Below are 56,659 nucleotides of genomic sequence, written 5' to 3' on the forward strand. Positions count from 1 at the left end.
CCGTCCGACCGGAAGAACACGGTCGCGACGTCGCCGATCGCGTGGTCCTCACGGAGGCTGCGATAGTCGTCGCGTCCGAGGTAACCCCCGACGTACACGCGGCTCGGCACCTCCGCAGCCGGCGAACCGAGGCTGAACACGGCGACGTCCATCTTCGCCTGCAGGTCCAGCACGCGGCGCGTGCTCCGTTCACGCCACATCGCTTCGCGTGTCGCCGGGTCGTCGAAGAACGCGGGGACGGGGAACTGCTGCACCTGCGCGCCGAACGCCCGGCCGAATCGCTGGAGGATGTCGCTGGAGTATTCCACCCCGGTCGTCTGCGTGTTCCCCGCGCCGTTGAGTTGCACGAAGGTCGTGTTGTGCGTCTCCTTCTGGGCGAGACCCCGGCTGACCGCACTGATCGTCGATCCCCAGGCGACTCCGATCACCATGTTCGAGTCGACGAACTGCGACAGCAGACGGCCAGCCGTGAGCGCGACGCGTTCGAGTCTTTCCACTTCGCTGAGGATCTCCGGCATGGGCACGACGTGTGCCGCGACGCGATGTCGGTCGCGGATGCGCTGCTCCAGCATCCCGAGCCGCTCGAGCGGAGAATTGATGCGGATGTCGACGAGGCCGCTCTCCCTGGCGAAGCTCAGCAGCCGGGAGACGGAGGACCGTGAGGTCCCGAGCTCGTTCGCGATGACCTCCATGGTCTTGTCCTGCATGTAGTAGAGCTGCGCCGCGGTGAGCGCCGCGACCAGCTTGCTGTCGCGAGATTCCGCGCCTGCACCGGCCATGACTTCCTCCTCGACCTCGATCCTTGCACATTTGTGCAGTGGGCTTGCGCGGGATGCCACTCAGGTCGATGCTGGTGGGCAAGCAAGGAAGAGAGGGTCGACGATGATCGATTCGACACACTCGTCAGCGGAGCGCGCAGAGGTTCGCGCCGTCCGCGAATCCGGACGCACGAGCGTCCTCGTCATCGGCGGCGGGATCAACGGCATCTCCACGTTCCGCGATCTGGCACTCCAGGGCGTCGACGTCGTGCTCGTCGAACGAGGTGACTTCGCCTCCGGGGCGTCGTCCGCGTCGAGCCACATGATCCATGGCGGGATCCGCTATCTCGAGAACGGCGAGTTCCGACTCGTCCGCGAATCCGTCGAAGAGCGCAACGGCCTCCTCAAGATCGCCCCGCACTACGTCAAGCCGCTGCAGACGACCATCCCGATCTACTCGACGTTCTCGGGAATCCTGTCCGCTCCCCTGCGATTCCTGACGCACAAGAGCGGCAAGCCGCAGGAGCGCGGAGCGTTCCTCATCAAGGTCGGCCTGACGATCTACGACACCTTCTCCCGTGACGGCGGGACCGTCCCTCGGCACCGATTCCTCGGTCGCAAGAAGTCTCTCGCCGAGCTCCCCTCTCTCGACCCGAAGATCAAGTACACGGCGACGTACTACGACGCTTCGATGCATGATCCGGAGCGGCTCGCGCTCGATGTGCTCCAGGACGGCCGCAGTGCGCACCCCGGAGCGCACGCACTCAACTACGTCGAGGCGATCGCCCGCGAGGGTGACGAGATCGTCCTGCGCGATCGTGAGAGCGGCACCGAGTTCGCGATGCGCGCCGACGTCGTCGTGAACGCCTCCGGACCCTGGACCGACCTGACGAACGATGCCTTGGGCGCCGACACCCGCTTCATGGGCGGCACCAAGGGATCCCACATCGTGCTCGACCACCCTGAGCTGCTCGAGGCGACCCGCGGTCGGGAGATCTTCTTCGAACACTCCGACGGTCGGATCGTCCTGATCTACCCCCTCAAGGGACGCGTCCTCGTCGGCACGACCGACATCGATGCCGATCCGGGCGAGGTCCCGGTGTGCACCGAGGAGGAGGTCGACTACTTCTTCGACCTGATCCACCACGTGTTCCCGACCATCGCCGTCGCGCGCGACCAGATCGTGTACAAGTTCTCGGGGATCCGGCCGTTGCCGCGTCACGAGGACACCGCACCGGGATTCGTGTCGCGCGACTACCGCATCGAGGTCGACGAGAAGGGCGCCGTGCCGCTCGTGAGCCTCGTCGGCGGCAAGTGGACGACGTTCCGTGCGCTGGGAGAGTCCCTGTCTGACATCGTGCTCGGACTGATCGACCGGACGAGGACCGTCTCCACCGTCGGCCGCGCGATCGGAGGAGGCCGCGACTTCCCCCGCACCGAGAAGGCCCGACGCATCTGGATCCAGGAGAACCTCGCCGGCGCCGGAACGCGTGCCGACCAGTTGCTCGCGCGCTACGGCACCCGCGCCGCGCAGGTGTGGGAGTACGTGGAGCAGGGCGCGGACGCCCCCCTCGCCAACGGCGACCTGTCGACCAGGGAGCTCGAGTGGATGGTTCACAACGAGATGGTGACCCGGCTCGAGGACATCGTCCTCCGTCGCACCAGCATCGCCTTCACCGGCGGCGCCGACGCCGATGTCCTCGACGAGATCGCTGACGCGGTCGCCCCTGTGCTCGGCTGGGACAGGTCTCGCCACGACGCGGAGCTCGAGCAGACGCGGCAGCTGTTGAACGAGCGACACGGACTCGATATCCCGTCCCGCACGCGCGGCTGACGGGGTCTCGGACCGCCGCCCTCCTTGCGGCGCACCCCATAACGTGTCGAGGCAGAGGGGCCTCGACACACAAGAAAGGTCAAAGAAGACATGGCTGATGTGAATCTCGGTCTCTACTTCCTCTCCGAACTGGTGGGCACCGCGATGCTCGTCCTGCTCGGATGTGGAGTCGTCGCCAACGTCGCTCTCGCGAAGAACAAGGGCTTCGGCGGCGGCTTCCTGATGGTCAACTGGGGATGGGGCCTGGCGGTCTTCGCCGGTGTGCTCGTCTCCGCCTACTCCGGCGCCATCCTCAACCCCGCGGTCGGCATCGGCCTCCTGGTCGCCGGCAAGATCAGTTTCGTGATGTTCCTGACGGCGACCGCCGCAGAGCTCGTCGGAGCTGTCCTCGGCGCCATCGTGGTGTGGCTCGCCTACAAGCAGCACTTCGACGAGGAGCCGGAGGCGGCGAACAAGCTCGGCGTCTTCTCGACCGGCCCCGCCATCCGCTCCTACGGATGGAACCTCGTCACGGAGGTCATCGGAACGTTCGTCCTCGTGTTCGTCATCTTCGCCTTCGCCGACTACGGCGACATCGAGGTCGGCACGCCCGGGGGCCTCGGACCGCTCACCGCGCTCCCGGTGGCTCTGCTCGTGGTGGCCATCGGTGCATCCCTCGGTGGACCGACCGGGTACGCCATCAACCCCGCCCGTGACCTCGGACCTCGTATCGCCCACGCGATCCTGCCGATCAAGGGCAAGGGTGCGAGCGACTGGTCCTACTCGTGGGTTCCCGTCGTCGGCCCGCTCATCGGTGGAGTGATCGCCGCACTCGCCGCACCCGTACTGCTCGGCCTCGCAGGCTGACGCACACCCCGCCCACACTGGAATCAAAGGAGAGCACAAGTGGCTGACTACATCATCGCGATCGACCAGGGAACGACATCGAGTCGCGCGATCATCTTCGACAAGAAGGGCAGCATCGTCGCGACCGGTCAGAAGGAGCACGAGCAGATCCTTCCGAAGGCCGGCTGGGTCGAGCACGACGCTGCCGAGATCTGGCGGAACGTGCAGGAGGTCATCGGCTTGGCTCTCGGCCGTGCCGACCTGACCCGGCACGACATCGCCGCCGTGGGCATCACGAACCAGCGCGAGACCGCCGTCGTGTGGGACAAGACGACGGGCAAGCCCGTCTACAACGCGATCGTGTGGCAGGACACCCGCACCCAGGAGATCGTCGATCGCCTCGCCGCGGACGGCGGCGTCGAGCGATTCAAGCCGGTGGTCGGCCTCCCGCTGGCGACGTACTTCTCGGGGACCAAGATCACCTGGATCCTGGAGAACGTCGACGGCGCCCGCGAGAAGGCCGAGGCAGGAGATCTCCTCTTCGGCACGACCGACACCTGGGTGCTGTGGAACCTGACCGGCGGAATCGACGGCGGTGTGCATGCGACCGACGTCACGAACGCCTCGCGCACGATGTTCATGGACCTCGAGACGCTGGAGTGGCGCGACGACATCCTCGAGGCGTTCGGCGTTCCGCGCTCGATGATGCCGGAGATCCGGTCCTCGTCCGAGGTCTACGGCGCCGCCGAGAGCTCCTCCCTCCTCCGCGAGACGCCGATCGCCGGCATCCTCGGCGACCAGCAGGCCGCGACGTTCGGGCAGGCGGCTTTCCAGAAGGGCGAGAGCAAGAACACCTACGGCACGGGATGCTTCCTGATCTTCAACACGGGCGAGGAGATCGTCCGCTCGAAGAACGGACTGCTCACCACTGTGGGGTACAAGCTCGGCGACCAGCCGACGCACTACGCTCTGGAGGGCTCGATCGCCGTCACCGGATCCCTCATCCAGTGGCTGCGTGACCAGATGGGCATCATCTCCTCGGCACCCGAGGTCGAGAAGCTGGCAGAGAAGGTCGAGGACAACGGCGGTGTGTACATCGTCCCCGCGTTCTCCGGCCTGTTCGCACCGTACTGGCGTTCCGACGCCCGCGGAGCCATCGTGGGACTCACGCGCTACGCCAACAAGAACCACATCGCGCGTGCCGCCCTTGAGGCCGTCGCCTTCCAGACCCGTGACGTGCTGGATGCGGTGAACGCCGATGCCGGGGTGGACCTCACCGAGCTCAAGGTCGACGGCGGCATGGTCGCCAACGATGCGCTCATGCAGTTCCAGGCGGATGTGCTGGGCGTTCCGGTCGTGCGACCGGTCGTCGCCGAGACCACCGCCCTCGGGGCCGCATATGCCGCCGGTCTCGCCGTCGGGTTCTGGAACGGGCTCGACGACCTCTCGGCCAACTGGCAGGAGGACAAGCGCTGGGAGCCGTCGATGGACGAGGCCGAGCGCGACCGTCAGCTGCGCCTGTGGCGCAAGGCCGTCACCAAGTCGATGGACTGGGTCGACGACGACGTGAAGTGATCTGACGTCACTCGGAAGCGGGTCCGGAGTCCATCTCCGGACCCGCTTCCGCATTCTCGGACCCGACAGCAGCAGCGAACGGCAGGAATGCCCTCGCGACGCTCCTGGGCGCTGCGCCATCCCATGCGAGGTACTCCACGCGCACGGGCCCATGGCGGACGTCAGCGGTCGCCACGTCAGCCCCGGAGCGTGCGACCGTTCCCGGAGCCAGCAGAGTCACCGCCAACCCGACGGCGACCAGACCGAGGATCAGCGTCGCGGAATCCGCCTCGAAAGCCACATCCCTCGTCACACCCGCAGAGGCGAAGGCGGCATCGCTCTGGGCCCGACCGGAGGTTGCGGCGGGAAAGTCCGCGAACGACAGCTCTGCGAGATCCTCGAGGTCGACGACTCCGCGCTCCGCCAGTGGGTGGTGCCGTGGGAACACCGCCACGAGCGGCGTTCGAGCTAATGCGCGCCACGCCACTCCGGCTGGTTCCAGGCCCTCACGGAGACCGAGCAGTGCGACGTCGAGGTCGCCCTGACGCAGCGCCGCGGCCAACGCATCACTGTTCCCGACCTGCAGTTCGACCCGCGCGTGTGGGTGGGCCGCACGGAAGGCTGCGAGAACGGACGGCACGTCGATGGCCGTGACCGTCGGGATGACCCCTATCCGCAGGGCACCCATCACGACGCCCTCTGCTGCTGCCGCGGCCTCCTTCGCCAGCTCCGCCGCGCGAAGCGCCGCGCGCGCATGCTCCACGAAGGCCGCACCCGCCTCACTCAGGCGAACGCTTCGACTCGAGCGCACGAACAGGCGCTGACCCAACTCGCGTTCGAGTGCGGCGATCTGATGGCTCAACGCCGACTGGGTGACGAAGCATCGCGAGGCGGCTCGAGTGAAGCTCCCGGTTTCCGTCACCTCGACGACGTAGCGGAGTTGTTGCAGGTCCATCCTTCCATGATCATGCATCATGAATGAGATGAGAACCATGCGTTGGACTCATTCTCGAGGTGCGCGCATGCTGAGATCATGAACAGGCCACTCCTGGTGCTCACGACCGCCCTCGCTCCCCTCGCCTGGGGCACCACCTACCTCGTCACCACCGAACTCCTCCCCCCGGGTCACCCCCTCTTCGCCGGTCTCCTGCGCTCATTGCCGGCGGGCCTGCTCGCGGTCCTCCTCACCCGCCGACTTCCGCGCGGCACCTGGTGGGCGAAGTCCGTCGTGCTCGGGGCGCTCAACATCGGCGCGTTCTTCCCCCTGCTCTTCCTGGCTGCCGAACGACTTCCCGGCGGGGTGGCCGCCGCGGTCGCAGGAGCGCAGCCGCTCATCGTCCTCGTGCTCGGAGCGCTCGTCCTGGACGAACGGATCCGGCCGCTCGCCGCGGCCGCGGCCGTCGTCGGTGCCGGTGGTGTCGCGCTCGTGGTCCTGGGTCCGTCAGCACACCTCGACCTCTGGGGTGTGCTCGCTGCGCTCGGCGGGGTCACCGCCACGGGAGTAGGCATGATCCTCACCAAACGCTGGGGGCGACCTCGTGACGTCGGCCCCGTCGCCTACGCGGGGTGGCAGCTGAGCGCGGGCGGGCTCCTTCTCCTGCCACTGACCCTGGCGTGGGAAGGCCTGCCGTCGGAGGTCGACATGGGTGCCGCACTCGGCTATCTGTGGCTCGGCACAGTCGGCGGCATCGTCGCGTACACGCTGTGGTTCCGGGGCGTCCAGCAGCTTCCCGTGATCGCGCCCGGCCTGCTCGCACTGCTCTCGCCGCTCGTGGCCACCACACTGGGAGTCCTGGTCGCGGGAGAGCGGTTCACCGCGATCCAGGCGATCGGGATCGTGCTCGCGATCGGTGCGCTGACCGCAGGCCAGCTCCTCACTCGTCCGCGCATGGCAACTCGCGGAGAGGATCACGAGTCGGCGAAGGCGACGGCATCAGCGCTGCCGTGAGGAGCGCTCAGCCCTTGCCGAAGAGCTTCTGGATCTCTGCGAGGTCCGCCTCGCTGGGAGCCTGGGCGCCGCCGCCACCGAGACCGAATCCCGACCCGGTCGGAGTGGAGGTCGCCGCGATCCCGGCGTTCTCGGCTGCGCGCTTGGCCGGGTTGCCCGAACGGGAGCCCCCGGAGGACTTCCCCTTCTTGCCCCGCTTGGACGATGCACCGGGACGCCCCATTCCAGGCACGGGTCCCATACCAGGGATGTTCGGCGTTCCCCCGCGGGCAACAGTCTTCATCATCTTCGCGGCCTGCTCGAAACGCTGCACGAGCTGGTTGACGTCCGTGACGGTCATACCGGAACCGCGGGCGATACGAAGCCGCCGCGATCCGTTGAGCACCTTCGGGTTGCGCCGCTCGCCCGGAGTCATCGACCGGATGATGGCCTCTGTACGGTCGATCTCACGCTCGTCGAAGTCGTCGAGCTGCTGCTTCATCTGCCCCATGCCCGGGAGCATCCCGAGCATCTTCTTCATCGAGCCCATCTTCTTCATCTGCTGAAGCTGGTCGAGGAAGTCTTCGAGCGTGAACGCCTCCGTGGCGAGCTTCTCGGCCATCTTCATGGCCTCTTCCTCATCGAAGGCCTGCTGAGCCTGCTCGATGAGGGTCAGGATGTCACCGAGGTCGAGGATACGACTCGCCATGCGGTCGGGGTGGAACGGCTCGAGATCCTCGAGACGCTCACCCGTCGAGGCGAAGATGATCGGGCGCCCGGTGACGGAGGCGACGGACAGCGCCGCACCACCGCGGGCATCGCCGTCGAGCTTCGAGAGCACCACACCCGTGAAATCGACGCCCTCCTGGAACGCCTTCGCCGTGTTCACGGCATCCTGTCCGATCATCGCGTCGATGACGAACAGCACCTCGTCGGGGTTCACCGCCTTGCGGATGTCTGCGGCCTGCTTCATGAGCTCCGCATCCACACCCAGGCGTCCTGCGGTGTCGATGATCACGACGTCGTGCTGCTGGCGGCGCGCATACTCGACGCCGTCGCGAGAAACCTTGACGGGGTCGCCGACGCCGTTGCCGGGCTCCGGAGCGAACACCGTCGCCCCGGCCTGCTCGGCGACGACCTGCAGCTGATTGACGGCGTTCGGACGCTGCAGGTCGGCGGCGACGAGGAGCGGCGTGTGGCCCTCCCCCTCGAGCTGCCTCGCGAGCTTGCCGGCGAAGGTGGTCTTACCCGAGCCCTGAAGACCGGCGAGCATGATGACGGTCGGAGCGGTCTTCGCGAACTGCAGTCGACGCTGCTCTCCGCCGAGGATCTGCACGAGTTCCTCGTTGACGATCTGCACGACCTGCTGCGCAGGGTTCAGCGCCTTGTTGACCTCGTCGCCGAGAGCACGCTCACGCACCTTGGCGGTGAACTCCTTCACCACGACGAGCGCGACGTCGGCGTCGAGCAGCGCGCGGCGGATCTCGCGCACGGTGCCGTCGACATCGGCCGCGGTGAGCTTTCCCTTCGTGCGCAGGTTGCGGAAGGTGTCGGTCAGCCGATCGGAGAGCGTGCCAAAGGTAGCCATGGTGCTGTCGATTCTACGCGAGCGGAGCCTCTATGCTCAGCGCGGCACGGAGCTCGGCCTTCGCCCGCTGATAGCGACCGCGCGCCGTGGACGGCGGCACGGCCAGAAGCTCCGCCGCGTCTGTCAACGAGAAGCCGTCCCAGTGCACGAGGCGGACGAGCTCGGCGAGGTCGGGGTCGAGGCGTGCGATGGCATCCCTGACATCCGCTCCCGCATCCGCCGGCGCCGAAGCAAGGACGTCGTCGACGTGCGAACGCAGCCGGTCCGCCAACGCCCAACGCCGGCGTTCTCCCCGTGCATGGTTGAGCAGCGTGCCGCGCGCGACGCCGAACAGCCACATTCTGACACGCTCCGGCTCGTCCGGCAGGCGGCGCACGCGTCGCCACGCGACGACCATCGTCTCGCCGAGGAGGTCCGCCGCGTCGTCGGGGCCCACTCGACGCGAGAGATATGTGAGCAGGTCGGACGCGTTCGCCTCGAACGCAGCGATCAGCGCCTCATCCGCAGGGTGCCGCGTCACGGAGTGCCACCCTCGCCGCCCCAGTCCTCCCCTTCGCAGTGGAGCTGACTGTGCGACTCCGTCCCTTCCAGGTCGCCGCGACCGCTGTCGATGCCGTGAGCCTTCAGCTCGTCGCTGAGCACCGTCGCGAGGGCTTGATCATGAGCCAGCCATGCATTCAGATCCGGGCTTCGAGGGTCCGATGCCTCCTCCTGCTGAGCACGCAGGTCGGCCTCGATCTGCGCGAGGTACGTCGCGACATACGGCTCCGCTGCTGCCTCGACATCGACGGTGGCGAACCAGTCGTCGATGATCCGATCGACCTCGGCCTGGATCAGCGGATTGTGCGTGTTCCAGCCGCTGTAGCGGATCTCGCACTGGCCCCACGTGGGTGACGTGTAGGTGTAGCTGCGGTCGGGGTTCTCCAAGCCTGCGCCCCAGAGCCAGTCCGACGATGCGGTCGCCACGCCCGCCCCGCCGAGCAGCAGGAGCGCTACCGCGCCGCTCAGCACCGCCGCCCGGCGCGGTGTCCGTCGCGGATTCACGATCGCTCGCGCGTCGTTCATCATCGAGCGCACCAGTGCGGCGTCGATCGCGGTATGCGTCAGTGCCGATGCGTCCAGCCGGTCGTCCAACGGATCCTGGACCATGAGTTCCTCCTCGGGGTGGGTTCACTCATGACCTGTCCGGCATGACGCGATTCGTCCGCGACGGCTCAGTCAGACCAGGGCAGATCGTGTATCGCCCCGAGTGCGTCCTTCAAGACGGCCTCCGGCGTGCCGAGACCGGCTCCCTGTTCCGCCCATACCCGGAGAGCTGACAAGACGGCCGCAGCGTGGGCTGCCCCCAGGATGTCGGCGCGGATGATCTCGATGCCGGCGGTGCGGGCGGCCGCCGACACCGCCTGGGAAAGTCGCGCAAGGCGCAGTCCCGTGTCGCGGACCAGTTCGTCTTCCAACCCCATCGCTGCGGCGTTGCGCAACGCCAACGCGAGGGGATCAGGGGCGAAGTCGCGCACGACGAGCAGCAGGATGTCGCGGACCGCCGCCCCCGTCGCCGCCCGTCCGAGGAGTTCGAGAGAGCGGGTGGCGAGTCCGATCCGCTCGTCGACGCCCGACCAGAGCACGTCGCTCTTCGAGGAGAAGTAGTTGAAGAAGCTCGACCTGCTCACGCCCGCACGCTGGGTGATGTCGGCTACGGAAGTGGCATCGTATCCGCGCTCGAGGAAGAGTTCGCACGCCGCCTCGGCGAGCGTCTCCCGCGATGACGCCTTCGGGCGTCCGGCCCGACCGGTGGAACTCATGCCCACACGTTACCCGGAGGCGTGGGTCGCGAGCGCCCGCGGTCGATAGGAGGGGTATTGTTGAACGCAGTCCATTTAAACGACGAAGGTGACACTGTGACGCTCGAGATCCTCACCCCCGGATTCGCACCGACGCCCGTCCCCTACCTCGACGGCTGGGATCTGCAGCGCCGCATCCACTCCGAGGTCGTCCAAGGTGCCAGGGCGGACACCCTCATCCTCCTCGAGCACGAAGCCGTGTACACCGCGGGCAAACGGACCGAACCGCAGGAACGCCCCCAGGACGGCACGCCGGTGATCGACGTCGACCGCGGCGGCAAGATCACCTGGCACGGACCGGGTCAGCTCGTGGGATACCCCATCGTCCGGCTGGTCGAACCGATCGACGTCGTCGCGCACGTGCGTCGACTGGAACGGCTCCTGATCGACGTGCTGCGCCCCTTCGGCGTCGAGGGGTACCAGGTCGACGGGCGGAGCGGCGTCTGGGTACGTCGCCCTCTGTCCGAAGACAAGGTGGCCGCGATCGGCGTGCGGGTGCAGCAGGGCGTGACGATGCACGGATTCGCGATCAACTGCGACAACTCGTTGGCCGGATTCCGCGGCATCATCCCCTGCGGCATCACCGACGCCGGTGTGACGACGGTGAGCGAGGCATCCGGGTCCGCCATCGCGCCGCTGGATGTCGTCGACGCCGTGAAAGACGCCTTCCTCGCCGAATACGCCGCCCCCGAACTGTCAGGAGTCCACGCATGACCGCCGCACCCGAAGGACGAAAGCTCCTCCGGCTCGAGATCCGCAACGCCGAGACCCCGATCGAGCGGAAGCCGGAGTGGATCAAGACCAAGGCGAAGATGGGCCCCGAGTACACCGCGCTGCACTCGCTCGTGAAGAGCGAAGACCTCCATACGGTGTGCCAGGAAGCCGGCTGCCCGAACATCTACGAGTGCTGGGAGGACAGGGAGGCCACCTTCCTCATCGGCGGCTCTCAGTGCACGCGACGCTGCGACTTCTGCCAGATCGACACCGGCAAGCCCGACGCGTACGACACCGATGAGCCTCGCCGCGTCGCCGAGAGCGTCGCACGCATGAATCTCCGCTACGCGACCGTGACGAGCGTGGCCAGAGACGACCTCCCCGACACGGGAGCATGGCTCAACGCCGAGACCGTGCGGAAGATCCACGAGCTCAACCCGAACACGGGCGTCGAGCTGCTGGCGAACGAGCACAACGCCGATCCGGCTTTCCTCGGGCAGATCTTCGACGCGCGTCCCGAGGTGTTCGCGCACAACGTCGAGACCGTCCCGCGGATCTTCAAGCGCATTCGTCCCGCGTTCCGGTACGAGCGGTCCTTGGACGTGCTGACTCAGGCACGGAACGCCGGGCTGATCACGAAGTCGAACCTCATCCTCGGCATGGGCGAGGAGCCGGAGGAGGTCGTGCAGGCCCTGAAGGACCTCCACGACGCAGGGTGCGACATCATCACCATCACGCAGTACCTGCGCCCGACCCCGCGCCACCACCCCGTCTCCCGCTGGGTGAAGCCCGCCGAGTTCGTCGAGTTCAAGGAGGAAGCAGAGCGCATCGGCTTCCTCGGAGTCCTCGCCGGTCCCCTGGTGCGTTCCTCCTACCGTGCCGGACGCCTCTGGGCGCAGTCGATGGTCTCGAAGGGACGGGTGATCCCCGACCACCTCGCCCACATCGCCGAGAGCGCAGACCTCGGCTTCGCGCAGGCGGTCTGACCGGCTCGAGTCAGTCGGCGCTCATCACCGACTGGACGGTGCCGTCGGAACCGAGGTTGACCAGGAGCACATCGTCGGTCGAGCTGTCGTCGAGTGCGTACTCGAGAACCGCGAACGGCTCGGAGCCGCCGTGCTCGTCCGCCAGGATCGTCATGCTCATGAGTCGAAGCGATCGGATGATGTCGACGGCCGCATCGCCTGACACGTCCACGAGCACGTCAGGGAGATCGTCGCCGTACGCCTCCTGCTGCTGCAGGATGTACTCGGTGACTTCGCTGGTGCGGTCGTCGACTTCGGCGAGCATGCCTCGACGGGCTGTTCCGTCAACGTTCTCCAACCCAGCGATGAGCCCGGCGGCGATGTCGAGGGCGTCGGCGGACACATCATCCTGGTCCGGGGCGGTCAGATCGACCGTGACGCTCTGGTCGCCGAGCTCGACGGTCTCCGACCAGAAGATCGAGCCGTCGGGGCCCGAGGACAGGAGTCCGAAGTAGTCGTGTTCGATCGCCATAACGCTATGAAACCAGCCCGGTGCTCACTGCGGTAGTCCTGTCCTCAACCGACCAGAGACTGGACGAACACGTGAGGCGTGAATCCGGTGAGGTCGTCGATGCCCTCGCCCTGGCCGAGCAGCTTGACGGGGATGCCCGTGCGTTCCTGCACGGCCAGCACGAACCCGCCTTTCGCCGAGCCGTCGAGCTTCGTGAGGACCAGCCCCGTCACACCCGCGTGCTCCAGGAACGCCTCGGCCTGCATCACACCGTTCTGGCCCGTCGTGGCGTCGAGCACGAGGAGCACCTCGCTGATCGGCGCCTGCTTCTCTATCACGCGCCGCACCTTGGAGAGCTCGTCCATGAGACCGCCCTTGGTGTGCAGGCGCCCCGCGGTGTCGATGATCGCGATCTCGATCCCTTCGCGCTTGGCGTACTCGACCGTCTGGAAGGCGACGGATGCGGGGTCCTGCCCCTCCTGCTGCGGGCGGACGATCGCGGCTCCCCCGCGCTGGGCCCACGTGGCGAGTTGGTCGACCGCGGCCGCACGGAACGTGTCGGCGGCGCCCACGACGACGCTGCGCTGATACCCGCGCAGGAACTTCGTGAACTTGCCGATGGTCGTGGTCTTCCCGACCCCGTTCACGCCGACCACCAGGACCACCGCAGGTCGCTCTGTGAGCTTCAGGGTCGTGTCGAACTTGGCGAAGTGCTCCTCGAGCGTCTCCCGCAGCATGCGCTGCAGATCCTTCGGGTCCGTGGTGCGGTAGCGATCGACCTTCGCGCGGAGCTCGTCGACGACGCGCTCGCTGATGTCAGGGCCGAAGTCCGCCGTGATGAGCGCGGTCTCGAGGTCCTCCCAGGTCGTCTCATCGATCGTGGGCTTGACGAACATGCCGCGCAGTGCGCGACCAAGAGACCAGGACTTCTCCGCCATCCCTCCAGCCTACGGGTAGCACGGACGATCATCCGCGCGCATGCCCGACCGAGTCACACCGTCGACGCGGCCCGGTCACCCACACGCTGACCGACGACCGCGGAAACGCCGTCCTGACGCATGGAGACGCCGTAGAGGGCATCGGCGATCTCCATCGTGCGCTTCTGATGCGTGATGATCAGCAGCTGCGAGCTCTCCCTGAGCTGCTCGAAGACCGTCAGCAGCCGACCGAGGTTCGCGTCGTCGAGTGCCGCCTCCACCTCGTCGAGGATGTAGAACGGGCTCGGGCGCGCTTTGAAGATCGCGACGAGCAGCGCGACCGCCGCAAGCGAACGCTCCCCACCGGAGAGGAGCGAGAGCCGCTCGATCTTCTTTCCGACCGGACGCACCGACACCTCGATGCCGGTCGTGAGCATGTTCTCGGGGTCGGTGAGCGAGATGCTTCCCGTCCCGCCGGGGAACAGCAGCGGGAAGACCTGACCGAAGGCCTCTTTCGTGTCCTCGAACGCGCTCGCGAAGATGGTCTGCATCCGCTCATCGAGGTCGGCGATGATCGTCAGGAGGTCCTGGCGGGTCTGTGTGAGATCCGCGAGCTGTTCGGTGAGGAAGGCGTGGCGCTGCTCGAGCGCGGCGAACTCCTCGAGGGCCAGCGGATTCACCCGCCCCAGTTGAGCGAGCTTGCGTTCCGCTTCGGCCAGTCGGCGCTGCTGGATGCGGCGATCGAACGGGATGGCCGTGTCGTCGAGGAGTTCGCCATCCGCGGGCTCGATGCCCGGATCCCGAGGAACCAGCTGATCGGGGCCATATTCCGCGACGAGAATATCCTCGTCCAATGACAGCTCGGACGAGACGCGTTCCAGCAGACTGGTCAGGTGCAGCTTCTTCTCGTGGATCTGCAGTTCGAGCCCATGCACGCTCTCCGTCAGGCCGGCCAGTCGCTCACGCAACGACGTCTCCTGAGCGCGGAGCGCGACGAGCTCCTCGTTCTGGGCCGAGCGCGCCGCCTCGGCCTCGGCGAGGACGACGCGCGCTTCGGTGACCGATCGGTCGAGAGAGTCGAGTATTCGGGGAAGCTCTTCGGTGACGCCCGATGCTGCCTTCCGCTGTGCTCGACGGATCACCGCACGCCTCGCCGCCTCGGCCGCCGCGTCGCGCTCGTGCTCCCGCTGACGCTCCAGGCTCACGACGCGCACCTGTGCCGCGCGCACGCGCTCGCGCAAGGTCTCGACTTCCAGCCGGGCTCGCACCTCGCCCTCGCGCGCGAGTTCGAGCGCCTCCAGCAGGCCGTCACGTGCGGACGCATCGAGGACCGGTCGCGGCGCCGCGACGGCCTCGTCCAGCGCGGCCTTCGCACCTTCCGCCTTCGCCTCAGCCTCCGCCACCGCGGCTTGCGCCTGGGCGAGCCCGTTCTCGAGCCGCTCGCATTCGGCCACCGCGGCCTCGTGGCGGACCGTGACCCGGTTCACCTGCTCCGCGTGGGTCGCGAGAGCGGCGTCGTGCTCACGGAGAGCCCTCAGGGCGTCCTTCGCCTGACGTCGCGTCGTCTCTACCGCTTCGTTCGCGTCCTCTCGGGCTTCGCGCAACGAGTCCACCACGATCTGGATCTCGGCGAGGCGTTCGGTCGCCGCATCCCGCTCAGCCGCGAGTTCGAGACGCGATCGCTCGCCGCCCGACCCCGTCCGCAGGGTCTGCGCGGTGACCACATCGCCCCCCACCGTGACGATCGTCGTCGCCGTGTCGCCGCTCACGTCCAACGCCCCGCGGGCGGCGCGCGCGGCGTCGAGATCGTCCGCGATGAGCACGTGCGAGAGCACGCCGAGCACGCCGTCGGGTGCCGTCACGGTCTCGACCGCGGGGATGACGCCGGGTACCGATGACGTGACGGATTCGGGTCGCCGCGCATCGGCCACGACGAAGTCCACCACTCCCCTGCGCTGCGCGGCCGCTTCGGCGGCTTGCGCGAACGCATCGTCCACCGTGTCGATCAGGACACCCTCCGCCAGCGGCCCGAGGACCGCGGCGATGGCCGCTTCGTACCCCACACGCACCTGCACGGCGTCTCCGACGAGGCCCCGTACGCCCTTCCCCCCGGCCGCGACGATCTCTGCCGCGCCGCCGGACAACGCCAGGGCACTGCTCAACGCCGCAGCTTTGGCCGTCAGGGAGTCCACCTCGCGCTCCGCCGCATGCAACCGCTCGCGCAGCGTCTCTCGCTCGGCTTCCGCCGCCGTTGCAGCGCGCTGCGCACTCTCGTATGCCGCGGCGTGCTCGACCGCCGTGCCCTCGGGCGCTTCGGCGTCGTCGATCGCTTCGAGCGCTTCAGCTGCTTCACGTCGGCGCGCATCCGCAGCCTCGAGAGCGTTCTCCTGACGAAGCACCGCCCCACGGACGGCTGCAAGGGCCGAGGCGGCGGCATCGGCAGTGCCGCGGAGAGCGGAGAGCCGCATGTCGTACTCCGACACCAGCGCGCTCTGCTCGGCGATGTCGACGTCGAGAGTGTCGAGTTCGGCACGCGCATGCACCACCTCGCGACTCGCCGCCGCCGCAGCGTCCTGAGCATCGCCGAGACCCGCGGAGATCGCGTCGATCTCGTCCTTCGCCTCGTCGATCGTGCTCTGCGTCACCGTGACGGCCGTGACGGCCGCGTCGTCTTCCTCCGAGCCGAGCAGCGCGAGACGCTGATTCGCCAGGGTGTAGAGCCCGCGCATCCGTTCCTGGACCTGCTCCAGTCCGAAGGCCACTCCCCGTGCCTGGTCCACCGCGACCGAGTTCTGGTCCTGTTCGAGCCTCGCGATGCTCGCTCGAACGGTCTCCGCCTGGTCGGACAGCACGAGCCGCTCGGTGTGGCGTTCGTGCTCGGTACGCGTGTGGTCCGCGAGTGCGGTGCGGAGCGCGACGACGTCGTCGGCGAAGATGCGCGCTTTCGCGTCACGCACGACGGCCGCGATCGTCTGGGCCTCGCGCGCGATCTCGGCCTGGCGTCCGAGGGGCTTCAGCTGCCGTCGGATCTCCCCCGCCAGGTCGCTGAGACGCGTGAGGTTCGTCTCCATCGCGTCGAGCTTGCGGAGCGTCTTCTCCTTGCGCCGGCGATGCTTGAGGATCCCCGCGGCCTCTTCGATGAAGCCGCGCCGGTCCTCCGGGGACGCCTGCAGCACGGTGTCGAGTCGTCCTTGGCCGACGATCACATGCATCTCGCGTCCGAGACCCGAGTCGCTGAGGAGCTCCTGCACATCGAGCAGACGGCAGCCCTCGCCGTTGATCGCATACTCGCTCGACCCGTTGCGGAAGAGCGTGCGGCTGATGGTCACCTCGGCGAACTCGATCGGCAGCGCACCGTCGGCGTTGTCGATCGTGAGCTGCACCTCGGCACGACCGAGCGGACCCCGTGTGGACGTGCCGGCGAAGATGACGTCCTCCATCTTGCCGCCGCGAAGGGTCTTCGCCCCCTGCTCGCCCATCACCCAGGCGAGGGCGTCGACGACGTTCGACTTTCCGGATCCGTTCGGGCCCACGATGCAGGTGACGCCGGGTTCGAAGACGAAGCTCGTCGGCTGCGCGAACGACTTGAACCCTTTGAGCGTCAGGCTCTTCAGATGCATGCGGGCACCGCTCGTCCGGGGAGAATCACGCCGCTACGCTATCGGAATCCCGGCCGACAGCCGTCATCCCGCGCGGGGAGGGTCCGAACGCGCAGCAACTCGCGACACGCCGTGTGAGCGGAATGTGCTTGACGTCGTCCGAACGGGTTCGCTACGGTTGCCTCCGGATCGCCACACGAAAGGAGGTTACCGATGATGATCACTCAGCTCAACGCACAGGCCACTGGCTTCGCCGCGCCCGCGCATTTCGCGCCGCGCTTTGCGTTCTCGGTAACCGCCGGCGTCCGCTCCAGCGCGCTCTCGTAGCAACGCCCCGAGATTTCAGGCCCGTAGTGGGCCGTTCCCGGCTCCGTTCTTCCGCGCCCACCCTCTGATCCGCATCGCGGGTCACGGCTCTCCGCCGCCATTCGCCGATCACGTCCCGTGGTTCCGAGTGAGCCGCCTCCTTCCACGCCGATCTCGACGCTCCGCCGTCGCTACATGGCGTTTCCGCACCCCTTTCCATCCCACTCTCGAAGGATCAACCGTGGACACCACGTTGCACCGCACCGTCTCCCACCCGCCCGATATCGAGGACCGTGAGGTCCTCCAGATCCCCCGCCCCGACGAGTTGCGTCGCCTGGCGTTCGCAGACCGTCTCTCCCTCCGGATCGGCCTCTGGCTGTTCCAGAGGGCACAGCGTCCGCAGCGGCAGCGCCGCGGCCTGTACATCGATCCGGCCGACCTCCTCCTCCTCGGCGAACAGCGTCACCGCTCCGCTGCCGAGTCGTACGCGATGCTCACGTACGACATGCAGCGCGGCATGCGCTGACGGCAGGTCGACCATGACCGCCGCGCAGTTCCCCGCACCCGCCCCCTGGCGGGTGCGGGGGCACGCCCCGACCGACGCTGCCAACGAAGGAATCGACATGAACACGACCACCGCACCGACGATCACGCCCCTGATCGTTCCGGCCTCGTTGGATGCCTCCGACGCCGCGGAGTTCCTCGCGTTCGGAGAGCTCAATCGCCGCATCTGCGACGAACAGGTCGGCCTCCCCGACCTCGCACCCGATGCGGCGCAGATGCTGCCGGACTGGCAGGATCAGACCGACTCGCTCGACCTCGGGTTCGTCGCACGCATCGACGCCGAGATCGTCGGAATGATCACGCTCTCCCTGGCGCTCGAAGCCGAAGCCCATGCCGCCGAGATCGACATGCTCGTCGCAGAGGAGAACTGGGGGCGCGGCATCGAAGAAGCGCTTCTCGCACGCGCCGAGGCGGAAGCGCGCGCGCGAGGACGCAGCGTCCTGCAGCTGTGGAGTCTGCACCGTCCCGAGGAGTCGGAGCGGATGCTCGTACCCCGGACGGGATGGGGCCGCATTCCGGCGACACCCCTCTCCGATCTGGTTGAGGCAGCGGGCTTCACCCTCGAGCAGGTCGAGCGCAACAGCGAATACGACCTGCGCGATGACAGCGCTCCCCTCCGCTCTGCACTCGCCGAAGCCACCGCGTTCGCGGGTGCGGAGTACCGCGTCGTCGCCTGGGACATGCCGACGCCCCCGGAGCGGCGAGAGGGCTTCGCCGCCGTGCTCGCCCGACTCTCGACGGACGCTCCGAGCGGAGACATGGACTTCGCTGAAGAGAGCTGGGACGCCGACCGCGTCGTGCGCCGAGAGGCGCGGCTCCTCGGCGCCGGTCAGGCCGTGTCCGTCGTCGCCGTGGAACATGTGCCGACAGGCGAGCTGGTCGCGTACAACGAGCTGCTCATCGCCGCGGATCGCACGGGCGTGACGCATCAGTTCGGCACACTGGTGCGCAAAGACCATCGCGGACACCGCCTGGGCATGATCGTGAAGAGCGCGAACCTGCTCCGGTGGCGCGAGCTGATGCCGCAATCGACCGTGGTCTCGACGTTCAACGCCGAGGAGAACCGTCCGATGCTGAACATCAACGAGGCTGTCGGCTTCATCCCGGTGTCATACGCCGGGGCATGGCAGAAGAAGCTCTGACGCGTGCGCGGACCCGATCTCATTCCTGCGGATGACGTCGGGTCCGCATCGTCATCCGCCGGAGCGACGACGCGGCGCGGCCGGATGACGAGGCTGGAGTCATGAACATTCCCGTGATTGAAGCCCACGCCCTCACCAAGAACTTCGGCTCGACCCGCGCACTCGCCGGTGTCGATCTCGCGATCCACCGCGGCGAGTCGGTGGCGATCATGGGTGCGTCCGGCTCCGGCAAGACGACGCTGTTGCACGTGCTCGCGGGAATCACCTCTCCCGATGCGGGGAGCGTCGTGTTCCGTCCGGCCGAGGGCGCACCCATCGAGGTCACCGCGCTCGGCGAGTCCGCGCGGTCTCGGCTTCGTCGAGAGCGCTTCGGTTTCGTGTTCCAGCAGGGTCTGCTCATCCCGGAGCTGACGGCGGTGGAGAACGTCGCCCTCGCGTCTATGATCAACGGCGTCCGGCGGCAGGATGCGGTGCACCATGCGGCCTCCTGGCTGGCATCACTCGGCCTCAGCGGCATGGAGGACCGTCGCATCGGCGAGCTCTCCGGCGGCCAGGCGCAGCGCGTCGCGATCGCTCGCGCACAGGTCACGGGCGCCGAGCTCGTCTTCGCCGACGAACCAACGGGCGCGCTCGATTCGCACACATCCGCGGAGGTGATGGATGCCCTCCTGTGGTCGACCACAGGTCAAGGTCGCACGCTGGTCGTGGTCACCCACGATCCTGAGGTGGCCGGTCGCTGCACCCGCACGGTCGCGGTGCGCGACGGCCGTATCGTCTCGGCGGCGGTGAGCGCGTGAACCGCAACGTCCTGGCCCTGCTCCTCCGGCCGACACCCGGTCAGAACAGCGTGCTCGCGCTGCCCGTCGTCGCATTCGGCGTGGTCACGGCCCTGGTCCTCACCGTCGTCGGCGGTGCGCAGTCCTTCTGGGGCTGGACAGACGAGTACGCCCCCCTCTACCAGGCCCTCGCTGCCATCGCACTCGTCCTCCTGGTGGTCCCGTTAATGTCGCTCGGCGGCGCGGCAGCGCGGTTGTCCGCCCGACGTCGGGACGAACGCCTCTCGACGCTCCGCCTCCTGGGTGTCTCGCCTGCGGGGGTGACCGTCGCCACGGTGACGGAGTCCGTCTTCGTCGCCGCCGCCGGAGCACTCGTCGGGGTGATCGCCCACCTCGCGATGAGTCCCCTCATCGGCCTGATCCCTTTCCGCGGCGAGCCCCTCGGATTCACGGCCGTCCTCCTGCCTCCGCTGCAGATCGCCCTGGTGTTCGTGGGCGTGCTCCTGGTGTCCGCCGCCAGCGCCATCATCGGCCTGCGTCGCGTCGTGATCTCTCCCCTGGGGGTTCGGACGCGCACGGATGTGACGAAGGTGCACTGGTTCAGAGCGGTGTTCGCTGGAGGAGCGGTCGCCATCGCGTTCGTCCTGATCAAGGTGTTCCCCTCGATCGGCGGCCTCGTGACCACCATCGTCGTGGTCGCCGCCCTGTTCGGCGCGGTGCTGGCCGTCCTCAACCTGGTCGGCCCGTGGGTGCTGAAGGTCTCAGCATCACGGCAGCTCCGGCGTGCCGAGCGCCCGGACCGCCTGCTCGCCGCACGCATCGTCCTCGACTCCCCCAAGGCGGCGTGGCGTCAGGTCGGCGGCATCGCCATGGCGAGCTTCATGGCCGTGTTCGCAGGAACGGGCGTGGCACTGATGAACGTGATGACGGGGCCTGAGGCGTCGTCGACCGATCTCGCGCTCGCGCAGGACATCCGCACCGGCCTCATCATCACCCTCATCGGCTCATTCCTCATGGTGGCGGCGTCCGTCGGGGTCAACCAGACGTCCGATGTGCTCGATCAGCGCGAACTGCACCGCAGCCTCCATCATCTGGGCATGCCACTGGAGACCGTCGACCGCGCCCGTCGACGCGCCATCATGTCGCCGCTGCTCGTCACGGCGATCGGTTCGGCGCTCGTCGCCGCCGTGCTGGTCTTCCCGTTGGTCGGACTCGCACTGATCACGGCGCCCGCGTCGCTGGCCACCATCGCCCTCGTCGTCGCCGCCGGTATCGGCGTGGTGTGGGCGAGCACGAGGGCGACGCGTCCGCTCCTGGGAGGGGCTTTCCAGACAGCTTGACCGGCGACTACGGCCCCGGCGGTCCCGGTGGGAGGACGCGCGACACCTCCCGCCACGACCTCCGCTGGGTCGCAGGGCGCGCGACGGGTCAGCGTCGGCGCTGGCACCTCGGGCAGAAGTGCGACGACCGGTTCATGAAGGCGGCACGCGTGATCGGCGTTCCGCAGCGCGGGCACGGCTGTCCGCCACGGCCGTAGGCGTTCAGGGAGTGCGCGAAATAACCCCACTACAGCAGCAATGTACATTCATCACCTGGGCCGACACCCGTCAGCGGCGGGGTGCCCGGATTGAGGAGCAGAGCGAGGCGTCCGCTCTGCTCCTCGGTGAACGGAGGAACCGCCGCCCTGACCGCGGCGACGTATTGCGGGTTCGGCGGGTGAGGTCGCGCCGTCTTTGTCGGGGGCTCTGGATAGCATGGCAACAGACTCAACCGGCTGAAACACATAGCTCTACCCAAGAGAGCCTTACTCAGGAGAAGAAGAATGCCCAAGTGGCTCTTTGTTACGTTGCTGATCGCGTTGCCGTTGCTTCTCGGAGCGATTCACCCGATCCTCTTCGTTCTCGCTCTCGCCGGAGTCTTGATCGCGAATCCAATGATCTGGAAGTACCGGAAGAACAAGTACTTCAATGGTGAAGAGTTCCAGGGGCTCCGCGCTCAGATTGCCTCGGTTGTTGCCGAGCACAACGAGGTCGTGAACTACGTCGCGGAAATTCGCGGCCAGGGCGCGTTCGAGCTGGGCGCGTCATCCACCGGCCAGTACGCACACCTCGCGAACTTCGAGAACACGTCTAACTGGAACTACCAGCGCGACCGCAACGTGGCCGAGTACGCGCCTCACGTCCACAATGCATCCCTGCAGGTCGTGCGAAACGCGAGCATGGATCCGATCAAGTACCTGATGAAGTACTTCGAGATCAAGGCAAACCAGGAGACGCTTGTCGACGTGCAGCGAGTAGCCGAGGACATCTCGCGGCTGGAAGAGGCCGTCGCCAACGTGCAGCGTCGTGAAGCCGAGATTGTCACGATGATCAATCCGCCCGCGTTCATCCTTCAGCGATACGCGGACGAATTCTGGAGCCTCGTCGGTGTGCACCTCTCGCCGATCACTGTGCCCTACCCGAAGTACAAGTTCCAGTACGTCTCCGCCGGCGGCAACAGCGGCCAGACGGTGAGCATCGATCTCAACACCCCGACTCTCGATGCGCTTTCGGAGACGCTCGTTCAGAAGATTCGCTGGGCGAAGTCGGCTGCCGGTCAGCGCGCGCTCATGACAGCCCGCCTGCGCGGGTGGATCAAGGATCGCGACCGCCACACCTGCCAGAATCCTGCGTGTGGGGTCTCAGTCGCTGTCGAGCCGAACCTGCTGCTCGAAGTCGATCACATCGTGCCGGTCTCCAAGGGCGGTCTCAGCGAGCCTGACAACCTCCAGACGCTGTGCTGGCGCTGCAACCGCACCAAGGGCGCAAGGATGCCCGCCTAGCATCGCCTCCCGCACCCTGGCTCGGCCTAACAGAGAGACTTCCTCCGTCAGACGCCCAGCGTAGGCATCTTCCACGGCCCGGGCAGAGCGACCCGCACTCGGGCTATGGCGTTCTACCGGATAGCACGCCCGGGAGCTGACCACGCACGTTGACGTCGTCGACTGCGCGCTAGCCTCATACCAACAACCCTGCTGCACTGGAGAACCGTGACGAAGGCAACGATCACCCGCATCCGCAAAGTCCACGACTATCGCGTCTTTCAGCGCTGGACCGATGACCGGCGGGCGAATAACTTCGCCCGGGTCAATCTGCTCTATGGAACTAACGGCAGCGGGAAGAGCACTCTCGCTAGTCTTCTACGATCCTGCGCAGCATCAGATGCCGCGGCTGCACGGGCACAGCTCGAGCTCGCAGCGTCCATCGACGGCATCGAAAGCACGGTGACGCATGCGACCGAGGGGTTCTGGAGCCGCGTTCAGGTTTTCAACGCGGAGTATGTCCGTGAGAACCTGCGGTTCGATGACAGCCAGGGCCCGCGCTCCGACAGCCTCCTTACGCTGGGCAAGGCGAACGTCGACGCGGAGCTCGAGCTGGCTGAAGTGGAGCGCCGCAGAGCCGAGATCGAGCCCAAGGCCGCCGAAGCACGAGTTGCTGCTAAGACCGCCGAAGCGGAGGTCGAACGACGCATGACAGAGGTCGCCGGACATATTGTCGACGACCTACGCAGTTCCCCCGTCGCCACCTATCGCGGAACGAACACCTATACCCGCAGAAACGTACGCAACCTGCTGGCTGGCGACCGGACAGGCTTCGACTCAGCATCAACTGACGTCGCGGCCGACAGAGGACTAGCCACATCGAGCGCACCCCGCTCGTACACAGCACTTTTCGGAGGAAGCCTGACGAGCGTCGACGAGATCCTTCGAGAGTCACAAGCGCTTCTGAAAGCCGACGTCACATCGCGACCTCTCGATCAGCTCGCCGAGAATGCCACCGGAGCCGAGTGGGTTCAGCGCGGCCTGCAACTTCATGAACACGAAACTGAATGCCTGTTTTGCGGCAATGAGATCTCACCGGAGCGTCGAGCCGCGCTCGCGGCTCACTTCGATCGGTCTGTGACGGACCTGCAAGCCCGCATCGACACCCAGCTTGCTCACTTGAAGGAATGCAGGCAGAGCGCGACCAAACTCGCGGACAGCATGCCTCGCGACGGCGATCTTTACCCCGACCTGGCGGGAGCGTTGCGGACGGCACGGAGCGAGGTCCAAGACCGAGTCGACCGCTACCAGCGGGTCGTCTCCGAGGTTGAGGGCCTTCTCAACGCCAAGAGATCGAACCCTTTTGCCGTTCCAGAACAGGATCTCACTAAGACGGACACGCCGACCCTTCGCGCTGTCGCCGAGGTGGTCGCTACACACGAAACGCGCCGTCTCGCGCATGAGAAAGAAGCTTCGGCGGCTGCTCGCCGAGTCGAGCTGTCCCGAGTCAGGGTATTCGCCGACGAGTATGACCGGCTCGCGAGTTTAGCTCGCGAACTGAGCGAGAAGGCAACGTCCCTTGAGGATGAGCTGCGAGAACTTGGCCAAAGAATCATCACGCTCAGCAACCTCGATGCTGACCCGGTCCCGCAAGCTGCCGAGCTGACGGCGAGTGTGGCGCGCCTGCTTGGTCGTTCGGAGCTCGCCTTCACGCCGAGCGACGATGGCAAGCAGTACCGAATTGAACGGTCGGGCTTCCCCGCCACCCATCTGAGCGAAGGAGAGCGGACTGCCATCGCGCTCCTGCACTTTCTCGCGAGCATCCGAGAAGGGGTTCTAGCCGGCGACGCACCCATCGTGGTGATCGACGATCCAGTGTCGAGCATGGACGAGGGGATCCTCTTCGGGATCTCGTCGTTCCTATGGTCTGCACTCGTGGAGCACACCTACGCCAGTCAAGTCTTCTTGCTCACGCACAACTTCGAGTTGTTCCGGCAGTGGGTGGTCCAGCTCGAAGGTGCCGGGCGACACGTCCTCGGCGGATACACCATCCACGAGATTCGTATGCGACATCGACGCGCAGGGTCCGCCGCACCCCGTCGCGCTCCCGAGCTTGATCCCTGGACTTCTGATCCCCGGCAGTCCAGCAGGCTTCGGTCGCTCTACCACTTCCTGTTCGCGCGTGTGGCGACGTCGGTCATCGATGCGAAGCCCGATCTCAGCTTGGCCGCGCGCATGGACCTCCTCGCTCTCGCGCCCAACGCAGCGCGGAAGATGCTGGAGGCATTCCTCAGCTTCCGCTTCCCGCAACACATCGGCAAGTTTCACCTCGGCATGAAGGCGGCGATCGATGCGGTGGATGACACGAATATCCGCACCCACGTCGAACGCTACCTGCATGCTTACTCGCACAACGAAGAAGGAAATGTCTCAGCGATGATCGATCCAAGTGAGGCAACGGTGGTGCTCAGGTCGCTCTTCTTGCTCATTCGTGCTAATGATCCGAAGCATCTGTCTGCAATGTGCGAAGCACTGGGTATAGACGAGTCCGAGCTGTTCGCGCTGAGCTCCTAGCCCACGCACCGGAGTCTAAGTGGTTTACAGGGCATCACCGTGATCGTTCCCGCAGGGCCGCGTGAGGTGCTTTTTGGACGTCCTCCGAGGTTCCGGAACCGTGCCCTCCATCAGGCTGCTCAAGTGAACGAACGGCAACGGTGCCGAGGGCACGTCCCACGATTGGATAAAAGAGCTGGCCAAGTCCAATCGGCTCGATGGGCATCTATTCCACACCGAGCCAGACATCAGACAAGTCCTCGACCGGCATGTTTAGGTGTTCGACAGCGGCGCGGCGAGCGGCCTGGCCGGCCGACCGGACCCGAAGGATCAAGCCCGCAGTTCGAACACGGGCAGGCCGAACACGTGACGCGAGTTATGAATCGTCGGGTACAGCTGCTGCCCGCGGATCTCATATGCCGGCAATCCGAAAGAGTCCTTCGAGTTGTGGACGGTCGGATAGAGCTGAACTCCGCGGATCTCATAGGTGGGCAGTCCGAAAGAATCGCGATTGTTGTGCACCGTGGGATAGAGCTCTCCCCCACGTGCTTCATACACCGGCAGGCCGAACGAGTCGCGCTGGTTGTGGACTGTGGGGTACACGTTCATTTGGTGGTCCTCTCAAGTTATGCGGCCGTTCAATCATCAACGTAGCCACTGACATCGTTCGCGGAAGCGTTCGAGTCCGTTGCTCGAGGCGTCGTCCTTGGGCACGGCTTGAACGGAGCCGGATTACCGGTGACCTCGGCGACCCTCGGCGCTCGCGCACTTCTTGAGCTCGCCAGCTGGCTCGTTGGCAGGTTCGTCCTCGGCTCCTGCCAGACCTCAAAGCCCGCGGACGAGCATGCCTTCGAGATTGCGCGGGCCTTCCTGGCAGGCAGGCCCTCCCTGGCGGGCTTCGCTCTGGGCCTGCGGGCTCGATGAACGCCCAGTCGATGACGACCGTGACGCCAACCACGCGGTCGTCCTCGTGCGCCTCGACGATTTTCTCCGCAGCCCCGCCAAGACCGTCGTGTCGGCGCGCACGCCGTCGCCGGCGTCAGCGCGGCCGAGTAGGGCGTCGGGAGATCACCTGGACAGCGAGTCGACCTCGTGCTCGTCGTCCTCCTCGTCGATCATGCTGACGGCGGCACTGGAGCCGCGCAGGGGGCCATCGTCGTCACAGCCGCTGATGGTCACGACGGTGGATAGGGAGGTCATCAGGTCGGTCTCGAACGAACTCGTGGCTCGATGCTGGCCGAGATTTCCAGCCTCGGACCTGGGAGTACCGGCGCTTCCTTATCGCTTCGACCTACGCTGGCACTTGGGGCAGAAGTGGCTCGAGCGGTTCATGAATTTCTCTCGCACGATCGGCGTGCCGCATCTCGGACAAGGTAAGCCAGTCCTGCCATATGAACGCAGTTCCCTGGCGAAATACCCGGCCTGTCCGTTGACGTTGACGTACTGGGCGTCGAAGCTGGTGCCGCCCTCGGCCAACGCCTTGGTGAGGACGAGGCGGACCTCTGCGAGCAGCCTGTTCGCAGCGACGGTCGAGAGCCTGTCGGCGGAGGTCTCCGGATGGATGCGTGCCGCCCACAGGGACTCGTCGGCGTAGATGTTCCCGATCCCGCTCACCAGGCCCTGGTCGAGGAGCACCCTCTTGATCGCACTCCGGCGGCGCGACAGAGAGGCCAGGAAAGCGCGGTCGTCGAAGGCGTCGTCCAACGGGTCCCGCGCGATATGACGCACCTGGCTCGGCACGAGGGAGCCTCCGTCCTCGACCAGCGCATCGACCGCGAGGGAGCCGAACGTCCGCTGGTCTGCGAACACGACGGCGAGCTCGCCGTGAGCGGGATGCTCGATCCCGATACGCACGCGCTCGTGTCGCTCCGCCTCGGCGCCCGGCGCACGTAGGAGCATCTGACCACTCATCCCGAGGTGCGCGATCAGGGCCGACTCCCTGTCATCCAGCGGAAGCCAGAGGAACTTCCCGCGACGGGATGCCGCTGTGAAGGAACGGCCTTCCAGCCGAGAGACGAAGTCCGCCGCGCCCGCGGCATGGCGTGTGAGCGCACGCTCGTCGAACACGCTGACTGCGGTGATCATCGATCCGACGACGGCCGGTGCCAGGCCGGCTCGGACGACCTCGACCTCGGGAAGCTCAGGCACGGTCGCTGAGAGTGCGCCAGGCGCTGAGTGCCGCCGCCATCTCCGCGGTCTTCTTGCTGCTGCCGGTACCCGTCATGCGCACATCGCCCACTGCCACGGTCGCGGTGAACCGGCGGTCGTGATCGGGACCGCTGGCCTGGACCGAATACTCCGGCGGGGTGGCGCCGACACGCGCGGCGAGTTCCTGCAGACTCGTCTTCGGATCCATCGCCGCACCGTAGCGCTCCGGGTCCGCGAGGAGGGGTTTCGTCAACCGCAGCACGAGGTCGGTCGCCGCGTCGGGACCGGCGGAGAGGTATGTGGCGCCGATCACGGCTTCCATCGTGTCGGCGAGGATCGAATCCTTGTCGCGCCCTCCGGTCTGCTCCTCACCGCGTCCGAGCAGCAGATGGCTACCCAGATCGATACCCCTGGCCACCTCGGCGAGGGCGACCGTCGACACGACGCTCGCGCGCCGCTTCGCCAGTTCCCCCTCGTCGAGGTCGGGGTGCGTCGTGAAGAGCATCACGGTGACGGCTTGTCCGAGCACGGAGTCGCCGAGGAACTCGAGGCGCTCGTTGTGCGGGATGCCGCCGTGCTCATACGCGTAGGACCGGTGAGTCAGAGCCAACTCCAGAAGCTCCGCGTCGATGTCGACGCGGAGCTTCTCTGGGAGAGGTCTCGTCCCCCCGGGGACCTCCGTCACAGTACGCGACTCAGACGTCGGCGACCTTGCGGCCCTTGTACTCGAGGAAGAGCTCGGTGCCCTGGGAGTCGGTGACGACCTTCGCCTGGTGAGGGCGGCTGTAGACGACCTGACCGTTCTCGATGGTCTTCACGAGGGCGACCGGAGCCGCCTTCCACTGCGCGCGGCGCGAGCGGGTGTTCGAACGGGAAACCTTGCGCTTCGGGGGGTTACCAGCCATGACTAGCTCTCTTCTTTCTCGGCGGCACGAGATTCTTCCGTGCCGTCTTGGTCTGTGATGTTCTGGAGCGCACTCCACCGAGGATCGATGGGAGCGGCCTGCTCCGTTCCGGTGCTCACGGTCAGCCGTTCACCCGTTTTCGGGTCGAGACCCGGGCAATCCGGCTGACACACCGGCTGAAAAGGAAGGGCCAGTACGGCCGCATCCCTGACCAGAGTTTCAAGATCCACGTGGTCGTCTTGAACCTCGAAGTCAGTTTCTTCCTCACCAGGATACGCGAAAAGCTCCTGGAACTCGACTTCGACGGGCCGGGCGATGTCGATCAGGCATCTTCCGCACACGCCGACGTACTCCGCATCGGCTGTTCCCGACACCAGGATGCCTTCGTGGACGGACTCCAGGCGGACATCCAGATCCATCTCGGAACCGGCTTCGAACGTGACGATGCCCTCGCCCCAGGACTCCTTGAGGGCGACGGAGAACTCGTGTTCGCGCATCTCCCCCGGACGCCGGACGATGTCACGGACGGGGAGCACGAAAGGACCGTTCATTCGAGAGCGCACCATTCCATGCTACCGGCCGTCATCCACGGTCGCTCTGACCGCGCATTCAGGCAACCGGCTCAGATACCGCGACCGCCGGTGTCGAGGAACTCCGCGACGGCGGGTGGGACGAACGGCGTCACATCGCCGCCGAGGGATGCGACCTGGCGAACGAGGGAGCTCGAGACCATGGCGTGCGATGGATCGGGCAGGAGGAACACCGTCTCGATGCCGGCGAGGTGCCGGTTGACGATCGCCATCGGGGATTCGTAGGCGACATCGATCTGCGACCGGATGCCCTTCACGAGCACACCTGCACCCACATCGCGCGCATAGTCGACCAGCAGACCCATGCTCCAGGAGCCGACCACGATCTCCCCCGCCATGCCGTCGTCTGCGATCGACCGCTCCAGGAGCGACAACCGCTGGGCGATCGGCAGCATGGCCTCTTTGCCCGGGTTGTGCACGACCAGCACGTGCAGCTCGTCGTACAGGGCCGCCGCACGGCGGATCACATCGAGGTGACCCAGGGTGGGCGGATCGAAGGAACCCGGGACGACGGCGATCCTGCTGCTCATGCGACCAGCCTAGGGCACACGAGGAACGGGTCAGTTCTTCGCCAGGGCTGCCCGATCGTCGTCGCTCACCCGGCGGGCGATGGCCTCGCGCAGGCCGGCGTGCTCGTCGAGCGCCGGGTCGCGCGCGAGGATCGCCTCCGCGATCTCGCGGGCCCGTGTGATGAGACCGGCGTCTTTCACGACCCGGAGGAGCTTCAACGACGAGCGGACGCCCGCCTGCGCAGCGCCCAGGACATCGCCCTCTCCCCGCAGTTCGAGGTCGACCTCGGCGAGGGCGAATCCGTCGAGGGTCGCGGCGACGGCGTCGACACGGTCGCGCGCGAGCGACCCCGACTCCGCCTCCGTGACGAGCAGGCAGAGGCCGGGAACACCGCCACGGCCCACCCTCCCGCGGAGCTGATGCAGCTGCGAGACCCCGAAGCGGTCCGCATCGAGCACGATCATCGTGGAGGCGTTCGGGACGTCGACGCCGACTTCGATCACCGTCGTCGCCAGGAGGAGGTCGATGTCGCCGCGTGCGAACGCCTGCATGACGGCATCCTTCTCCTCCGCCGGCATCCGCCCGTGCAGCACCGCGCGGCGGACGGTTCCCAGAGTGGGATGCGTCGCCAGTGCCTCGTCGAGCTGCACCACTCCCCAGCGCGGACCGTTGCCATTCTCGGGCGCGAGCGCGGCCTGCTCCCCCACCTCGGCCGTCTTCTTGGTCGTGTCGATGGCGGCGCACACCGCGAAGACCTGCCGCCCCTTCGCGATCTCTTCGGCCGCACGCTCCCAGACACGGTTGAACCATCCCGGGTGTTCCGCCAGAGGCGCGACGAAGGACTCGATCCCCGCGCGGCCGGCCGGCATCGTGCGGATGACCGAGGTGTCGAGATCGCCGAACACGGTCATCGCCACCGTCCGTGGGATCGGCGTCGCCGTGAGCACCAGAGCGTGGGGGCTGGAACCCTTCGCCCGCAGCGCCTCACGTTGCTCGACACCGAACCGATGCTGCTCGTCGACGACGACCAGGCCGAGGTCTGCGAACGTCGTCTTCTCCCCCAGCAGCGCGTGGGTGCCGACGACGATGAGCGCCTGACCGGATGCGACCCGCAGCGCAGCCTTGCGCCGCTCGGCAGCAGGCATCTGCCCCGTGAGCAACGTCGGCATGAGCAGGGGCGCCAACTCGGGGCCGAGCATCTTCGCGATCGAACGCAGATGCTGCCCCGCCAGCACCTCGGTGGGAGCGATCAACGCCGACTGACCGCCGCTCTCGGCGACCTGCAGCATCGCGCGCAGCGCGACGAGCGTCTTGCCCGACCCGACTTCTCCCTGGACCAGGCGGTTCATCGGCCACGCGCCGATGAGGTCCTCGGCGATCTGGCCGCCCACCGTCTCCTGGTCGGGCGTGAGCGTGTACGGCATCGCCGCGTCGAAACGCTCGAGGAGCCCACCGGCCCCGGCAGGGCGCGAGGTCGCGGACAGCGCGCGAACCGCATCACGCTGTTGGAGCAGAGCCGTCTGCAGCGTGAGTGCCTCGTGCATACGCAACGTCCGCACTGCAGGATCGATGTCGTTGCGGGTGCGAGGTCGGTGGATCAACTCGAGCGCCGCGCCCGCCGTGAGCAGCTCGTCCCGTTCTCTGATCTCGCCCGTCAATGGATCGGGAACCTCGACGAGGTCGTCGAGCACTCGTCCGATGAGCCGAGCGATCTGCCAGGTCTGGATGGTCGACGTGGCCGGGTAGATCGGGATCGGCACTGCCGCACGCGCATCCGCACTGCGCCGCGCCGCGTCTTCGTCGTCGAAGAGCTCGTACTCCGGATGAGCGAACTGCGTGACGCCGTTGAACTCGCCGACCTTGCCGGAGAACACCCCGCGACGGCCCACCGCCAGATCTTTCGAGCGCCACTCCGCCGCGCCGACGTTCTTGGCGAAGAAGGTCAGGGACATGCGCCCGATGCCGTCGCCGATCACGACGTCGACCATCGCACCCGGTCGGTTGCGCATCCGACGGAAGCTCGACGACAGCACCTCGGCGACGATGGTCACCGTCTCGCCCAACGGCAGATCCCTGATCGGCGTGAGCTCGCCAGGATCGGCGTAACGGCGAGGGTAATGGGAGAGCAGATCGCCGACGCTCTGCATGCCGAATGCCCGCCCGAGCGTCTTCGCGGACGCCGCACCGAGCGCGTCCTCCAACGAGGAATCGAGCGTGAGCGACATGTTCCGAGTCTAGGGACAGGGACCGACACCTCGGACATCCGTCCTGTCGTATCGTGAACGGGTGACGAGGATCATCGCAGGAGCCGCCCGGGGCGCACGACTCGAGGTCCCCGGTGCCGGCACCCGACCGACGAGCGACCGCGTACGCGAATCGCTCTTCGGCGCACTCGAGTCGCTGAGCGCGATCGCCGGAGCCAGGGTGCTCGACCTGTACGCCGGGTCGGGGGCACTCGGGCTCGAGGCCCTGAGCCGCGGGGCGAAGAGCGTCGACTTGGTCGAGCGAGGGCGCCAGGCCGCAGCCATCGTCCGGCGCAACGCCGCGGTCGTCGCGAAGGCCGGAGCCCTGCCACCCGGGCGCGTGCACGAGATCCCGGTCCACACCTTCCTGCAGAGAGCGTCCGGCCCCTTCGACCTCGTGTTCACCGATCCGCCCTACGATCTCGACGACGGGGCGATGACCGCGGATCTCGTCGCGCTCGCCCCGCTCCTCTCCGCCGATGCCGTCGTGGTCGTCGAGCGGGCGCGACGATCGACGCCCCCCGACTTCGCTGCCGCGGGGTTGGAGCAGTTCCGCGAGAAGGCCTACGGCGACACGGCCCTGTGGTGGGCCGAGCCCGCCGAGGATCAGCCGCCGACCGCGTCCCAGTCCCGGTAGGGATCCCAGCCGCTGACGTCCACCGGCAGATCGTCGCACAGCAGGTCGTGCTCCTCCCGTGAGCGCACGCGTCCGATCATGCGGAACCCCGGCGGCAGCGCGTCCTCGGCGAACGTCGCGAGCAGCGCATGATCCTCGCCGCCTGCCAGGGCACGATCGGGCGTGGCCCCCAGAGACGCTCCGTCGAGGGCGATCGTGACTCCGGATGCCGCCGCCATCCGCCGCGCATCGAGCGCGAGCCCGTCGGAGATGTCCATCATCGCGGTCGCTCCGGCCATCGCCGCCACCGCGCCGAGACCGATCGGAGGAGAGGGCCGCAGCTGTGCGGAGAGTGCCGCACTCTCCCCCGGTGCCAATGTCGTGACGTCGACGGCGACCGGAACGTCACCGTCGCGGAACCGCCCGAACAGGACCGCGAGCCCGTGCGCGGCGAGACCGAGCTCACCCGCGACCGCCACGACATCGCCCGGACGCGCACCAGACCGCGTGACCGGAGCACGCCCCTCGAGGTCGCCGAGCGCCGTGACCGCGATCGTCAGCACATCGGACACCGTGAGGTCACCGCCGATGACCGCGCACCCAGGGGCCAGAGCGTCACAGGCCTCACGGAAGCCGTCGGCGAGCCGCTCCACGAACGAGAGTCGGAGATCACGCGGCACGGCCAGCGCGACCAGCAATGCCGTCGGCCGCGCACCCATCGCCGCGACGTCGGCGAGGTTCACGGCCGCGGCCTTCCAGCCGAGGTCGTAGCCGGTGGACCACGCGAGCCGGAAGTCAGGGCCGTGCACCAGCGTGTCCGTCGTCGCCACCACCGACCCCGACGGCGCCGCGAGCACCGCAGCATCGTCTCCGGGGCCGATGAGGGCGTGAGCCGCCCGCGAGGTGCGGCTCAGGATCGCCTGGAGGATCCGCCCCTCGGAGACATCGCCCAGGCGTGGATCATCGTCGTCGGGTCGGGAGAGCATGCTGTCAAAGGTAGCCTGGAAGCATGCCTCGTTCCCGTCGCCTCGCTGCCCTCGCAGGCGCGGTGATCCTCTCCGCAGCCCTCGCCGGATGCTCGACGACCGTGCACCTCGAGCCTGCGGACGATGCGGACAACCCCGCCTGCGCCTCTGTCTCCGTCTTGCTCCCGGACAACGTGGCGGGCTTCGACCGCGTGTGGACGGATGCCCAGGCCACCGGCGCGTGGGGTGAGCCCACCACCATCGCGTTGCGCTGCGGCGTCGAGCCGCCGGCTCCGTCCGCCCTCGTCTGCACCACCCTGGGCGGTGTCGACTGGCTCGTGCTCGAACAGGAGAAGGAACGTCAGCGCCTCGTCACCTACGGCCGCGACCCCGCGGTCGAGGTGAACATCCGACGCGGCGAGCAGATCGACTTCCAGTCGATCGTGGACTCGCTCTCCACCAGCATCCAGTCCGGCCTCGCACCCGCGACGGCGAAGTGCACGGACCGCGTGGAGTTCCCCGCGGGCTGAACCCGCGGGAAACTGCTCTCAGCGCCGCAGACCCGCCTCGATGAGCTCGGTGATCAGCTCGCCGTAGCTCATTCCCGACGCCACCCAGCACTTCGGGAACATCGAGATCGGCGTGAAGCCCGGCATCGTGTTCAGCTCGTTGACCACGAGTTCGCCGGTCGGAGTCAGGAACATGTCGACCCGGGCGAGACCGCGACCGTCGACTGCCTCGAACGCGCGGACGCCCGCGTCTTGGATCGCCGCGACCTCGGACTCGGTCAGTTCCGCCGGGCACACCACGTCGACGCCGTCGCCACCGAGGTACTTGCCCTCGAAGTCGTAGAAGCCCCGAGAAGTGAGCACGATCTCACCGGGGAGCGACGCCCTGACGCCCTGTGTGCTCTCGAGCACCGCGACCTCGATCTCGCGTCCGCTCACTCCGCTCTCGATGAGCACCTTGTCGTCTTCCGCGAACGCGACCGCGAGTGCGGCGTCGAGCTCTTCGGGGGACTCGACCTTCGAGACGCCGACACTCGAGCCCGCCCGCGCCGGCTTGACGAAAAGCGGCAGGCCGAGCGCCGCAGCGCGCGTGCGCACTTCGCCCTGGTCGCCGTCCCAGTCCTTGCGGCGCACGGTCACCCATGGCGCCACGGAGATGCCGGCGGCCTGCAGAGCGATCTTCATGAAGTGCTTGTCCATGCACAGCGCGGAGTCGAGCACTCCGCCGCCCGCATACGGGACCTCGAGGGTGTCGAAGTATCCCTGGATGGTGCCGTCTTCGCCGTGCGGTCCGTGGAGAATGGGCAGGACCACATCGATATCGCCGAGATCATCGACGGCCCCGTCGACCTGCACGACGCGGAGGGTGCGGTCGCCACCCGGCTCCGGCCATCGCACACGGGTGCCGTTGTCGACGACCTCGGGGAGGTGGGCGGCGTCGAGCGGGAACTTCGCGGGATCGTCGTCTTCGAGGACGAAGGCGCCCTCGCGGGTGATCCCCACCGGGATCACGGCGTAGCGGTCGCGATCAATCGCTCCCAGCACGCCCCCCGCCGTTGCGGAACTGATCGAATGCTCGCTGGAGCGCCCGCCGAAGAGCACCACCACCGTCTGCTTGTCCATGGTTGGTCCTCTCACCCTGCGGGGTGTCGTCGTCCGTCGTCAGGTGGGGTGCGATGTCGCGGGGATCCATCTTGCCGTCGAGCACCATCTTGACCTGCTCGACGATGGGCATGTCGACCTCGGCCTCGCGCGCGAGCTGCAGGATCGGTGCGACCGACGCCAGGCCCTCCGCAGTCTGCTGCATCTGTTTCACGACGTCCTGGAAGCTGTATCCCTGGCCCAGCAGGCGTCCGGCCGTGTTATTACGACTCAGGGGCGACTGGCAGGTCGCGATCAGGTCGCCGAGGCCGGCGAGGCCCTGAAGCGTCTCGGGGTGGGCGCCGTTCGCCACGGCGAAGTCCGTCATCTCGACGAGTCCGCGCGTGATGATCGAGGCCTTCGTGTTCTCTCCGTAACCGACGCCGTCGACGATGCCGATCGCGACGGCGATCAGGTTCTTGAGCACACCGCCGAATTCGGTGCCGATCACGTCGGTGTTCACGAACGTGCGGAAATAGCCGTTGCGGGCCGCTCTCGCGACGATCTCGGCGGTCTCCTGGCTGCGCGAGGAGATGACGGCGGCCGTCGGCTGCTCGCGGGCGATCTCCAGCGCGAGGTTCGGCCCCGACGCCACCGCGATGCGATCGGGGTCACATCGCAGTTCCTGCTGGATCACCTGGCTCATGCGCAATCCGGTACCGCGCTCGACGCCCTTCATGAGGCTGATGATCTTCGCGTCGCTCTCGGCGAGCAGCGGGCGCAGCGCCTTCAGGTTCTCGCGCAGCGATTGGCTCGGCACGGAGAGATACACCTGGTCGACGCCGTCGAGCGAGGTGGCGAGCTCATGTGTCGCGGCCATGGTTCGCGGCAGGTTGATCCCCGGGAGGTAGCGCGAGTTGCGCTTGGCCTCGTTGATCTCCTGCGCCAGCTCGGCTCGGCGAGCCCACATCGTCACCTGGGCGCCGCCGTCCGCGAGGATCTTGCCGAAGGTCGTCCCCCAGCTGCCCGCGCCGATGACCGTGACCCGCGGTCCGACGGCAACGGTTCTCTTAGGAGTCAAGGCGTCCGGTCTCCTTCTGGCCATGGCTCGCGGGGTTCCACCGCTCAGCGGGTGCCTTCTCGTCGCGCAGCTCTTCGAGAAGCGCCGTGATCGCGTTCATGAGGCGGTTCGTGGCCTCCGTGAGCGCGGCGGGCTCGCTCGCACGTCCACGCAGGTCCGACACGTCGACGGGATCGCCGACGAGAACCTGGACGGGCTTGCGCGGCGGCCAGAGGCTGAGCCCCTTCTGGTATCGGCCCATGATGGCCTGCGTGCCCCACTGCGCCATCGGGATCAACGGGATGCCGTCGGCCAAGGCGAGGCGCACCGCTCCGGACTTGCCGCGCATCGGCCACAGATCCGGATCCCGGGTGAGCGTGCCCTCGGGGTACACGATCACACCGCGACCATGCTCGACGAGCTCCTGCGACTGCACCATCGTCTGACGTGCAGACGCCGCCGACGAGGTGCGGGCCACCGGGATCATCCCGGTGCGGCGAAGGAACCACCCGAGCACGGGAACCTTGAACAGGCTCTCCTTGGCCATGAAGCGCGGGGCACGACCGATCCGCCAGACCGCGACCGCCACCACAAGAGGATCGAACTCCGAGTAGTGGTTCGGCGCGAGGATGAAGGCACCCTCCTGAGGGAGCTTCTCCGCACCGCGCACCCGGATCTTCGCGATCAGCGCGACCGGCGGGATCACCAGAGCCGCGAGCGGCCAGAACACGCTCGGCCGCGTCGTCTCCGTCGACCGTCTTGCCATCCGGCTCACCGGATGACGTCGAAGTCGGCGCCGAGCGCGTCGAGCTTGGCGAGGAACTTCTCGTAGCCTCGGCTGAGGATGTCGACGCCAGACACCTTCGACTCGCCGGTGGCGGTGAGCGCCGCGATGATGTGGCTGTATCCGCCACGGAGGTCGGGCACCACGATGTCGGCGCCGTGCAGCGGCGTCGGTCCGGTGATGACCGCGGCCTGCTCCAGGTCACGACGCGGAACGCGCCGGGGACCGTCCTGCAGTCCTCGAGGGTGCACGACGATGTCGGCTCCCATCTTGACCAGAGCCTCCGTGAAGCCCATCCGGTTCTCGTACACGGTCTCGTGCACGACCGAGCGGCCGTGCGCCTGCGTCAGCGCCACGACGAGCGGCTGCTGCCAGTCGGTCATGAACCCCGGGTGCACGTCGGTCTCGATCACGACGGGCTTGATCTCTCCGTCGCGGCGGAACAGGATGCCGTCCTCCTGGATGTCGAACCAGCCACCAGCCTTGCGGAAGACGTTGAGGAACGTCAGCATCTCCTGCTGCTTGGCACCGCCGACGAAGATCTCGCCATCCGTCGCGAGTGCGGCGGATGCCCAGGACGCTGCTTCGTTGCGGTCGAAGATCGAGCGGTGGTCGTAGCCGCGCAGCTTCTCGACACCCTCGATCACGATGACCCGGTTGGGCTCGTACGAGATGATGGCGCCCATCTTCTGCAGCACGGCGATCAGGTCCATGATCTCCGGCTCGATGGCCGCGTTGCGCAGCTCCGTGACGCCCTGCGCCCGGACGGCCGTGAGCAGCACCTGCTCGGTCGCACCGACGCTCGGGTACGGCAGGTGGATGTTCGCGCCGTGGAGGCGGGTGCCCCCGGTCGAGAGACGGATGCCGCTCGGGAGCTTCTCGACGATCGCCCCGAACTTGCGCAGCGCGTCGAGGTGGAAGTCGATCGGGCGATCGCCGATGCGGCATCCGCCGAGGTCGGGGATGAACGCCTGGCCGAGGCGATGCAGCAGCGGTCCGCAGAAGAGGATCGGGATGCGGGAGGCCCCGGCATGCGCGTCGATCTCCTCGAAGTGGGCGGACTCGACGTCGCTCGGGTCGAAGACGAGCGACCCCGGCTCGTCGCCCTCGGACACGCGGACGCCGTGCACCTCGAGCAGCGAGCGCACGACGGCGACATCGCTGATCGCCGGCACGTCGCGCAGGGTGCTCACCGTCTCGCCCAGAAGCGAGGCGACCATGGCCTTGGTCGCGAGGTTCTTCGCACCCTTGACGTCGACGCGTCCTCGCAGCGGGCGTCCGCCTCGAATGGCGAGGACGTCTCCGGTGAGTGCAGGGACTCCGTCCGGGAGAGCGTCGCGCACAGGTGTCGTCATTCGGAGCCTCACTTCATCAACGGATTTCGGGGGCGGGTTGCCCCTGGCTCCCCCGCCCCCTCCGTCTACTGAACGGGAAGGGTCCGAGGCCGCCACGACTCGCGACGGGCCTCGAACTGCGCGATCTTGTCTTCATTGCGCAGCGTGAGCCCGATGTCATCGAGCCCTTCGAGGAGCCGCCATCTAGTGTAATCGTCGATCCCGATCTCGGCCTGGATGTCGCCGATCGAGGCGATGCGCGCCTCGAGGTCGACCGTCATCTGAACGCCGGGATTCCGGTCGATCTCGGCCCAGAACCGCTCGAGATCCGCTTCCGAGATCGTCGCTGCGAGCAGACCCTGCTTGCCGGAGTTGCCTCGGAAGATGTCCGCGAACCGGGGGCTGAGAACGACCTTGAAGCCGAAGTCCCGCAGCGCCCAGACGGCGTGCTCACGGCTCGATCCGGTGCCGAAATCAGGCCCGGCGACGAGGACCGACGCCCCCTGGAACGGCGCCTGATTGAGCACGAACTCCGGGTCCTGCCGCCAACCGTGGAACAGCGCATCTTCGAAACCGGTCTTCGTGACGCGCTTCAGGAAGACGGCGGGGATGATCTGGTCCGTATCGACGTTCGAGCGCTTCAGCGGAGCGGCGATGCCCGTGTGAGTGGTGAACTTCTCCATGATTCAGAACCCTTCCGTCAGATCGCTCGGGCTGGACAGCGTGCCGCGGATCGCGGTCGCCGCGGCGACGAGCGGTGAGACCAGGTGCGTGCGACCGCCCTTGCCCTGTCGGCCCTCGAAGTTGCGGTTCGACGTCGAGGCGCAGCGCTCCCCCGGGGCGAGCTGGTCGGGGTTCATCCCCAGACACATCGAGCAGCCGGCGAACCGCCACTCCGCGCCGAAGTCCTTGATGACCTGGTCCAGACCCTCCGCCTCGGCCTCCAGCCTGACCCTGGCGGAGCCGGGGACGACCATGACGCGAACACCGTCGGCCTTCTTCTTCCCCTGGATGATCGACGCGAACGCGCGGAGATCCTCGATGCGGCTGTTCGTGCACGAGCCCATGAACACGGCGTCGACCGGCACCTCCTTGAGAGGCGTGCCCGGCGTGAGGTCCATGTACTCCAGCGCGCGCTCGGCGGCGGCGCGCTCATTCGGGTCGGCGATCTCGGCCGGGTTCGGCACCGCGGACGACAGCGAACTGCCCTGACCCGGGTTGGTGCCCCAGGTGACGAAGGGCTCCAACTCGTCGGCGTCGATGAAGACCTCCGCGTCGAACGTGGCGCCCTCGTCTGTCGGCAGCGTGCGCCAGTAAGCGACGGCGTCGTCCCAGTCCTGCCCCTTCGGCGCGTGCGGACGGCCCTCGAGGTACGCGAACGTCGTCTCGTCCGGCGCGACCATGCCGGCACGGGCTCCCGCTTCGATCGACATATTGCAGATCGTCATGCGGCCCTCCATCGAGAGGGCGCGGATCGCACTGCCGCGGTACTCGAGCACGTAGCCCTGGCCCCCTCCGGTGCCGATCTTCGCGATCACCGCGAGGATGATGTCCTTCGCCGTGACGCCGGGGCGCAGGGTGCCCTCGACGTTGATCGCCATCGTCTTGAACGGCTTGAGCGGCAGCGTCTGGGTGGCCATGACGTGTTCGACCTCGCTCGTGCCGATGCCGAACGCCATCGCACCGAACGCACCGTGGGTGGAGGTGTGCGAGTCGCCGCACACGACCGTGATGCCGGGCATGGTCAGACCGAGCTGGGGTCCGACGACATGCACGATACCCTGCTCCGCGTCGCCCAGCGAGTGCAGGCGCACCCCGAACTCGGCGGCATTGCGGCGGAGGGTCTCGATCTGCGTGCGGCTGGTCAGGTCGGCGATCGGCTTGTCGATCTCCCAGGTCGGGGTGTTGTGGTCTTCGGTCGCGATCGTCAGGTCGAGGCGGCGCAGCGGCCGCCCTTCGCTGCGCAGACCGTCGAAGGCCTGGGGGCTGGTGACCTCGTGCACGAGGTGCAGGTCGATGTAGATGAGGTCGGGCTCGCCGTTCTCGCCCTTGACGACGAGGTGGTCGTCCCAGACCTTCTCGGCGAGCGTCCTGCGGCGTGCGGAATCGGCACCGTGTGCGGGGGTGGTCATTGCGTGTCTCCTGTGGCTGGCGGTTCGGCCCACGATGGACTCCGCGACGAGGAGGGGCTCTAGATCGAGGTCTCGCCGCGGCCGCTAAGAAGAAGGAGCACGGTCCGCATGACGTCAGATTACCACCGCGCGGACGTGCTCCGACCCGACATGACACTCTGTTGAGCACCGAACGACCGAGAGGCACCGCATGACCGTCGACACCGCCCGCTTCGCCACCCGCGCGGTCCACGCGGCGCGCAGCCGTGAGACGGCGTCGTCGCGTGCGACGCCGATCTACCTGACGGCGGGCTTCGAGTTCGACGACTTCGAGCATGCGGCCGATCACTTCGGCACAGGATCCGGGTTCGGCTACACCCGCACCGGCAACCCCACCGTCCGCGCCGTGGAGCGCCAGCTCGCCTCCCTCGAGTCCGGTGCAGACGCCGTGCTCGTCGCGAGCGGACAGGCCGCAGTGGCCACCGCCCTGCTCACGGTCGCAGGCGCCGGCGATCACATCGTCTCGTCCACGCACATCTACGAAGGCACGCGGGGGCTCTTCCTCGACAACCTCGCCCGCCTCGACATCGAGACCACGTTCGTCGACGACATCGCAGACCCGGCGGCCTGGCGTGCGGCGATCCGCCCGAACACCCGTGCCCTGTTCGCGGAATCCCTCGCCAATGCGCGCAACGACGTCCTCGACGTGCGGGCCATCGCTGACATCGCCGACGAGTCGGCCATTCCGCTGATCGTCGACAACACGCTCGCGACGCCGGCGCTGCTGCGTCCGCTCGAACACGGCGCAGCGATCGTCGTCCACTCCGCGTCGAAGTTCCTCGCCGGACACGGTTCCGTGCTCGGCGGAGTGATCGTCGACGACGGGCGCTTCGACGCCGAGCACGCCGGCCACAACGCGCCCCACCTCGTGCTGCCGGGCCGCGGCGATACGCCGAGCGTGTTCGCGCGTCACGGAGGGCGTGCACGGATCGCGTACGCCCGAGAGTCGGTCGCCCCGCGATTCGGCGCCTCTCCTTCGCCGCTCAACGCCTTCTTGATTGGTCAGGGCGTCGAAACCCTCGGATTGCGTGTCGAACGGCAGTCCCGCAACGCTCTCCTGGTCGCCCGGTGGCTGGAGGAGCACGAGGCCGTCGAGAGCGTCGATTACATCGGGCTGCCGTCGCACCCCGACCACCAGACGGGTACGCGATACCTCGACGGCGGCTACGGCTCCATCTTCACGTTCACCCTCCGCGGAGGTCTGCCCGCCGCACGGCGCTTCGTCGAGAACGTCCAGGTGTTCACCCACATGACCCACATCGGGGACGTGCGTTCCCTGGTGCTGCATCCGGGCACGACCAGTCACGCCCAGCGGACGGAGGAAGAGCGCGCGATACTCGGCGTGCGCCAGGGGACGCTGCGACTGTCGATCGGCATCGAAGACGTCGAGGACCTCATCTTCGACCTCGCACAGGTGCTCCAGGCCGTGCGGGAGACGGTCGCATGAGCCGGCCCCAGCACTTCGGGTGGTTCCTCGCGCGCGGCTTCGGACCACAGGGCTGGGGCTATCCGTCGCTCGACTGGGACTACGACTGGACGCGTCCCGAGGTGTACCAGGACGCGGCGCGCACGCTCGAGCAGGCCGGGTTCGACCTCGTGATCATCGAGGACGCGCCGTCGCTGGGGTCCCCGTCGACGATCGACCTGCGCGTGCGACACGCGTTCGGCGGACCGAAGCACGATCCGCTCCTGCTCGCCCCGTACCTGTTCCAGGCGACGCGGCACCTGGGCGTCGTGCCGACGGTGAACCCGGCCGCGTACCTCCCCTACACGGCCGCTCGTCAGTTCGCGACGCTTCAGCACCTCAGCGGACATCGCCTCGGTCTGAACGTCGTGACGGACACCGGGAGCTCCCGTCACTTCTCTGACGCCCCTCAGCTCGGCCACGACGAGGCATACGACCGTGCGGAGGAATGGCTGGCGGGCGTCCGCGCGCTCTGGCGCAGCTGGGACGATGGAGCCCTCATCGCCGATCGGGAGACGGACGTCTTCGCCGACGGCACCCGCTTGAGGGCCGTCGAGCACCGTGGAGAGTACTTCTCCTTCAACGGCCCGCTGAACGCCGTGCCCTTCACGGACGGGGATCCCGCGATCGTCTCCCCCGGCGGCTCGGGGCGAGGACTCGGCTTCGCCGGAGCGAACTCCGACGTCCAACTCGCGCTCGCCCCGTTGAACGAGAAGTCCGTGCGCGATTACCGCGCGAAGGTGCACGACGCCGCGATCGCGAAGGGGCGGCGCCCGGAAGACGTCAAGATCCTCTTCGCCATCCAGCCCGTCATCACCTCGTCGAGCGAGGAAGCCGACCGCATCGTCGCCGCGTCGGCGCATCCCGATGACGCCGCGCTCGTGCAGATCGCCCGCAAGCAGTCCAGCGACCTCGAGACCGACCTGACCCGGCTCGACCTCGACAAGCCCCTCGACCTTTCGATCTTCGGCGCGCACGTCTCGCGAGGGAGCATCCAACGCCTGGTCGGCGACCGCGACGACCAGGCTCCGCTGCGTGCCCACCTCACCGCCCTGGCGCGTGCCGGCCGGATCGCCGACCGCACCGGGTTCGTCGGCACCGCGGACGAGTTCGCCGACCTGATCGAAGAGCTCGGCGAATGGGGCAACGACGGCGTGCTGCTGTGGGGCGACTTCCACCCGGTCACGCTGCACCGCACGCTCGACGAACTCGTGCCGATCCTGCGCCGCCGCGGGATCCTGCGACGGGACTACGCAGACGGCGGTCTGCAGGCGAACCTGCGCGCCTTCTGACACGCCCGCAGGTCCGCCGCTCGACTATTCGCTGACGACCGCGTTCTTCTTCGCCCGCTTCTCACGCGACGACGCGATCAGGCTCGCGATCGTGGCGATCGTCATCGACGCCAGGATCACGCCGAGCGAGACCATGTTGCTGATGTCGGGCACCCATTCGACGTGATGGCCGCCGTTGATGAAAGGCAGCTCGTTCACGTGCAGGGCGTGCAGGATCAGCTTGATGCCGATGAAACCCAGGATCACGGCGATGCCGTAGTGCAGGTAGCGCAGACGGTCGAGCAGGTCTCCGAGCAGGAAGTACAGCTGACGCAGGCCCATGAGGGCGAAGATGTTGGCAGAGAACACCAGGAAGCCGTTCGTGGTGATCTCGAAGATCGCGGGGATCGAGTCGATCGCGAAGATCAGGTCGGTCACGCCGATCGTGATGAACACGATGACCATGGGCGTCCACATGCGCTTGCCGTCGACCGTCGTGCGGATCTTGGATCCGTCGTACGTCTCGCTGATGTCCACCCGGCGACGCAGCAGGCGCACGATGAAATTCTCGCGCTGCACCTCGCCCTCGTGGTCGCCGTCCGGCATCGCCTGACGGATGGCCGTGTAGATGAGGAACGCCCCGAAGATGTAGAAGATCGGCGAGAAGTTCTCGACGATCGCGACGCCCGCGAGGATGAAGAGGCCACGCAGGATGAGCGCGATGATGATGCCGACCATGAGCACCTGCTGCTGCAAGCGCCGCGGCACCGCGAACTGGGCCATGATCAGCACGAAGACGAACAGGTTGTCGATCGAGAGGCTGTACTCGAGCGCCCATCCCGTGATGAAGTCGCCCGCGTTCTGCCATCCCCCGACATTGCCCAGCAGCACCGCGAACAGCAGCGCGAGCCCCACGTAGAAGACGACCCAGAGCGTGGACTCCTTGGTCGAGGGGATGTGCGGGCGAAGCCGGATCAGGAGCAGGTCGGCGATCAGGATGATCGTGAGGACGACCATCGAGGTGATCTCGAACCAGACGGGGATTTCCAAGGGCGCACTGCACCTTTCGCGGAGGGGTCGGGAATGAGTCGAAAGTCTCTCCCCCGCACTGGTGTGCGTCGCGCGCCCGGAGCAGCGATGACGGTGCTCGTGATGACGTTACGCGCGTATCCGGGATACTCCCTCTCGCCCGGGCAATGCTACCGGAGCCGTGGCACCCAGCAGTAGCGCCGTGATGAAATGGCCGCGCAGAGCCCGTCGCACGGAATCTGAGACGATGGGGCATCGAGCGACACTTCCCGGTTGAGAGACACCGAACGGAATCAGGATGCCCGCGCAGACGAGTGATCAGAGATGGGCCGCCCAGGCTGCGGTCGGCGACGAGAGCGCCTTTCGCGAGCTGTACCGCGCGCACGTGCGGCCCGTGTACTGGATCGCGCAGGGAATACTCGGGTCCGCGCCCGACGCGGAGGATGTGACGCAGGAGACGTTCGTCGTCGCCTGGCGCAAGCTTCCCGCCCTCGAGCTCCGCGGAGAGTCGATCCTGCCGTGGCTGGCGACGATCTGCCGCTTCCAGGCTGCGAATCGGCTTCGACAGCGGCGCCGTGATCGCGCGCACGCCGCCGAGGCGGTGGACGAGGCGGAGCTCCCCGACACGATCAGCGTAGAGGAGCAGGTGATCACGTCCGCGCTCGCCGCACGGATCGCCGCCGAGGTGGGCACACTGAGCGACCTCGATCGCGAGATCTTCCGCCTCTGCGCCACCGAGGGGTACGCGTACCAGGCCGCGGCCGATCGGCTCGGGGTCACGCACGCCGTCGTCCGCAACCGTCTCTCCCGAGTGCGCACGCAGCTGCGCGGCGCCGTGAACGAAGTGAGAGACGCATGAACGACCAGACCAGCGACGTGAGCCTGCCCGAGCTGTCGGAGGAGAAGATCGCCCGCATCGAGTCGGCGGTCTTCGCCGAGATCGCCGCCGAGCGCCCCCGCACGCGCCCGGAGGCGCAGCGTGCACGCACCCGTCGTCGGCGATGGCTGACCGGCGGAGGCATCGCCGCCGCCTTCGTGATCGGCGTGCTCGTGACTCCCCCTATCCTCGGCGCTGTCGGCGGCGGTGGATCCGTCACGGCCGACGGGATGAGCATGCCGGGCGGCGTCAGCATGGATTCGTCGTCGTCCGGCGGGACGGCAGAGTCGGCGCCCGAGGCCCTCCCCGGGAGCGTGTCGGACTCGGCAATCGCCGGCAGCGTCGACGCCGACCGGGAGATCGTCGCGACGGCGCAGGCGACTGTGCAGGTCAAGAGCATCCCGGACGCCGCGTCCGCGATCGGCGCGCTCGCCGAAGAGCACGGCGGCTATGTCGAGAGCACCGAGATCGGGAAGTCGGTCGCCGTGGACGGCACCTCGGACCCGGCGCCGGCCGATTCCTCGTACGGCTGGATCAGCATCCGTGTGCCGTCCGCCGATCTGCCGGAGGTGATCGCCGCTCTCCGCGACACGGGTGATGTCCTGTCCTCATCGACGTCGAAGCAGGATGTGACGTCGATCTCGATCGACCTGCAGGCGCGCATCGACTCCACGCGGGCTTCCGTCGAGCGCTTGACGGAGCTGATGGCGCAGTCGGGGAGCGTCTCGGAGTTGATCGAAGCGGAGGTCGCGCTGACCGACCGTCAAGCGCAGCTCGAGTCGTACGAACAGCAGCTCGAGTCGCTGCAGGATCAGGTCGCGATGTCGTCGTTGCAGGTGCAGCTGACGCGTGAGGCCACCCCGACCACCGCCGACCCTGCGGGCTTCACAGACGGTCTGCTCGCCGGGTGGAACGGTCTCGTGGTGTCGCTGAACGCGCTCGTGATCGCGCTCGGCTTCATCCTCCCCTGGCTGGCGATCGCAGGCGTGGTCGTGCTGATCGTGTGGCTGATCCGGCGGACGCGTCGGAACAGGCGGAATGCTCGCGCCTCTGCGGGCGACACCGGCGCAGACCACGGCTGATCCGCCCGCCGCACCGGTCGGAGACGACGGCGTACAGGCATAATCGTTGATTTTCCGCGGTATACAAGAACTCTTGTGGGTTTGTGCCAGCGGGAATAGCGTCGTCTCCCGTGGAAGACATCTCCGTGATCACAGCCGTGCACCATCCGCTGCGCCGCCGCATCTACGACTACCTCCTGCTCTACGGCACGTCCCAGGTGACGGCGATCGCGCGTTCGCTCGAGAGCCAGGTCGGCAGCATCAGCCATCATCTGCGGATGCTGGAGCGGGCAGGTCTCGTGGAGCGTGCCGTCGACCCGGCCGGTGACAAGCGTACGAGCTGGTGGACGATCGCCCGCCGCGGTCTCACCTGGTCGACCGACGATTACGCCGACGCCCCTGCCGACGCCCTGCTCGCGAGAGAGGCGCAGCGCCAGGGGATCCGGATGCAGATCGATCGACTGCAGCGCTGGCACCGTAGACGCAGTGACCCTGCATACGCGGAGTACGACGGATCGAACACCGAGACCACGGCGTGGGCTTCTCCGGATGAACTGCGCGACCTGTCGGCGCGGATCCTCGGCACGATCCGCGAATGGCAGGAGGGCATCGACCTCACAGACGGCACGCCACGGACACCCGTCTTCGTCTTCGCCCACGCCTTCCCGACGGAGCCGTGATGTCGACGGTCCACGCCCCGGTCGAGATGATCGCGCCGCCGCCGTTCGCCCGCGACCGGATGGTGCACGCCTGGATCGGCGTCAAAGCCCTCTCGGAGGCGGGAGACGCCGTCTGGACGATCGCGCTCGCCTGGACCGCGATCCAGGTCGCCTCCCCCGCCGTCGCCGGCCTCATCGTCGCGGCAGGGACCGTGCCGCGTGCGGCGATCCTGCTCTTCGGGGGTGTGATGGCCGACCGGGCGGACGCCCGCCGGGTCATGATGATCTTCAACGTGCTCCGCGTCTGCGTGCTGGTCGCGGTCACGGTGTGGGTGCTCGCGGGGCCACCCACCGTCGCAGTGCTGCTGTGCGCCGCGGTCGCCTTCGGGGTGTGCGACGCGTTCTACGAGCCCTCAGCCGGGACGATCGCCAGGCAGCTCGTGCGAGCGGTGGATCTCCCGTCGTACGGCGCAGCAGCCCAGACGGCCTCCCGCCTCGGCACGATGGGCGGCGCAGCGATCGGCGGGGTCCTCGTCGCCCACGCGGGCCTGGCCGGAAGCGCGTCGGCGAACGCGCTCACCTTCACTGTGGTCGTCGCCTTCATCGCCATCTGGCTCCGTCCGAGATTCCGGCTCGTGCGTGCCGAGAAGGAGTCCGCACTGCGGGGCATCGGTCGAGGATTCGCTCATCTCGGCGCCAATCCCACAACCAGGACACTCGTGATCGCACTGTCGGGCCTGAACCTCGCCGTCGGGCCCGCTATCGGGATCGGCCTCGCGCTGAGGGCTCACGCCGAGGGGTGGGGCGCGCAAGCGGTCGGTCTGTTCGAAGCGCTGCTCGGACTCGGCGCGGCGCTCGGTGCCGTCTCGGTCGCCAAGTGGCGGCCCCGACACGAGGCGCGCGCCGGCTTCTGGGCGCTGGTCGTGCAGGGCGCAGGCATCGTGGCGTCGGGCTTCGGACCCGCGTGGTCGGTCGCCGCGGCGGCATTCATGATCGGGGCGACCGCAGGCTACGCATCCGTGCTGCTGAGCGCCACGTTCTCCGCCACCGTCGACACCGCCTATCTGGGTCGGATGGGCTCACTCACCCGCCTCGGCGACGACTGCCTGATGCCGCTGGCCATGGCCGGCTTCGGCGCTCTCGCGTCGGTCACAGCACTCTGGGTGCCGTTCGCACTGTTCGGCGGCGCGATGATGGCGCTCATGATCCTGCCGTTGAGCACTGCGACCTTCCGGAGCATGTCGCTGCGACCCGAGGGCTGACCGGGTGCCGGAGACAGAGAAAGCCTCCGGCGAACCGGAGGCTTTCTCATTGTCGTGTGACCCCAGCGGGATTCGAACCCGCGTTACCGCCGTGAGAGGGCAGCGTACTAGGCCGCTATACGATGGGGCCGTCTGGCGAGACGTTTCCGTCGCGCGACAACCGTTCAAGTATGCCATGGCGATTCTCACTGCGCCAAATCGACGCCGCCCCGACCCGGATCCCGGGCGTGGCGCGCCTGCTTGTTTGCCGTGCGGCAGCGGAAGGAGTTGACTCTTCCCATGCGCGTCACCAAGTTCGAACATGCCGCCCTCCGCCTCGACTCCAACGGGAAGACCCTCGTCATCGATCCCGGCTCGTTCACGGCCCCCCTGATCGATCTCGACGACCTGGTCGGTATCGTCATCACCCACGAACACCCCGATCACTGGACGTCGGACCATCTCGACCGCCTGTTGCGTGCCGCGCCAGGCACGCCGATCTTCGCACCATCGGGAGTGGCGCGCGCCGCGGACGGGTACGACATCACCGTGGTGTCGCCCGGCGAGACCCTCGACGTCGGCGGGTTCACTCTGACGTTCTTCGGCGGGACGCACGAGGTCATCCACTCCTCGCTCCCGGTCGTCGAGAACGTCGGCGTGCTCGTGAACGACGAGCTCTACTACCCCGGCGACTCCTACGCTGTCCCCCACGGCGTCGACGTCGGAACTCTCGCGGCCCCCCTCGGTGCCCCGTGGCTGAAGATCGGCGAGGCGATGGACTACGTCCTCGCCGTCGCACCACGCCGTGCTTTCGGCACCCACGACATGACCCTTTCCGTGATCGGGAAGAACATGCATCGCCAACGCCTCCAGTGGGCGACCGAACAGGGTGGCGGCGAGTTCTTCGTGCTCGAACCCGGCGAATCCCTCGACCTGTGAACGCACCTCGTCGTCTCCTCCCCGAACCGACCGATCGCCTCGTCTTCCGGGAGATGACGGAGAACGATCTGGACGCCATGGCCGACATGCTCGGTGATCCCGAGGTCATGACGTTCTTTCCCGCACCCAAGACCCGCGACGAGAGCGCGGAGTGGATCACCCGCATGCAGCAGCGCTATCGGGAGCACGGGCACGGGCTCTGGGTCATCGAGACGCACGACGGAGACTTCGTCGGCGACTGCGGACTGACCTGGCAATCGGTCAACGACACGCCCGTGCTCGAAGTGGGGTACCACGTTCGGCGGGCGATGCAGCGTCAGGGTTACGCCACGGAGGCGGCCCGCGCGTGCGTCGAACTTGTCGCACGAGAATTCGCGCCGACTCTGCTGACCGCGATCATCCACCCAGCCAATGACCCCTCACGCCGGGTCGCTGAGAACCTCGGAATGACGCACATCGACGACGACCGGGCGCACCCGTGGATCGTCCGCACGGTGATGGGGATGCAGGTGGCTCCCCGCTAGACCGTTTCGGCGCCTTCCTGCGCCGCGCGCACGCGGATATCGCGCGCCAGGTGGTCGCGCTGCTCGGTCACGAGTCGCCGAAGCGCTGCGGGTGCAGCGGGGTTCGCTGCGAGCCACTCGTCGACGGGCTGCAGCGTGTCGCTCGCCGGGAAGAACCCCAGGACGAGCCTCTTCGCTATCTCGATGCTGCGACGGCTCCAGACGTCCCCGATACGGTCGAAGTACTCCCCGTCGAAGTCCGCGATCAGGTCGCGGCGCCCGCCCGCGCGGAAACCGGCGATCTCCGCGTCCAGATGGTCGTTGCTCAGGGTGAGGTCGTCCCACGCCGCGTTCCAGGCATCGCGTCGCACGGTGGCGTCAGGGCGCGCGGCCCGCGCTCGTCGTGCCGCGGTGCGCCCGGTACCCGTGTCGTCACGCTCCTGCTCTGCCGCGACGTCCGCGAGGTCGGCATGCCCGGTGGTCACGAGGGCCGTGAGGAGCTGCCACCGCAGATCGGGGTCGACGACGAGTCCCTCCGGCACATCGCCGTCCAGCAGCGCGCGCACCCCCTCGTGGTGCACATCGTCGAAGGCCGAGGCCGTCGCGAGCGCCCTGGCCCAGGAGAGCTGCGCATCGCTGCCTGCTTCCGCAGCCCACAGGGAACGCCATGTCGTGTCCGTCCACGTGCGCTGCTCCTCATGCCGGCGCATGGAGACGAGGTAGTGGCGGATCGCGTACGCCGCGTTCGCGAGCACTCCCGTCAGGAGACCGATGTTCGACTCCGCGCCCGCGTGTGCGCGCACGATGGCGAGATAACGCGCAGGGTCCAACTCCGCGTCGCGCGTCGCGTTCCACAGCGACGACCACACCAGGGCTCTCGCCAGGGGGTCGTCGATCGACGACAGGGACTCCTCCACCGTACGCAGCGACCTGTCGTCCAGACGTGCCTTCGCATACGTGAGGTCGTCATCGTTGAGGAGCACGAGGTCGGCCTCGGGGATCGTCACCTCCGTCCGTTCGCCGATCACATCGAGCTCCTGCTGCTCGGTGCGCACGATGCGCCCGTCGACCAGCGCGTAGGTCCCGATGCGCAGCCGATGCGGACGCGGATCCGTCTGCACCAGGAAGCTCCGACCGTCGTCTTCGGTCTCGGTCCACAGGGTGGACACGCCCGTCGTCTGCAGCCACGCCGCCGACCAGTCGGTCATGTCCCGGCCGGAGACGGCGCTCAACTGCACCAGGAAATCGGTCAGCGTCGTGTTCCCGAACGCGTTGGCGGCGAAGTACCGACGTGCACCCTCGAAGAACGCATCGTCACCGACGAACGCGACGAGCTGCTTCAGCACGGCGGCGCCCTTCGCGTACGTGATGCCGTCGAAGTTGAGTTTCGCCGCCTCGAGGTCGGTGATGTCCGCGACGATCGGATGCGTCGTGGGCAGCTGGTCCTGCTGGTAGGCCCATGCCTTCCGACTCGCGGCGAACTTCACCCATGCGTCGTGGTACCGCGTGGCCACAGCTGAGGCGTGCGCGCCCATGTAGTCGGCGAACGACTCCTTGAGCCACAGATCGTCCCACCACGTCATCGTGACGAGATCGCCGAACCACATGTGAGCCATCTCGTGCAGGATCGTGTTGGCGCGCGCCGCTCGCTGCGCGTCGGTCGCGGCCCCCCGCGACAGGTACGACTCGGTGAAGGTCACCAGGCCCGGGTTCTCCATCGCGCCGAGGTTGTACTCGGGCACGAAGAGCTGATCGTACTTGCCCCACGGGTAGGGGTAGGCGAAGGCATCGGTGAAGAAGTCGAGCCCCTGCCGCGTGACCTCGAGGATCTCTTCGGCCTCCAGGTGCGGGGCGAGCGACCGCCGCACGAACACACCGAGAGCGATCGACTGCTCGTCACGGCTCCAGTGGCCCTCCACCCTCGTGTAAGGGCCGGCCGCGACCGCCGTGATGTAGCTCGAGATCGGCGATGTCGGCGCGAACTCGACGCGCTGCACCCCGACGCCGAGGTCGGCGTGGGCCGGAGACTGGTTGGAGAGCACCTCCCATCCGGACGGCGCATCGACCACGAAGGTGTACTCGGCCTTCATGTCGGGCTGCTCGAAGCACGCCATGACCCGTCGAGAGTCGGCGGGCTCGTACTGCGTGTACAGGTAGGTGTGGTCGTCGACGGGATCGTGGAAGCGGTGCATCCCCTCGCCTGAGCGGCTGTACGCCCCGACGGCCTCGATGCGCACGACGTTGGTCGCCTCGAGGCCTGCCACCGTGATCCGCGCTCCGTCGTGGACGACCTCCTGGTCGACGCCGTTCACCGTGACACGGAGCACGTCTTCGCCGATGAAGTCGAGCCACGTCGTGTCAGTGGTGGCGTCGAACTCGAGCGTCGTCTTGGTGGGGAAACCCGTGCGAGCCCGCTCCGGAGCCCCCGTCAGGTCGAGCTCGACGCGGACGCGGTGCAGAGTGACGGCGGCGGATCGCGCTGCGGTCTCCTCGCGGGTGAGGTTGGCGGTATCCATACCTCAATACTGGCATCCTGGCCGTCGGGTCAGCTGTCGGCCAGGCGATGGCCGAGTCGTGCGTACAGCCGCGCGGAGGATGCGACGAGCTCCGCACCAAGGTGCTCGTCGCCTCGCGCGTGGGCGATCGCAGCGAGGATGGCGTCGCTGCGGGCCACCTCGGCGCGGTCTCCCGTCGCCTCGGCGATGCTCCGCGCCTCACGGGCGTGCTGCTCCGCCTCGTCGTGCAGTCCGGGACCGGCATCGGCGGCCGCGGCGCCCACCAGGATCTCCGCGAGCGAGTTCGCCGCCTCGGTGGCGATCAGCGGAGAGCCCGCATGCTCGGCCTCGCGAAGCACCTCCGTGGCGGTCGAACGGGCACGGGCGAACCGCCCTTCGCGGCCGTCGAGGCGCGCGCTGAGCAGATCGAGGTCGGCGGACGTGGCGAACTCTCCGGCGACCCGGAGCGTCTGCACCGCGGCATCGCAGCGCGCCCTGGCGAGCTGGTCGTCTCCGCGCGCCTCCGCGACGAGGGCCAGAGTGCGCCGCGCGAACGGCAGCGAATCGACCCGGGACTCCGCGAGGAGCCTCTGCAGATCATTCTCCGCATCGTCCAGACGACCGACGGCCAGCCACAGCAGAGGTCGGTTGCCGCCGATGACCGCCAGGTTGAGCTCGTCGCGTTCGGCCGTCGCCATCTCCAGCGCCTCGGCGTAACCGCGCTCCGCCTCCCCGTAGCGGGCGAGTATCCGGAGAGTGTCGGCATGATTGCCGACCGCGCGTCCCTCCACGATCCGGTCCCCCGCAGCGCGTGCGTACTCGATCGCGCGGCCGTACGAGACGAGTGCCTCGTCGAGATGGCTCATCCAACGCTGCACATTGCCGATCTGATTCCACGTGCGGGCGAGCGCAGCTCCCGATGCGATCCTCCGCACGCGGTGCAGCGTGATCAACGCCTCATCGAGGCGTCCGAGCTTCTCCGCGCAGTGCGCGACGCCCAAGGCGATGTCCGGCACGAGCGCGAGTCCGTCGCCCCGAGCGGCGAGATCGTGAAGCTCCAGCGATTCGCTCCACATGGACCAGCGTGAGAGCGCGGGATGACTGCGCAGAGCAAGCTGCTCCGTGCCCTCGTCGAGCCCATGCTCGCGCGCGGCTCCAGCCACGGCGAGCACCGTGAGCGCGTCCTTCGCCGGATAGTCGGGATCCTCGTCGATGCGCGCCAGCACGGCACTCACGGCGCGTTTCACGAATCCGCGACGGGCGGAGGTGGGGCGGAGGGAGCGCGATCGCTCGGCGGCGAAGGCGAAGACGGTGGCATGCAGTCGCACTCGCCCGTCTGCACGCTCCACCAGGTGCCTCGCGCTGAGACTCCTCAGGTGGATGGCGGCGCGGCTTCCGCCTGCTGCGACCAAGACCGCCTCGTCGACATCCCGGTCGAGCAGCGCGGCATCGGCGAGCAGGGCGGCTTCGCCCGGAGGAAGCGATCGCGTCGCGGCCTCGAGGACCGGACGCACGCGTGCATCGCGGGGCTCGTGCTCGAAGCGGGAGGCGAGGTCCTGGAACGACCAGCCCGCGTGTTCCCGCACGATGCCTGCCAGCATGGCCACGTCGAGCGGGAGTCCGCCGCTGACGGCGACGATGCGATCGATCGCCGCGGAGTCGTACACCGGCCCCGCACCGGGGTCCTCCCTCCCCTCGTCCGGACGGAGCAGATGGGTCAGGAGCCGCCTGGCGTCCTGATCGGTCATGGGCTCGAGCAGCACGCGCCCCGTCGTGACGTGCGACGGCCGTATCTGAGCCTCGAGATCGGCGAGATCCACGCGGGACGTGGCGACGTAGCGCACCCCTGGGACGATCAGGGCGGCGAGTCGCCGAGCATCGACCGCATCTTCCAGCACAACCGTGCGATGCCGCGCGGCAAGGCGCAGACGCTCCCGCAACCGGGACAGCTCGTAGGGCAGCGAACGGACGCCGAGAGCCCCGAGCATGCGGCGCAGGATCTCGATCGGGTCGGCCGGCGATCGGTCCGTCTCCGACTCGCGCAGCTGCACGGTGAGTACGGGGTTCTCGCCGACCAGCGCCGAGGCGAGCGTGCTCTTGCCGACTCCCGGCAGCCCTGTGATGAGCACGACGTCGGCGGCGGGGACGGTGCTCAGCACCTGTTCGCGGCCGATCTCGGCGCCGAACGATGCCCGCCGGGAAAGCGCCACCTCGATATGCATCCCTGACCGTTCGCCGTTGAGAAGCCTCGCGGACTCCCGCCAACGATCCGCCTCCGGATCGTCACCGCCCAGCGCGCGCACGATGTCACCCACCAGCCGGTCGTCGACACGGCGGCGGCCGGGACGGAAGCAGTCGTACACCGTCACCTTCGCGGGCTCATCGCCGCCTCGCGCACGGCCGATGCGGCGGGCGATCTCCGCGTAGGAAGGCGCGCCGGCATCCGTTCTCATGCGCCCGAGACCGATGCAGAGCTCGTCGAGGGTACGCAGGGCGGGCATGGTTCGAGCCTAGGCGAGCGCGTCCGCGTTCGGACTCGTTCGGACTTCCACCGAGGACGCTGACCGCTTTCTAGGCTCGTCCGCGGAGACAGCACCCACCCGAGAAGGAGACTCCATGACCACACGTTCCGAGATCGCCGCGAAGCTCGACGACTTCGCGTTCCAGAAGACGAATTTCGGCGGCTTCCTGATGAACAAGCGTGCGAAGAACTCCCACGCGCTGTGGACGCGCGCCGCCGAGAAGGGCGTGACCGAGCTCTCGATCCTGACCACGCGGGACTATGGCGAAGGCAACGTGTACGACGTCGCCGCATTCACGCTCGACGGCACGGTGCCGGAGCAGACGCTCGCCGAGCTGCGGCCGCAGGCGGACCGCCTCGCCGACAGCGCCAACCTGCGTGCGCACGGCTACGTGTACACCGCCTTGGAACCCTGGGACGGCGGCGGGAAGATCTGGATCTCCCAGAAGCCGGAGTTCCGGGCGCTGAGCCGCCCGCAGGAGGGCGTGCACGTCATCCCGATCCAGCGCCTGAGCGGTCTGGGCGATCCGCGGTGGCTGGCGTGGGCGCGCGATTCGGGCCAGTTGAACATCGCGATCGTCTACAAGCCCTGAGCATGGGTGAGCGCGCGAGGAGGCCGACGGACGCACCGGGGGGCGCGCCCGTGGGCCTCCTCGTCGCGGGGCTGTCGATCGCGTACATGGGGATCGCGGGGATCATCGCGCTGTATCTGCTGCCCGTCGGTTTAGGCCTCGGGGGCGCGACGCTCACTCTGGCCCAGCTCGGTGTGGTGATCGCGGGCGCCGTGCTCGTCGCAGGGACGGCGATCCGGGTGCTCCGAGACCGGCGCCGACGCGCGGCGCTCAGCGACATCGCCAGGGCTCTCGGGTGGACGTACCGGCCCGACATCGGGGACCGACTGTGGGGCGGGTCCATCGACGAGCAGATCGAACGCGGCAACCGGACGGCCGTCGACCATCTGGACGCCACCGACACGGACGTTCCCTTCGATTCCGTCGAGCGCACCTTCGTGGTCGGGGACGGCGAAGGGGCGACCCTGCACACCGTGCGGGCCGTGCGCATCCCGCTTCCCTCCGAGGCCCCGCGGATCTCGTTGCGTTCGCGTCGAGGCGGCGGTGCACTCACCGTGCTTCCCCGTCATGCGGCAGGACGATCCGAACTGCGACTTGAAGGAGACTTCAGTGACGTGTTCGAGGTGGCCGCACCCTCGGGGTACGAGACGGACGCGCTGTACGTGCTCACTCCCGATCTCATGGCCATCCTGTTGGACGAGAGCGCCGAACTCGACCTCGAGATCGTGGACCGCACCCTGCACGTCTACTTTCCCGCGGTGGACCTCACCGACGTCGACGAGCTCGCGCGCTTCCTCCGCGTGATCGCGATCCTCCAGGAGCGGTTCGCGCGGCGCACCCTGCTGTATCGCGACGACGCAGCCGTTCCGCTGGATCCGTTGGTCTATCGCCGCGCGGGCGACACCCTGGCAGATCGAGCGCGGTCCGTGGATACGCGGATGCGCTGGTGGCCGGTCATCACCGGGGTGCTCACCGGTCTCGTCCCGCTGCTCATCGCCGTCGTCTGGATGTCCCTCGACGGTTGACCTTGCGGGAGGTCTCCGGCCCGCCGAGCAGCCGGCGGATCGCGGTCTCCGGCGTCACGTCGAGGTCGAGCGTGCGCCCGCGCGCGTACTGGCGGAACACACGGGGGTCGATGTAACTGTTGCGGGCGACCGCCGTCGTGTTGCCGAGCGCCGTCGCAGCCGCCTGGACGGCGAGGCGCTCGGCCCGCCCGCGGTGTCCCCGCCGATCCAGCGGTCCGATCCGGGCCAGAGCGTCCGCCGCGATGATCGTGCCGTGCAAGGTGCGGAAGTCCTTGGCGGAGAAGGTGGCGCCCAGGACGTCCTTCAAGTACGTGTTGACCTCGGCAGGAGTGATCTTCACGCGCCGGCGCCCCTTCCGATACGCCAGCAGGAAGGCATTCGAGGCCCCGACCGCGAAGTCCGTGAGGGCGTCTGCCAGAGACTCGTCAGTGATCTCGATGGAGGCCGTGCGACCGCTCTTCGCCGGGAACGACATCGCCACGTCTCGTCCATCGACGCGCACGTCACGGCGCCGGAGCGTGGTAAGCCCTCGGCTGCCGTGCCGGGCGAGGTAGCGCTCGGAACCGATCCGGAGCGCCGCATCGTCGAGCAGACGGAACGCGATGGCCAGCGCACGCTCCTTGGACTGCCCCTCCTCACGCAGCGCCCTCGTCACCTGGGCTCTGGCGCTCGGGAGTGCCGCCGCGAGGTCGAGGGCGCGCACGAACTTGCGCCGGTCACGCGAGACCCGCCACAACGGGTGATACAGGTACTGCTTGCGTCCTGCGCCGTCGATGCCCACGGCTTGGATGTGCGCGAGGGGGTCTGCGGCGATCCATACGTCGCGCCACGCGGGCGGGATCACGAGGTCATCGATCCGCTCCCGATCGGCCTCCGGGGCCGAATCACCGGCGGGGTCGACGTAGCGGAAGC

52 protein-coding genes, 1 tRNA gene and 1 pseudogene (2 of these 54 cut by a window edge) are annotated in these 56,659 nt (G+C 67.7%); 24 read left to right on the forward strand and 30 right to left on the reverse strand.

The features are described from left to right. Window positions 1-779, reverse strand: partial view of a sugar-binding domain-containing protein gene (locus AB0E56_RS11875; protein WP_359799144.1) — the 5' portion only. It extends 193 nt beyond the left edge of the window; 779 of the gene's 972 nt are visible here — the first part of the coding sequence; it begins with the start codon at window positions 777-779; the stop codon falls past the left edge of the window. Between the two features lie 103 nt (window positions 780-882). Between AB0E56_RS11875 and AB0E56_RS11880 the strand changes: the two genes are divergently transcribed. From AB0E56_RS11880 to glpK, 3 genes are all read left to right on the forward strand, one after another. Beyond that, window positions 883-2,592 carry a glycerol-3-phosphate dehydrogenase/oxidase gene (locus AB0E56_RS11880; RefSeq protein WP_359799145.1) on the forward strand — a complete coding sequence of 570 codons (1,710 nt, stop codon included), beginning with the start codon at window positions 883-885 and terminating at the stop codon, window positions 2,590-2,592. 90 nt (window positions 2,593-2,682) lie between these two features. After that, complete coding sequence (locus AB0E56_RS11885) at window positions 2,683-3,438, forward strand: MIP/aquaporin family protein (protein WP_359799146.1); 756 nt, start codon at window positions 2,683-2,685, stop codon at window positions 3,436-3,438. 39 nt (window positions 3,439-3,477) lie between these two features. Further along, window positions 3,478-4,992, forward strand: coding sequence for a glycerol kinase GlpK (glpK, locus tag AB0E56_RS11890; RefSeq protein ID WP_359799147.1), 1,515 nt, complete (start codon window positions 3,478-3,480; stop codon window positions 4,990-4,992). Window positions 4,993-4,999: 7 nt separating this feature from the next. On the opposite strand, the gene AB0E56_RS11895 is transcribed toward glpK, so the two are convergent. Beyond that, window positions 5,000-5,926: a LysR family transcriptional regulator gene (locus AB0E56_RS11895; RefSeq protein WP_359799149.1), complete on the reverse strand. Its 927-nt coding sequence runs from the start codon at window positions 5,924-5,926 to the stop codon at window positions 5,000-5,002. Between the two features lie 78 nt (window positions 5,927-6,004). Here AB0E56_RS11895 and AB0E56_RS11900 point away from each other — a divergent pair, with 78 nt between their 5' ends. Next, on the forward strand, window positions 6,005-6,919 hold the full coding sequence (locus AB0E56_RS11900) for an EamA family transporter (RefSeq protein ID WP_359799150.1): 915 nt from the start codon (window positions 6,005-6,007) through the stop codon (window positions 6,917-6,919). A gap of 7 nt (window positions 6,920-6,926) precedes the next feature. Here the strand turns inward: AB0E56_RS11900 and ffh are convergent, their stop codons facing one another. The 4 genes from ffh to AB0E56_RS11920 form a co-directional block, all read right to left on the reverse strand. Continuing rightward, on the reverse strand, window positions 6,927-8,486 hold the full coding sequence (gene ffh, locus AB0E56_RS11905; protein WP_359799152.1) for a signal recognition particle protein: 1,560 nt from the start codon (window positions 8,484-8,486) through the stop codon (window positions 6,927-6,929). 13 nt (window positions 8,487-8,499) lie between these two features. Beyond that, window positions 8,500-9,006 (reverse strand): sigma-70 family RNA polymerase sigma factor, encoded by a 507-nt coding sequence (locus AB0E56_RS11910; RefSeq protein ID WP_359799154.1) that lies wholly within the window; start codon window positions 9,004-9,006, stop codon window positions 8,500-8,502. After that, window positions 9,003-9,635: a hypothetical protein gene (locus AB0E56_RS11915; protein ID WP_359799156.1), complete on the reverse strand. Its 633-nt coding sequence runs from the start codon at window positions 9,633-9,635 to the stop codon at window positions 9,003-9,005. Before AB0E56_RS11915 ends, AB0E56_RS11910 begins: the two co-directional genes overlap by 4 nt. A gap of 65 nt (window positions 9,636-9,700) precedes the next feature. Continuing rightward, window positions 9,701-10,288 (reverse strand): TetR/AcrR family transcriptional regulator, encoded by a 588-nt coding sequence (locus AB0E56_RS11920; RefSeq protein WP_359799157.1) that lies wholly within the window; start codon window positions 10,286-10,288, stop codon window positions 9,701-9,703. Window positions 10,289-10,384: 96 nt separating this feature from the next. Here AB0E56_RS11920 and lipB point away from each other — a divergent pair, with 96 nt between their 5' ends. Both lipB and lipA read left to right on the forward strand, forming a co-directional pair. Beyond that, on the forward strand, window positions 10,385-11,041 hold the full coding sequence (gene lipB / locus AB0E56_RS11925) for a lipoyl(octanoyl) transferase LipB (protein ID WP_359799159.1): 657 nt from the start codon (window positions 10,385-10,387) through the stop codon (window positions 11,039-11,041). Continuing rightward, window positions 11,038-12,027, forward strand: a complete 990-nt coding sequence (gene lipA / locus AB0E56_RS11930; protein ID WP_359799161.1) for a lipoyl synthase — start codon at window positions 11,038-11,040, stop codon at window positions 12,025-12,027. The genes lipB and lipA overlap by 4 nt, the downstream gene beginning before the upstream one ends. A gap of 10 nt (window positions 12,028-12,037) precedes the next feature. Here the strand turns inward: lipA and AB0E56_RS11935 are convergent, their stop codons facing one another. From AB0E56_RS11935 to smc, 3 genes are read right to left on the reverse strand one after another with little or no spacing between them, the layout of a single operon-like run. Further along, on the reverse strand, window positions 12,038-12,538 hold the full coding sequence (locus tag AB0E56_RS11935; RefSeq protein WP_359799163.1) for a DUF2004 domain-containing protein: 501 nt from the start codon (window positions 12,536-12,538) through the stop codon (window positions 12,038-12,040). Window positions 12,539-12,582: 44 nt separating this feature from the next. Beyond that, on the reverse strand, window positions 12,583-13,455 hold the full coding sequence (gene ftsY, locus AB0E56_RS11940) for a signal recognition particle-docking protein FtsY (protein ID WP_183152595.1): 873 nt from the start codon (window positions 13,453-13,455) through the stop codon (window positions 12,583-12,585). A gap of 53 nt (window positions 13,456-13,508) precedes the next feature. Then, window positions 13,509-17,054, reverse strand: a complete 3,546-nt coding sequence (gene smc, locus AB0E56_RS11945; RefSeq protein ID WP_359799165.1) for a chromosome segregation protein SMC — start codon at window positions 17,052-17,054, stop codon at window positions 13,509-13,511. Window positions 17,055-17,580: 526 nt separating this feature from the next. On the opposite strand from smc, the gene AB0E56_RS11950 reads away from it, so the two are divergent. From AB0E56_RS11950 to AB0E56_RS11965, 4 genes are all read left to right on the forward strand, one after another. Beyond that, the gene (locus tag AB0E56_RS11950; RefSeq protein WP_359799166.1) at window positions 17,581-17,865 is read left to right on the forward strand and encodes a hypothetical protein; all 285 of its coding nucleotides are present in this window, start codon (window positions 17,581-17,583) and stop codon (window positions 17,863-17,865) included. Between the two features lie 97 nt (window positions 17,866-17,962). Next, window positions 17,963-19,045, forward strand: coding sequence for a GNAT family N-acetyltransferase (locus AB0E56_RS11955; protein WP_359799168.1), 1,083 nt, complete (start codon window positions 17,963-17,965; stop codon window positions 19,043-19,045). 101 nt (window positions 19,046-19,146) lie between these two features. Beyond that, the gene (locus tag AB0E56_RS11960; RefSeq protein WP_359799170.1) at window positions 19,147-19,842 is read left to right on the forward strand and encodes an ABC transporter ATP-binding protein; all 696 of its coding nucleotides are present in this window, start codon (window positions 19,147-19,149) and stop codon (window positions 19,840-19,842) included. Further along, the gene (locus AB0E56_RS11965) at window positions 19,839-21,161 is read left to right on the forward strand and encodes an FtsX-like permease family protein (RefSeq protein ID WP_359799171.1); all 1,323 of its coding nucleotides are present in this window, start codon (window positions 19,839-19,841) and stop codon (window positions 21,159-21,161) included. The genes AB0E56_RS11960 and AB0E56_RS11965 overlap by 4 nt, the downstream gene beginning before the upstream one ends. A gap of 88 nt (window positions 21,162-21,249) precedes the next feature. On the opposite strand, the pseudogene AB0E56_RS11970 reads toward AB0E56_RS11965, so the two are convergent. After that, window positions 21,250-21,384, reverse strand: a pseudogene (locus AB0E56_RS11970) (zinc finger domain-containing protein); the annotation flags it as partial. Window positions 21,385-21,643: 259 nt separating this feature from the next. Between AB0E56_RS11970 and AB0E56_RS11975 the strand changes: the two are divergent. Together AB0E56_RS11975 and AB0E56_RS11980 are read left to right on the forward strand one after the other, a co-directional pair. After that, the gene (locus AB0E56_RS11975; RefSeq protein ID WP_359799172.1) at window positions 21,644-22,642 is read left to right on the forward strand and encodes an HNH endonuclease signature motif containing protein; all 999 of its coding nucleotides are present in this window, start codon (window positions 21,644-21,646) and stop codon (window positions 22,640-22,642) included. A gap of 207 nt (window positions 22,643-22,849) precedes the next feature. After that, window positions 22,850-25,195, forward strand: a complete 2,346-nt coding sequence (locus tag AB0E56_RS11980) for an AAA family ATPase (RefSeq protein ID WP_359799173.1) — start codon at window positions 22,850-22,852, stop codon at window positions 25,193-25,195. Between the two features lie 309 nt (window positions 25,196-25,504). Here the strand turns inward: AB0E56_RS11980 and AB0E56_RS11985 are convergent, their stop codons facing one another. The 8 genes from AB0E56_RS11985 to AB0E56_RS12020 form a co-directional block, all read right to left on the reverse strand. Beyond that, window positions 25,505-25,783, reverse strand: a complete 279-nt coding sequence (locus AB0E56_RS11985) for a hypothetical protein (RefSeq protein WP_359799175.1) — start codon at window positions 25,781-25,783, stop codon at window positions 25,505-25,507. 459 nt (window positions 25,784-26,242) lie between these two features. Next, entirely contained in the window at window positions 26,243-26,374 is a 132-nt protein-coding gene (locus AB0E56_RS11990; protein WP_359799177.1) for a hypothetical protein, read from the reverse strand. Between the two features lie 78 nt (window positions 26,375-26,452). Further along, window positions 26,453-27,322, reverse strand: coding sequence for a bifunctional DNA-formamidopyrimidine glycosylase/DNA-(apurinic or apyrimidinic site) lyase (gene mutM, locus AB0E56_RS11995; protein WP_359799179.1), 870 nt, complete (start codon window positions 27,320-27,322; stop codon window positions 26,453-26,455). Next, a complete protein-coding gene (rnc, locus tag AB0E56_RS12000) occupies window positions 27,315-28,007 on the reverse strand; it encodes a ribonuclease III (protein WP_359799180.1) in 693 nt (230 codons plus the stop codon). Before rnc ends, mutM begins: the two co-directional genes overlap by 8 nt. Before the next feature lie 10 nt (window positions 28,008-28,017). Beyond that, window positions 28,018-28,227 (reverse strand): 50S ribosomal protein L32, encoded by a 210-nt coding sequence (rpmF, locus tag AB0E56_RS12005; protein WP_017830754.1) that lies wholly within the window; start codon window positions 28,225-28,227, stop codon window positions 28,018-28,020. Between the two features lie 2 nt (window positions 28,228-28,229). Then, on the reverse strand, window positions 28,230-28,778 hold the full coding sequence (locus AB0E56_RS12010) for a DUF177 domain-containing protein (protein WP_359799183.1): 549 nt from the start codon (window positions 28,776-28,778) through the stop codon (window positions 28,230-28,232). Between the two features lie 71 nt (window positions 28,779-28,849). Beyond that, window positions 28,850-29,347: a pantetheine-phosphate adenylyltransferase gene (gene coaD / locus AB0E56_RS12015; RefSeq protein ID WP_359799185.1), complete on the reverse strand. Its 498-nt coding sequence runs from the start codon at window positions 29,345-29,347 to the stop codon at window positions 28,850-28,852. Between the two features lie 30 nt (window positions 29,348-29,377). Beyond that, the gene (locus AB0E56_RS12020; RefSeq protein ID WP_359799186.1) at window positions 29,378-31,552 is read right to left on the reverse strand and encodes an ATP-dependent DNA helicase RecG; all 2,175 of its coding nucleotides are present in this window, start codon (window positions 31,550-31,552) and stop codon (window positions 29,378-29,380) included. A 61-nt stretch (window positions 31,553-31,613) separates the two neighbouring features. Between AB0E56_RS12020 and rsmD the strand changes: the two genes are divergently transcribed. Continuing rightward, a complete protein-coding gene (gene rsmD, locus AB0E56_RS12025) occupies window positions 31,614-32,207 on the forward strand; it encodes a 16S rRNA (guanine(966)-N(2))-methyltransferase RsmD (protein ID WP_359799188.1) in 594 nt (197 codons plus the stop codon). On the opposite strand, the gene thiL is transcribed toward rsmD, so the two are convergent. Beyond that, window positions 32,177-33,172 (reverse strand): thiamine-phosphate kinase, encoded by a 996-nt coding sequence (thiL, locus tag AB0E56_RS12030; RefSeq protein WP_359799189.1) that lies wholly within the window; start codon window positions 33,170-33,172, stop codon window positions 32,177-32,179. The two genes, rsmD and thiL, sit on opposite strands and share 31 nt — an antisense overlap. Window positions 33,173-33,195: 23 nt before the next feature. On the opposite strand from thiL, the gene AB0E56_RS12035 reads away from it, so the two are divergent. Beyond that, window positions 33,196-33,681, forward strand: coding sequence for a DUF3515 family protein (locus tag AB0E56_RS12035; protein WP_359799191.1), 486 nt, complete (start codon window positions 33,196-33,198; stop codon window positions 33,679-33,681). A gap of 18 nt (window positions 33,682-33,699) precedes the next feature. Here AB0E56_RS12035 and AB0E56_RS12040 read toward each other — a convergent pair whose 3' ends face one another. The 6 genes from AB0E56_RS12040 to leuC all read right to left on the reverse strand — a co-directional run bounded on the left by AB0E56_RS12040 (window position 33,700) and on the right by leuC (window position 40,050). After that, window positions 33,700-34,782, reverse strand: coding sequence for a D-alanine--D-alanine ligase family protein (locus AB0E56_RS12040; protein WP_359799192.1), 1,083 nt, complete (start codon window positions 34,780-34,782; stop codon window positions 33,700-33,702). After that, window positions 34,688-35,821 carry an NAD(P)H-dependent glycerol-3-phosphate dehydrogenase gene (locus AB0E56_RS12045; RefSeq protein WP_359799194.1) on the reverse strand — a complete coding sequence of 378 codons (1,134 nt, stop codon included), beginning with the start codon at window positions 35,819-35,821 and terminating at the stop codon, window positions 34,688-34,690. Before AB0E56_RS12045 ends, AB0E56_RS12040 begins: the two co-directional genes overlap by 95 nt. Next, window positions 35,811-36,575 carry a lysophospholipid acyltransferase family protein gene (locus AB0E56_RS12050; protein WP_359799196.1) on the reverse strand — a complete coding sequence of 255 codons (765 nt, stop codon included), beginning with the start codon at window positions 36,573-36,575 and terminating at the stop codon, window positions 35,811-35,813. The genes AB0E56_RS12045 and AB0E56_RS12050 overlap by 11 nt, the downstream gene beginning before the upstream one ends. After that, window positions 36,572-37,939 carry a UDP-N-acetylglucosamine 1-carboxyvinyltransferase gene (gene murA / locus AB0E56_RS12055; protein WP_359799197.1) on the reverse strand — a complete coding sequence of 456 codons (1,368 nt, stop codon included), beginning with the start codon at window positions 37,937-37,939 and terminating at the stop codon, window positions 36,572-36,574. The genes AB0E56_RS12050 and murA overlap by 4 nt, the downstream gene beginning before the upstream one ends. A 65-nt stretch (window positions 37,940-38,004) precedes the next feature. Then, on the reverse strand, window positions 38,005-38,601 hold the full coding sequence (gene leuD, locus AB0E56_RS12060) for a 3-isopropylmalate dehydratase small subunit (RefSeq protein ID WP_359799199.1): 597 nt from the start codon (window positions 38,599-38,601) through the stop codon (window positions 38,005-38,007). A 3-nt stretch (window positions 38,602-38,604) separates the two neighbouring features. Further along, complete coding sequence (gene leuC, locus AB0E56_RS12065) at window positions 38,605-40,050, reverse strand: 3-isopropylmalate dehydratase large subunit (RefSeq protein WP_359799201.1); 1,446 nt, start codon at window positions 40,048-40,050, stop codon at window positions 38,605-38,607. A 190-nt stretch (window positions 40,051-40,240) separates the two neighbouring features. Here leuC and AB0E56_RS12070 point away from each other — a divergent pair, with 190 nt between their 5' ends. Both AB0E56_RS12070 and AB0E56_RS12075 read left to right on the forward strand, forming a co-directional pair. Next, window positions 40,241-41,536 (forward strand): PLP-dependent transferase, encoded by a 1,296-nt coding sequence (locus AB0E56_RS12070; protein WP_359799203.1) that lies wholly within the window; start codon window positions 40,241-40,243, stop codon window positions 41,534-41,536. Further along, window positions 41,533-42,846, forward strand: coding sequence for an LLM class flavin-dependent oxidoreductase (locus tag AB0E56_RS12075; protein WP_359799205.1), 1,314 nt, complete (start codon window positions 41,533-41,535; stop codon window positions 42,844-42,846). The genes AB0E56_RS12070 and AB0E56_RS12075 overlap by 4 nt, the downstream gene beginning before the upstream one ends. A 24-nt stretch (window positions 42,847-42,870) precedes the next feature. On the opposite strand, the gene AB0E56_RS12080 is transcribed toward AB0E56_RS12075, so the two are convergent. Beyond that, a complete protein-coding gene (locus AB0E56_RS12080; RefSeq protein WP_359799208.1) occupies window positions 42,871-43,875 on the reverse strand; it encodes a TerC/Alx family metal homeostasis membrane protein in 1,005 nt (334 codons plus the stop codon). A gap of 277 nt (window positions 43,876-44,152) precedes the next feature. Here AB0E56_RS12080 and AB0E56_RS12085 point away from each other — a divergent pair, with 277 nt between their 5' ends. The 4 genes from AB0E56_RS12085 (at window position 44,153) to AB0E56_RS12100 (ending at window position 47,713) form a co-directional block, all read left to right on the forward strand. Then, window positions 44,153-44,713, forward strand: a complete 561-nt coding sequence (locus tag AB0E56_RS12085) for a sigma-70 family RNA polymerase sigma factor (protein WP_359799210.1) — start codon at window positions 44,153-44,155, stop codon at window positions 44,711-44,713. Continuing rightward, window positions 44,710-45,813, forward strand: coding sequence for a DUF4349 domain-containing protein (locus tag AB0E56_RS12090; RefSeq protein WP_359799212.1), 1,104 nt, complete (start codon window positions 44,710-44,712; stop codon window positions 45,811-45,813). Before AB0E56_RS12085 ends, AB0E56_RS12090 begins: the two co-directional genes overlap by 4 nt. Window positions 45,814-45,923: 110 nt before the next feature. Then, window positions 45,924-46,472, forward strand: coding sequence for a helix-turn-helix domain-containing protein (locus AB0E56_RS12095; protein WP_359799214.1), 549 nt, complete (start codon window positions 45,924-45,926; stop codon window positions 46,470-46,472). Further along, window positions 46,472-47,713, forward strand: a complete 1,242-nt coding sequence (locus tag AB0E56_RS12100) for an MFS transporter (protein ID WP_359799216.1) — start codon at window positions 46,472-46,474, stop codon at window positions 47,711-47,713. The genes AB0E56_RS12095 and AB0E56_RS12100 overlap by 1 nt, the downstream gene beginning before the upstream one ends. A gap of 57 nt (window positions 47,714-47,770) precedes the next feature. Here AB0E56_RS12100 and AB0E56_RS12105 read toward each other — a convergent pair. Continuing rightward, a tRNA-Glu gene (locus tag AB0E56_RS12105) sits at window positions 47,771-47,843 on the reverse strand. 149 nt (window positions 47,844-47,992) lie between these two features. Between AB0E56_RS12105 and AB0E56_RS12110 the strand changes: the two genes are divergently transcribed. Continuing rightward, complete coding sequence (locus AB0E56_RS12110; protein ID WP_359799218.1) at window positions 47,993-48,631, forward strand: MBL fold metallo-hydrolase; 639 nt, start codon at window positions 47,993-47,995, stop codon at window positions 48,629-48,631. Next, window positions 48,628-49,155: a GNAT family N-acetyltransferase gene (locus tag AB0E56_RS12115; RefSeq protein ID WP_359799220.1), complete on the forward strand. Its 528-nt coding sequence runs from the start codon at window positions 48,628-48,630 to the stop codon at window positions 49,153-49,155. Before AB0E56_RS12110 ends, AB0E56_RS12115 begins: the two co-directional genes overlap by 4 nt. On the opposite strand, the gene pepN is transcribed toward AB0E56_RS12115, so the two are convergent. Next, the gene (pepN, locus tag AB0E56_RS12120) at window positions 49,152-51,650 is read right to left on the reverse strand and encodes an aminopeptidase N (protein ID WP_359799222.1); all 2,499 of its coding nucleotides are present in this window, start codon (window positions 51,648-51,650) and stop codon (window positions 49,152-49,154) included. The two genes, AB0E56_RS12115 and pepN, sit on opposite strands and share 4 nt — an antisense overlap. 29 nt (window positions 51,651-51,679) lie before the next feature. After that, entirely contained in the window at window positions 51,680-54,130 is a 2,451-nt protein-coding gene (locus AB0E56_RS12125; protein ID WP_359799224.1) for a hypothetical protein, read from the reverse strand. A 115-nt stretch (window positions 54,131-54,245) separates the two neighbouring features. Between AB0E56_RS12125 and AB0E56_RS12130 the strand changes: the two genes are divergently transcribed. Both AB0E56_RS12130 and AB0E56_RS12135 read left to right on the forward strand, forming a co-directional pair. Then, complete coding sequence (locus tag AB0E56_RS12130) at window positions 54,246-54,743, forward strand: hypothetical protein (RefSeq protein ID WP_359799226.1); 498 nt, start codon at window positions 54,246-54,248, stop codon at window positions 54,741-54,743. Window positions 54,744-54,793: 50 nt separating this feature from the next. Next, entirely contained in the window at window positions 54,794-55,747 is a 954-nt protein-coding gene (locus AB0E56_RS12135) for a hypothetical protein (protein ID WP_359799228.1), read from the forward strand. Here the strand turns inward: AB0E56_RS12135 and AB0E56_RS12140 are convergent. After that, a protein-coding gene (locus AB0E56_RS12140; protein WP_359799230.1) for a DNA topoisomerase IB crosses the window boundary here: on the reverse strand, window positions 55,713-56,659 show its 3' portion. It continues 67 nt past the right edge of the window; the window shows 947 of its 1,014 coding nt (coding positions 68-1,014); its start codon lies beyond the right edge, outside the window — the gene reads right to left on this strand; its stop codon occupies window positions 55,713-55,715. The genes AB0E56_RS12135 and AB0E56_RS12140 overlap by 35 nt on opposite strands.

This window comes from Microbacterium sp. NPDC028030 (genome assembly GCF_040637855.1).
Classification (GTDB): domain Bacteria; phylum Actinomycetota; class Actinomycetes; order Actinomycetales; family Microbacteriaceae; genus Microbacterium.

What these genes read in the sequence shown, in the direction of transcription:
- AB0E56_RS12040 (WP_359799192.1), bottom strand. Translation starts at nt 34,782, where the DNA reads ATGGACAAGCAGACGGTGGTGGTGCTCTTCGGCGGGCGCTCCAGCGAG.
- AB0E56_RS11985 (WP_359799175.1), bottom strand. Translation starts at nt 25,783, where the DNA reads ATGAACGTGTACCCCACAGTCCACAACCAGCGCGACTCGTTCGGCCTG.
- lipA (WP_359799161.1), top strand. Translation starts at nt 11,038, where the DNA reads ATGACCGCCGCACCCGAAGGACGAAAGCTCCTCCGGCTCGAGATCCGC.
- AB0E56_RS12125 (WP_359799224.1), bottom strand. Translation starts at nt 54,130, where the DNA reads ATGCCCGCCCTGCGTACCCTCGACGAGCTCTGCATCGGTCTCGGGCGC.
- leuD (WP_359799199.1), bottom strand. Translation starts at nt 38,601, where the DNA reads ATGGAGAAGTTCACCACTCACACGGGCATCGCCGCTCCGCTGAAGCGC.
- AB0E56_RS12085 (WP_359799210.1), top strand. Translation starts at nt 44,153, where the DNA reads ATGCCCGCGCAGACGAGTGATCAGAGATGGGCCGCCCAGGCTGCGGTC.
- AB0E56_RS11915 (WP_359799156.1), bottom strand. Translation starts at nt 9,635, where the DNA reads ATGGTCCAGGATCCGTTGGACGACCGGCTGGACGCATCGGCACTGACG.
- AB0E56_RS12110 (WP_359799218.1), top strand. Translation starts at nt 47,993, where the DNA reads ATGCGCGTCACCAAGTTCGAACATGCCGCCCTCCGCCTCGACTCCAAC.
- AB0E56_RS11920 (WP_359799157.1), bottom strand. Translation starts at nt 10,288, where the DNA reads ATGAGTTCCACCGGTCGGGCCGGACGCCCGAAGGCGTCATCGCGGGAG.
- coaD (WP_359799185.1), bottom strand. Translation starts at nt 29,347, where the DNA reads ATGAGCAGCAGGATCGCCGTCGTCCCGGGTTCCTTCGATCCGCCCACC.
- AB0E56_RS11935 (WP_359799163.1), bottom strand. Translation starts at nt 12,538, where the DNA reads ATGGCGATCGAACACGACTACTTCGGACTCCTGTCCTCGGGCCCCGAC.
- AB0E56_RS11955 (WP_359799168.1), top strand. Translation starts at nt 17,963, where the DNA reads ATGAACACGACCACCGCACCGACGATCACGCCCCTGATCGTTCCGGCC.
- AB0E56_RS11885 (WP_359799146.1), top strand. Translation starts at nt 2,683, where the DNA reads ATGGCTGATGTGAATCTCGGTCTCTACTTCCTCTCCGAACTGGTGGGC.
- AB0E56_RS11880 (WP_359799145.1), top strand. Translation starts at nt 883, where the DNA reads ATGATCGATTCGACACACTCGTCAGCGGAGCGCGCAGAGGTTCGCGCC.
- AB0E56_RS12020 (WP_359799186.1), bottom strand. Translation starts at nt 31,552, where the DNA reads ATGTCGCTCACGCTCGATTCCTCGTTGGAGGACGCGCTCGGTGCGGCG.
- ffh (WP_359799152.1), bottom strand. Translation starts at nt 8,486, where the DNA reads ATGGCTACCTTTGGCACGCTCTCCGATCGGCTGACCGACACCTTCCGC.
- AB0E56_RS12070 (WP_359799203.1), top strand. Translation starts at nt 40,241, where the DNA reads ATGACCGTCGACACCGCCCGCTTCGCCACCCGCGCGGTCCACGCGGCG.
- AB0E56_RS12010 (WP_359799183.1), bottom strand. Translation starts at nt 28,778, where the DNA reads ATGAACGGTCCTTTCGTGCTCCCCGTCCGTGACATCGTCCGGCGTCCG.
- ftsY (WP_183152595.1), bottom strand. Translation starts at nt 13,455, where the DNA reads ATGGCGGAGAAGTCCTGGTCTCTTGGTCGCGCACTGCGCGGCATGTTC.
- thiL (WP_359799189.1), bottom strand. Translation starts at nt 33,172, where the DNA reads ATGCTCTCCCGACCCGACGACGATGATCCACGCCTGGGCGATGTCTCC.
- rpmF (WP_017830754.1), bottom strand. Translation starts at nt 28,227, where the DNA reads ATGGCTGGTAACCCCCCGAAGCGCAAGGTTTCCCGTTCGAACACCCGC.
- murA (WP_359799197.1), bottom strand. Translation starts at nt 37,939, where the DNA reads ATGACGACACCTGTGCGCGACGCTCTCCCGGACGGAGTCCCTGCACTC.
- AB0E56_RS11975 (WP_359799172.1), top strand. Translation starts at nt 21,644, where the DNA reads ATGCCCAAGTGGCTCTTTGTTACGTTGCTGATCGCGTTGCCGTTGCTT.
- AB0E56_RS11990 (WP_359799177.1), bottom strand. Translation starts at nt 26,374, where the DNA reads ATGACCTCCCTATCCACCGTCGTGACCATCAGCGGCTGTGACGACGAT.
- AB0E56_RS12100 (WP_359799216.1), top strand. Translation starts at nt 46,472, where the DNA reads ATGTCGACGGTCCACGCCCCGGTCGAGATGATCGCGCCGCCGCCGTTC.
- smc (WP_359799165.1), bottom strand. Translation starts at nt 17,054, where the DNA reads ATGCATCTGAAGAGCCTGACGCTCAAAGGGTTCAAGTCGTTCGCGCAG.
- AB0E56_RS11960 (WP_359799170.1), top strand. Translation starts at nt 19,147, where the DNA reads ATGAACATTCCCGTGATTGAAGCCCACGCCCTCACCAAGAACTTCGGC.
- pepN (WP_359799222.1), bottom strand. Translation starts at nt 51,650, where the DNA reads ATGGATACCGCCAACCTCACCCGCGAGGAGACCGCAGCGCGATCCGCC.
- AB0E56_RS12090 (WP_359799212.1), top strand. Translation starts at nt 44,710, where the DNA reads ATGAACGACCAGACCAGCGACGTGAGCCTGCCCGAGCTGTCGGAGGAG.
- AB0E56_RS11900 (WP_359799150.1), top strand. Translation starts at nt 6,005, where the DNA reads ATGAACAGGCCACTCCTGGTGCTCACGACCGCCCTCGCTCCCCTCGCC.
- AB0E56_RS12035 (WP_359799191.1), top strand. Translation starts at nt 33,196, where the DNA reads ATGCCTCGTTCCCGTCGCCTCGCTGCCCTCGCAGGCGCGGTGATCCTC.
- leuC (WP_359799201.1), bottom strand. Translation starts at nt 40,050, where the DNA reads ATGACCACCCCCGCACACGGTGCCGATTCCGCACGCCGCAGGACGCTC.
- AB0E56_RS12075 (WP_359799205.1), top strand. Translation starts at nt 41,533, where the DNA reads ATGAGCCGGCCCCAGCACTTCGGGTGGTTCCTCGCGCGCGGCTTCGGA.
- AB0E56_RS11895 (WP_359799149.1), bottom strand. Translation starts at nt 5,926, where the DNA reads ATGGACCTGCAACAACTCCGCTACGTCGTCGAGGTGACGGAAACCGGG.
- AB0E56_RS12130 (WP_359799226.1), top strand. Translation starts at nt 54,246, where the DNA reads ATGACCACACGTTCCGAGATCGCCGCGAAGCTCGACGACTTCGCGTTC.